Source organism: Kocuria sp. HSID16901 (genome assembly GCF_003989425.1).
In the GTDB taxonomy this organism is placed as follows: domain Bacteria; phylum Actinomycetota; class Actinomycetes; order Actinomycetales; family Micrococcaceae; genus Rothia; species Rothia massiliensis.
This window is the reverse complement of record NZ_RBLM01000002.1, coordinates 288358-346028: the sequence shown is the minus strand read 5'-3', so window position 1 is coordinate 346028 and position 57671 is coordinate 288358. Positions and strand designations below refer to the sequence as shown.

49 protein-coding genes and 1 tRNA gene (2 of these 50 only partly in view) are annotated in these 57671 nt (G+C 59.6%); 10 read left to right on the top strand and 40 right to left on the bottom strand.

Annotation, left to right across the window (positions count from 1 at the left end):
* On the top strand, positions 1-763 hold the 3' portion of the coding sequence (locus D8M21_RS03780) for a glucose-6-phosphate dehydrogenase assembly protein OpcA (RefSeq protein ID WP_048678241.1). 224 nt of this gene lie to the left of the window's left edge; 763 of the gene's 987 nt are visible here — the last part of the coding sequence; its start codon lies off the left edge, out of view; the stop codon is at positions 761-763.
* Positions 753-1520 carry a 6-phosphogluconolactonase gene (gene pgl, locus D8M21_RS03775; RefSeq protein ID WP_082156601.1) on the top strand — a complete coding sequence of 256 codons (768 nt, stop codon included), beginning with the start codon at positions 753-755 and terminating at the stop codon, positions 1518-1520. Before D8M21_RS03780 ends, pgl begins: the two co-directional genes overlap by 11 nt.
* Positions 1521-1663: 143 nt before the next feature.
* Here the strand turns inward: pgl and secG are convergent, their stop codons facing one another.
* From secG to uvrA, 11 genes are all read right to left on the bottom strand, one after another.
* Positions 1664-1912, bottom strand: coding sequence for a preprotein translocase subunit SecG (gene secG, locus D8M21_RS03770; RefSeq protein ID WP_048678238.1), 249 nt, complete (start codon positions 1910-1912; stop codon positions 1664-1666).
* Between the two features lie 160 nt (positions 1913-2072).
* The gene (gene tpiA, locus D8M21_RS03765; RefSeq protein WP_048678625.1) at positions 2073-2888 is read right to left on the bottom strand and encodes a triose-phosphate isomerase; all 816 of its coding nucleotides are present in this window, start codon (positions 2886-2888) and stop codon (positions 2073-2075) included.
* 144 nt (positions 2889-3032) lie between these two features.
* A complete protein-coding gene (locus D8M21_RS03760) occupies positions 3033-4256 on the bottom strand; it encodes a phosphoglycerate kinase (RefSeq protein WP_048678237.1) in 1224 nt (407 codons plus the stop codon).
* A 48-nt stretch (positions 4257-4304) separates the two neighbouring features.
* Positions 4305-5309, bottom strand: coding sequence for a type I glyceraldehyde-3-phosphate dehydrogenase (gene gap / locus D8M21_RS03755; protein WP_048678235.1), 1005 nt, complete (start codon positions 5307-5309; stop codon positions 4305-4307).
* 399 nt (positions 5310-5708) lie between these two features.
* A complete protein-coding gene (whiA, locus tag D8M21_RS03750) occupies positions 5709-6683 on the bottom strand; it encodes a DNA-binding protein WhiA (RefSeq protein ID WP_048678234.1) in 975 nt (324 codons plus the stop codon).
* A 72-nt stretch (positions 6684-6755) separates the two neighbouring features.
* Positions 6756-7781, bottom strand: coding sequence for a gluconeogenesis factor YvcK family protein (locus D8M21_RS03745; RefSeq protein ID WP_048678233.1), 1026 nt, complete (start codon positions 7779-7781; stop codon positions 6756-6758).
* Positions 7782-7797: 16 nt separating this feature from the next.
* The gene (gene rapZ / locus D8M21_RS03740; protein WP_048678231.1) at positions 7798-8694 is read right to left on the bottom strand and encodes an RNase adapter RapZ; all 897 of its coding nucleotides are present in this window, start codon (positions 8692-8694) and stop codon (positions 7798-7800) included.
* Positions 8695-8806: 112 nt separating this feature from the next.
* A complete protein-coding gene (uvrC, locus tag D8M21_RS03735; protein WP_048678229.1) occupies positions 8807-10789 on the bottom strand; it encodes an excinuclease ABC subunit UvrC in 1983 nt (660 codons plus the stop codon).
* Between the two features lie 26 nt (positions 10790-10815).
* Positions 10816-11505, bottom strand: a complete 690-nt coding sequence (locus tag D8M21_RS03730) for a lysophospholipid acyltransferase family protein (protein ID WP_048678623.1) — start codon at positions 11503-11505, stop codon at positions 10816-10818.
* Between the two features lie 141 nt (positions 11506-11646).
* Positions 11647-12369, bottom strand: coding sequence for an HAD hydrolase-like protein (locus tag D8M21_RS03725; protein ID WP_048678227.1), 723 nt, complete (start codon positions 12367-12369; stop codon positions 11647-11649).
* Positions 12366-15254, bottom strand: coding sequence for an excinuclease ABC subunit UvrA (gene uvrA / locus D8M21_RS03720; RefSeq protein ID WP_048678225.1), 2889 nt, complete (start codon positions 15252-15254; stop codon positions 12366-12368). The genes D8M21_RS03725 and uvrA overlap by 4 nt, the downstream gene beginning before the upstream one ends.
* A 175-nt stretch (positions 15255-15429) precedes the next feature.
* On the opposite strand from uvrA, the gene D8M21_RS03715 reads away from it, so the two are divergent.
* A complete protein-coding gene (locus tag D8M21_RS03715) occupies positions 15430-16098 on the top strand; it encodes an MBL fold metallo-hydrolase (RefSeq protein WP_082156600.1) in 669 nt (222 codons plus the stop codon).
* A gap of 22 nt (positions 16099-16120) precedes the next feature.
* Here D8M21_RS03715 and D8M21_RS03710 read toward each other — a convergent pair whose 3' ends face one another.
* A complete protein-coding gene (locus D8M21_RS03710; RefSeq protein ID WP_048678224.1) occupies positions 16121-17821 on the bottom strand; it encodes a formate--tetrahydrofolate ligase in 1701 nt (566 codons plus the stop codon).
* Positions 17822-17943: 122 nt separating this feature from the next.
* Here D8M21_RS03710 and D8M21_RS03705 point away from each other — a divergent pair, with 122 nt between their 5' ends.
* The 3 genes from D8M21_RS03705 (at position 17944) to D8M21_RS03695 (ending at position 22654) form a co-directional block, all read left to right on the top strand.
* Positions 17944-20553, top strand: coding sequence for a DEAD/DEAH box helicase (locus D8M21_RS03705; protein ID WP_048678222.1), 2610 nt, complete (start codon positions 17944-17946; stop codon positions 20551-20553).
* 14 nt (positions 20554-20567) lie between these two features.
* Positions 20568-21998 carry an alpha/beta fold hydrolase gene (locus tag D8M21_RS03700; RefSeq protein ID WP_048678220.1) on the top strand — a complete coding sequence of 477 codons (1431 nt, stop codon included), beginning with the start codon at positions 20568-20570 and terminating at the stop codon, positions 21996-21998.
* A 146-nt stretch (positions 21999-22144) separates the two neighbouring features.
* Entirely contained in the window at positions 22145-22654 is a 510-nt protein-coding gene (locus tag D8M21_RS03695; RefSeq protein WP_048678619.1) for a GNAT family N-acetyltransferase, read from the top strand.
* A gap of 80 nt (positions 22655-22734) precedes the next feature.
* Here D8M21_RS03695 and D8M21_RS03690 read toward each other — a convergent pair whose 3' ends face one another.
* Positions 22735-23505 (bottom strand): SOS response-associated peptidase, encoded by a 771-nt coding sequence (locus D8M21_RS03690; RefSeq protein ID WP_048678219.1) that lies wholly within the window; start codon positions 23503-23505, stop codon positions 22735-22737.
* 234 nt (positions 23506-23739) lie between these two features.
* On the bottom strand, positions 23740-24429 hold the full coding sequence (locus D8M21_RS03685) for a lipoyl protein ligase domain-containing protein (protein WP_238651012.1): 690 nt from the start codon (positions 24427-24429) through the stop codon (positions 23740-23742).
* A 129-nt stretch (positions 24430-24558) separates the two neighbouring features.
* On the opposite strand from D8M21_RS03685, the gene D8M21_RS03680 reads away from it, so the two are divergent.
* A complete protein-coding gene (locus D8M21_RS03680; RefSeq protein WP_321174081.1) occupies positions 24559-26076 on the top strand; it encodes a SulP family inorganic anion transporter in 1518 nt (505 codons plus the stop codon).
* A 111-nt stretch (positions 26077-26187) separates the two neighbouring features.
* Here D8M21_RS03680 and D8M21_RS03675 read toward each other — a convergent pair whose 3' ends face one another.
* The 6 genes from D8M21_RS03675 to D8M21_RS03650 all read right to left on the bottom strand — a co-directional run bounded on the left by D8M21_RS03675 (position 26188) and on the right by D8M21_RS03650 (position 32457).
* Positions 26188-26901 carry an SRPBCC domain-containing protein gene (locus D8M21_RS03675; protein ID WP_048678215.1) on the bottom strand — a complete coding sequence of 238 codons (714 nt, stop codon included), beginning with the start codon at positions 26899-26901 and terminating at the stop codon, positions 26188-26190.
* Between the two features lie 196 nt (positions 26902-27097).
* Positions 27098-28072 carry a class 1b ribonucleoside-diphosphate reductase subunit beta gene (gene nrdF / locus D8M21_RS03670; protein ID WP_048678613.1) on the bottom strand — a complete coding sequence of 325 codons (975 nt, stop codon included), beginning with the start codon at positions 28070-28072 and terminating at the stop codon, positions 27098-27100.
* A gap of 141 nt (positions 28073-28213) precedes the next feature.
* Positions 28214-30334 (bottom strand): class 1b ribonucleoside-diphosphate reductase subunit alpha, encoded by a 2121-nt coding sequence (gene nrdE, locus D8M21_RS03665; RefSeq protein WP_238651050.1) that lies wholly within the window; start codon positions 30332-30334, stop codon positions 28214-28216.
* Between the two features lie 29 nt (positions 30335-30363).
* Positions 30364-30828: a class Ib ribonucleoside-diphosphate reductase assembly flavoprotein NrdI gene (gene nrdI, locus D8M21_RS03660; protein ID WP_048678212.1), complete on the bottom strand. Its 465-nt coding sequence runs from the start codon at positions 30826-30828 to the stop codon at positions 30364-30366.
* Positions 30829-30864: 36 nt separating this feature from the next.
* Complete coding sequence (gene nrdH, locus D8M21_RS03655; RefSeq protein ID WP_048678210.1) at positions 30865-31101, bottom strand: glutaredoxin-like protein NrdH; 237 nt, start codon at positions 31099-31101, stop codon at positions 30865-30867.
* Positions 31102-31416: 315 nt separating this feature from the next.
* Positions 31417-32457: an App1 family protein gene (locus D8M21_RS03650; RefSeq protein WP_048678208.1), complete on the bottom strand. Its 1041-nt coding sequence runs from the start codon at positions 32455-32457 to the stop codon at positions 31417-31419.
* A 311-nt stretch (positions 32458-32768) separates the two neighbouring features.
* Between D8M21_RS03650 and D8M21_RS03645 the strand changes: the two genes are divergently transcribed.
* The gene (locus D8M21_RS03645; RefSeq protein WP_082156598.1) at positions 32769-34172 is read left to right on the top strand and encodes an anion permease; all 1404 of its coding nucleotides are present in this window, start codon (positions 32769-32771) and stop codon (positions 34170-34172) included.
* Positions 34173-34225: 53 nt separating this feature from the next.
* On the top strand, positions 34226-34897 hold the full coding sequence (locus D8M21_RS03640) for a metal-dependent transcriptional regulator (protein WP_048678202.1): 672 nt from the start codon (positions 34226-34228) through the stop codon (positions 34895-34897).
* Between the two features lie 73 nt (positions 34898-34970).
* Here D8M21_RS03640 and D8M21_RS03635 read toward each other — a convergent pair whose 3' ends face one another.
* The 13 genes from D8M21_RS03635 to D8M21_RS03575 all read right to left on the bottom strand — a co-directional run bounded on the left by D8M21_RS03635 (position 34971) and on the right by D8M21_RS03575 (position 47057).
* Complete coding sequence (locus D8M21_RS03635; protein WP_048678201.1) at positions 34971-35255, bottom strand: antibiotic biosynthesis monooxygenase family protein; 285 nt, start codon at positions 35253-35255, stop codon at positions 34971-34973.
* Positions 35256-35438: 183 nt separating this feature from the next.
* Positions 35439-35870 (bottom strand): cupin domain-containing protein, encoded by a 432-nt coding sequence (locus D8M21_RS03630; RefSeq protein WP_048678199.1) that lies wholly within the window; start codon positions 35868-35870, stop codon positions 35439-35441.
* 228 nt (positions 35871-36098) lie between these two features.
* Positions 36099-36174, bottom strand: a tRNA-Ala gene (locus D8M21_RS03625).
* Positions 36175-36288: 114 nt separating this feature from the next.
* Positions 36289-36714, bottom strand: coding sequence for a ribosome silencing factor (gene rsfS, locus D8M21_RS03620; RefSeq protein ID WP_048678197.1), 426 nt, complete (start codon positions 36712-36714; stop codon positions 36289-36291).
* A 32-nt stretch (positions 36715-36746) separates the two neighbouring features.
* Entirely contained in the window at positions 36747-37565 is an 819-nt protein-coding gene (locus tag D8M21_RS03615; RefSeq protein ID WP_126855661.1) for a hypothetical protein, read from the bottom strand.
* A gap of 53 nt (positions 37566-37618) precedes the next feature.
* Positions 37619-38398, bottom strand: a complete 780-nt coding sequence (nadD, locus tag D8M21_RS03610) for a nicotinate-nucleotide adenylyltransferase (protein WP_082156597.1) — start codon at positions 38396-38398, stop codon at positions 37619-37621.
* Between the two features lie 63 nt (positions 38399-38461).
* Entirely contained in the window at positions 38462-38698 is a 237-nt protein-coding gene (locus tag D8M21_RS03605; protein ID WP_048678193.1) for a hypothetical protein, read from the bottom strand.
* Positions 38699-38772: 74 nt separating this feature from the next.
* Positions 38773-40080: a glutamate-5-semialdehyde dehydrogenase gene (locus D8M21_RS03600; RefSeq protein ID WP_048678192.1), complete on the bottom strand. Its 1308-nt coding sequence runs from the start codon at positions 40078-40080 to the stop codon at positions 38773-38775.
* An 88-nt stretch (positions 40081-40168) separates the two neighbouring features.
* Positions 40169-41374 (bottom strand): glutamate 5-kinase, encoded by a 1206-nt coding sequence (gene proB / locus D8M21_RS03595; protein WP_082156596.1) that lies wholly within the window; start codon positions 41372-41374, stop codon positions 40169-40171.
* Entirely contained in the window at positions 41371-42969 is a 1599-nt protein-coding gene (gene obgE / locus D8M21_RS03590; protein WP_126855660.1) for a GTPase ObgE, read from the bottom strand. The genes proB and obgE overlap by 4 nt, the downstream gene beginning before the upstream one ends.
* A 134-nt stretch (positions 42970-43103) precedes the next feature.
* Positions 43104-43361, bottom strand: a complete 258-nt coding sequence (gene rpmA / locus D8M21_RS03585) for a 50S ribosomal protein L27 (protein WP_030014389.1) — start codon at positions 43359-43361, stop codon at positions 43104-43106.
* 51 nt (positions 43362-43412) lie between these two features.
* Positions 43413-43724: a 50S ribosomal protein L21 gene (gene rplU, locus D8M21_RS03580; RefSeq protein WP_048678608.1), complete on the bottom strand. Its 312-nt coding sequence runs from the start codon at positions 43722-43724 to the stop codon at positions 43413-43415.
* Positions 43725-44030: 306 nt separating this feature from the next.
* The gene (locus tag D8M21_RS03575; RefSeq protein WP_082156595.1) at positions 44031-47057 is read right to left on the bottom strand and encodes an Rne/Rng family ribonuclease; all 3027 of its coding nucleotides are present in this window, start codon (positions 47055-47057) and stop codon (positions 44031-44033) included.
* 464 nt (positions 47058-47521) lie between these two features.
* Here D8M21_RS03575 and D8M21_RS03570 point away from each other — a divergent pair, with 464 nt between their 5' ends.
* A complete protein-coding gene (locus D8M21_RS03570; protein ID WP_238651008.1) occupies positions 47522-48166 on the top strand; it encodes a vitamin K epoxide reductase family protein in 645 nt (214 codons plus the stop codon).
* A 70-nt stretch (positions 48167-48236) separates the two neighbouring features.
* Here D8M21_RS03570 and ndk read toward each other — a convergent pair whose 3' ends face one another.
* The 7 genes from ndk to D8M21_RS03535 form a co-directional block, all read right to left on the bottom strand.
* Positions 48237-48650 (bottom strand): nucleoside-diphosphate kinase, encoded by a 414-nt coding sequence (gene ndk / locus D8M21_RS03565; RefSeq protein WP_048678189.1) that lies wholly within the window; start codon positions 48648-48650, stop codon positions 48237-48239.
* Entirely contained in the window at positions 48647-49927 is a 1281-nt protein-coding gene (locus D8M21_RS03560) for a hypothetical protein (RefSeq protein WP_126855659.1), read from the bottom strand. The genes ndk and D8M21_RS03560 overlap by 4 nt, the downstream gene beginning before the upstream one ends.
* Positions 49928-49951: 24 nt before the next feature.
* Positions 49952-50395, bottom strand: a complete 444-nt coding sequence (locus D8M21_RS03555; RefSeq protein WP_048678186.1) for a DUF4233 domain-containing protein — start codon at positions 50393-50395, stop codon at positions 49952-49954.
* Positions 50396-50404: 9 nt separating this feature from the next.
* Entirely contained in the window at positions 50405-51766 is a 1362-nt protein-coding gene (locus D8M21_RS03550; protein WP_202975602.1) for a bifunctional folylpolyglutamate synthase/dihydrofolate synthase, read from the bottom strand.
* 182 nt (positions 51767-51948) lie between these two features.
* Positions 51949-55272 carry an isoleucine--tRNA ligase gene (gene ileS / locus D8M21_RS03545; RefSeq protein WP_082156593.1) on the bottom strand — a complete coding sequence of 1108 codons (3324 nt, stop codon included), beginning with the start codon at positions 55270-55272 and terminating at the stop codon, positions 51949-51951.
* A gap of 274 nt (positions 55273-55546) precedes the next feature.
* Positions 55547-56869 carry a uroporphyrinogen-III C-methyltransferase gene (cobA, locus tag D8M21_RS03540; RefSeq protein ID WP_053089912.1) on the bottom strand — a complete coding sequence of 441 codons (1323 nt, stop codon included), beginning with the start codon at positions 56867-56869 and terminating at the stop codon, positions 55547-55549.
* Positions 56862-57671: the 3' portion of a sulfate adenylyltransferase subunit 1 gene (locus D8M21_RS03535; protein ID WP_048678182.1), read on the bottom strand. Its footprint extends 564 nt past the window's final position; only the last 810 of its 1374 coding nucleotides appear in the window; its start codon lies beyond the right edge, outside the window; it ends in the stop codon at positions 56862-56864. Before D8M21_RS03535 ends, cobA begins: the two co-directional genes overlap by 8 nt.

The following is a 57671-nucleotide window of genomic DNA, read 5'->3' as shown; positions in this document are numbered from 1 at the left end:
GCTTGATGCCGAGGTCAGCATGGGCGGCGACGCCGGAGCCAGCGAGATCGTGATTCTTCGCGGCTGGGGAGAGTCCGCTCGTCCAACCGAATCCTTGATTGCGGCTCTCCTCTTGCCGGACGCCCCGATCGTTGCTTGGTGGCCGCATTCATTGCCGGAGTGCCCCGCTGATCACTCGATCGGTCGGATTGCACATCGGCGGATCACCGATTCCGCTCGTGCCGAGGTTCCCTGGGACGCGTTGGAAGCTTTGCGCCTCCGGTATTCCCCAGGCGACACCGATCTGGCATGGACTCGGCTGACGTTGTGGCGCATCCAATTGGCGGCAGTCATGGACGATCCCGAGACTCATCACGTATCCAAGGTGATCGTCGAAGGGTCAGAGAAGTCCCCGTCGGTTCTCCTGTTGGGTACTTGGCTTGGGTACCGCTTGGGTGCCACCGTCGAGATTCAAGAAAGCCCGCAGCAGCGCGGTCTGTATCGGGTCAGCTTGTGCCGCGATGACGGCCAGGTGACGATTTATCGCCCAGGCCAGAACATTGCGACCCTCTCCAGTCCCGGAAGCGCAGACCAGCAGATCGCTTTACCGGTGAGGACCCTTTCCGAATGTCTTGCCGAGGAACTTCGCCGGCTCGACCCAGACGAGGTATTCGGTGACGTCTTGCAGAACGGTCTGGCGTCGTCGGACGTGAAGTTCGTTCAAGGCCAGGCGCCGGTTCCTGCCGGAGATCCGAATCGGTACACGGAGGTCTATGATGCCTAAACTGCCGCAGGTCTTCAGATACCCGAATAAAGATCTCGTCGCCCAATCCGCAGCCGCAAGGCTGTTATTACTCCTGTCCGACGAGACCGCGACACGCGATGTAGTCCACATCAGTATTACTGGCGGCTCGTTGGGCGCCGGCATCTGGTCCAAGGTCGCGGCGAGCCCTTTGGTGAGCACCGTAGCCTGGGAGAAGGTCCACGTGTGGTGGTCGGACGAGCGTTTTCTTCCCGAAGGGCACGACGAACGCAACGCGCAGCAGGCTTTTGACGCCTTCTTTGCTGAGGGTCCGATGCCGAGGGCCAACGCTCACATCATGGGTTCAGCAACAGCTTTCCCCTCCGAAGACGCGGCGGCTCAAGCCTATGCAGAGGAACTGGCCGCTCACGCGGACGCGGGCGCGGCCTCGCCGGACTTCGCGCTGTCCTTATTGGGGATGGGCCCAGACGGCCACATCGCGTCGCTGTTTCCCGAACGTAGCGAGATCTTGTCGGAGATTGATGGTGTCCTGGCGATTCGTGAATCTCCCAAGCCGCCGCCGGAGAGAACAACCATGACGTTGTCCATGATCAACCGTTCCGAGAGAATCTGGTTTCTCGTCGCCGGTGGAGACAAGCAAGACGCCTTTCAGCGACTTCTCGCTCATCGCCACCAGGAAGAAGCATCCAGCGAGGTTTTGCAAGAGACGCCGGCAGTTGGCGCCCGTGGATGCACCGAGACGTTGTATCTGGCGGCGCAGGACGTCTTCAGTGACTGACCTGGTTTCTGCCCAGTGACCTCACAACTCGGGAACCTGATTTCACAAGGTCGATGCCCACAGTGAGCTGAACCCCATCAAAGTAAAGGGCCGTCCCACCGAAACGGTGAGACGGCCCTTGTACGTTCTTCTCGTTGAGAAAGTTAGACGGCGGTGAACCTCAGGAACAGCGCATAGCCGATAATGGCGAGGACCCAGATAATGGCCGTCGTCACGGTGAGACGGACCAAGTTTCGGGAGGCAACGCCGGAGGAGTTCAGCGAACTCGTCATTCCGCCACCAAACATGTCCGACAGTCCCCCGCCCTTGCCCTTATTCAGCAGGACGAAAAAGATGGTCAGCACACTGGTGAGCGCGATGATCCCCAAGAGGACCCAACGTAATATTTCCACTTCGACCTTTCGTTGCCTTGTGGCATCGCCTCAAGGAGGACAAGCGACGTGGCCACAACGAACATGACATTCAGCCCAACTCTACGTCATAGGATTGCTTGATCCATAGAGCGGAGGCGTGAATCACGCCTAGCCTTGTGTCGCCTGGTGGGGATAGCCCTTATTCAGAGACGACGTGCTTCTCGAATCGAGCGATGTTTGCGAATTCCTCGGCCTTCAAGGAAGCGCCACCGACGAGGACGCCGTCGACGTCCTTTTCGCTCAGAGTAGCCGCAGCGTTATCAGCCTTAACAGAGCCTCCGTAGAGGATGCGCACTGCGTTGGCCGTCTCGGCGTCGTAGAGCTTCGCGATCTCGGCACGGATTGCGGCAGACATTTCCTGAGCGTCGCCGGGACCGGCGACCTTCCCCGTGCCAATCGCCCAAACGGGCTCATAGGCGACAACGAGTGTCTTCGCTTGTGCGGGGGTAAGGCCGTCCAGCGATCCCCTGAGCTGCTCCAAGGTGTATTCGACGTGTCGGCCCGCTTCTCGTTCATCCAGGCCCTCGCCTACACACAGCACCGGGGTCAATCCGTGTCGGTACGCAGCCTGGACCTTGCGTGCGCACAATTCGTCGCTTTCTCCATGGATAGAACGGCGTTCTGAATGTCCCACGAGAGCGTAGGTGCATTCCAACTTCTTCAGGAAAGCTCCCGAGATATCACCTGTGAAGGCACCCGAATCTTCCGGCGAGAGATCCTGCGCGCCATACACCAGGTCCAGCTTGTCCCCGTTGATAAGGGTCTGTACCGAGCGAAGATCCGTTGCCGGCGGAAACACGGCCACCTCGACCCGGTCGTGATCAAATTTGGCGTCGTTGAGAGTCCACGCAAGCTTCTGAACCAGCGCCACGCCTTCGGCGTGATCCATGTTCATTTTCCAATTGCCGGCGATCAGCGGCTTGCGGTCAAAAGTTCCGTTGGTCTGCGTCGTCAATGCGTTGTCCTTTGTGTCGTGGCATCCACACGATGCCGAGTTCACGGGTGTGGTATCGGTCGGGAGCTCAATCGCGCCCGCCCAGAGTCGTCCGGTCATAGAGAAGAGCGGACCGACCACGAGGTGGTCGGCCCGCTAGTGCCTTTAGACGCCGAGCGCTTCCAGACCTGGCAAAGTTTTGCCTTCTATATACTCCAACGAGGCACCGCCACCGGTGGAGATGTGGCCAAACTCGTCGTCGGAGAATCCAAGGTTGCGAACTGCAGACGCCGAGTCGCCACCACCGATCACGCTGAAGGCGTCGGACTCGGCAACGGCCGTCGCGACTGCCCGTGTACCTCCCGAGAAGGCTTCCATTTCGAAGACGCCGACAGGTCCGTTCCAGAAAACGGTTTGAGCGTCCTTAATGTACTGGGCGAAGAGTTCCTGAGACTTCGGGCCGATATCGAGGCCCTGGCCTTCGGCACCAATTTCTCCGTCTTCCAACGAATCAATCGACCGAACCTCATGACGAGCATCCGCAGAAAACTCTGAAGCCCACACAGCATCCGTCGGTAGGACGATCTTGGTGCCCTCGGCCTCTGCCCGTTCCAAATACTGGGTAACGGTTGAGATTTGGTCCGACTCCAACAGTGAACGTCCAACCTTGTAGCCCTGCGCGGCGCTGAAGGTGAAGGACATGCCTCCTCCGATCAGGAGAGCGTCGGCCTTGCCGATCAGATTGTCAATGACGGCAAGTTTGTCCGAAACCTTTGACCCACCCATGACGACAACGAAGGGCCGCTTCGGGTTGTCGATAATCGTCGAAAGGACTTTGAGTTCCGTTGCAACGAGGTCACCCAAGTACGACGGAAGGACCTTCGCGATGTCAAAGACTGAGGCATGCCGCCGGTGAACGGCGCCGAAAGCGTCGTCAACGTAGGCGCCTCGTTCACCGGTGAGGTGAGCAAGTTCGTCCGCGAAGCTCGCACGCTCTTGGTCGTCCTTGCTGGTCTCCCGGGGGTCAAAGCGAACGTTCTCGAGAACGAGGACTTCGCCTTCTCCGAGATCACGAGCCTTTTTCTGCGCGTCGGGGCCAACCACGTCTTCGGCGACCTCGACCGTGAAATCCGCGAGATCTTGCAACCGGTCGGCGGCGGGCTTGATGGAATATTTCGGGTCAACTTGGCCCTTGGGCCGGCCCAGGTGGGCCATAACGATGACCTTAGCCCCGGCGTCGGCAAGTTTTTTCACAACCGGCAAGGACGCTTTGACACGTCCATCGTCGGTCACGGTGGTCCCGTCAAGGGGCACGTTCAGGTCCGAGCGGACCAGAACGTGCCTTCCCTTGACACCACCGGCAATGAGCTCTTCTAGAGCATGTGCCATGGTGTTCTACTCCAACCTCTTCGTGGGAATCCGAATCCGATTCCTATCTTAGAGCTTGGCCGCCAACATGTTGACGAACTTGACGGTGCGGGACGTGAATCCCCACTCGTTGTCGTACCACGCGAAGACCTTGACCTGGCCGTTGAGAACGGAGGTGAGATCCGCATCGAAGACCGTGGAAATTTCCTCGCCGACAATGTCGGTCGAAACAATGGGGTCCTCGGTGTACTTGATGATGCCCTTGTAGTCGCCTTCGGCAGCCTTCTTGACGACCGCGTTGATCTCTTCCTTGGTGACGTCCTTCTCCAGGTTCAAGGAGAGGTCCACGATGGAACCGGTGATCGTGGGAACGCGGAATGCCATGCCGTCGAGCTTGCCTTCAACGGGTGCATAAACCTTGCCAACGGTACGAGCTGCACCAGTCGACGTGGGAATCATGTTGACGGCGGCAGCCCGGGCACGACGCAGGTCCTTGTGCGGCGCGTCCTGAAGTCGCTGATCCGCAGTGTAGGAGTGAATCGTGGTCATGAGTCCCGACTTGATGCCGAAGTTCTCATCGATCACCTTGGCCAGCGGCGCGAGGCAGTTCGTGGTGCACGAAGCGTTGGAAACAACGTGCTGGGAGTCGTTGTCGTACGTGTCGTCGTTGACGCCCATGACGAAGGTTCCGTCAAGGTTGGTTCCGGGGGCGGAAACGACGACCTTCTTGGCGCCGGCGTCCAGGTGCGCCTTTGCCTTGGTGCCGTCCGTGAACAACCCGGTCGATTCGAGAACGATGTCTACCTCGAGGTCCTTCCACGGAAGGTCTGCGGGGTTCTTCTCCGAGAGAACGGTCAACTGCTTGCCGTCGACGACGATGTGGCCATCCTTGACCGAAACATCTGACTTGAGCGGTCCGAGAATCGAATCGTACTTGAGGAGGTGTGCGAGGGTTTCGGGGCTCGTCAGGTCGTTGACGGCTACGACCTCGATGTTTTCGCCCTGCTCGAGCGCGGCGCGGAAGAAGTTACGGCCGATGCGACCAAAACCGTTGATACCAATACGTACAGTCACTGTTGATCAAACTCCTCAGTTTGAGTGCTTTTTGTTGGTGACTCATCCATGCGGAGGTCACCCGCCGAACCCTGACCACGTGGCATTCACATCGACAGGAACCCCACTTGACGGGTCTCCGTTCGGTCCTGGTCTTAGTTTAGGTGATTTTGTGTGTGTTTGGGTGTGTTTTCTCGATTTTTTTGGCGCGCAGAATCGAATGTGGACTACGGGGTATCGCGTGCGGCAAGGCCGCATGTCCTCGATTCGCCGAGTTGGCGGGCGGTGGCGACCATCACGACGTCGGAATGTGGTTTCGTGTGGCAAATTTACGCCGTGAGCATACTTAGCCACGTCGGGGGAACCGGATGGGTGAATTACCCGTCCAAACGGCGTACGACGGGCTCTTCGCTCTATTCGCTATTCGTTGCTTGAACGGGGCGACGAGTCGGTTCCGGGAATTCCTTCCACCGCCGCTTGCTTATCGGCCATAGCGAGTAGACGACGAATACGTCCCGCAATCGCGTCTTTGGTGAGCGGTGGGTCAGCCAAGCGTCCGAGTTCATCCAAACTCGCATGACGATGCCCCAATCGCAGATGACCGGCATATTTCAGGTGCTCGGGCACGTCATCGCCCAAAATCTCTAAAGCGCGTTCAACGCGTGCCCCGGCGGCTACCGCTGCCTGTGCGGAACGACGAAGATTCGCGTCATCAAAATTTGCGAGCCTGTTGGCGGTGGCTCGCACCTCACGATGCGTGCGGCTGTCTTGCCACTGCGAGAGAACGTCCTTGGCTCCCATGCGTTTGAGCAATTGACCTATCGTTTCGCCGTCGCGAACGACGACTCTGTCGGCGCCGCGCACCTCCCGCGCCTTAGCAAAGACGTCGAGTCGTCGGGCACAACCGACCAGCGCAAGGGCAGCTTCCGATCCTGGGCACGTGAATTCCATGGCCGATGAGCGGCCTGGCTCGGTTAAGGAACCGTGAGCCAAGAATGCGCCTCGCATGACGGCCTCAGAATCTGCGAGTGAGCCGTTGACGACGGCCGGAGGGAGTCCACGGACAGGGCGCCCTCGGGTATCTAGCAAACCGGTCTGTCGAGCCAGAGCTTCACCGCCCTGGTCCACGCGCAAAAGATAGTGACCACCGCGCTTGAGAGCGCCTCCGGAAACCGTCATTAAGACGGTTCGATGGCCGTATAGCTCCTCGATGGCAGTTTGAATACGTTGGGCCGTGCCGAGATGATCCAGTTCGGCTTCGATCATGATGTGCCCGGACACCAGATGCAGCCCACCGGCGAAGCGCAGGACGGTCGCGACCTCGGCCTGACGTGTGGAGGATTTTGGTACCTCGAACTTGGCCAGTTCGTCTTTCACGAGTGCCGTCAAGGCCATTTACGTTCCTCCGGGCTGATCTTGGATACGTGGTTCACGGGGTCTCGTGCGTGCACGGGCCACAACGCGAGATTACACGGTGGGCGCGTCGGGTTCCATGCCGTACGCCTTGTCGCGAGTACGCATGACCTCCTGATAGGCGGCAGCAAGGCGCAATGGGTTATGGACGTCTTCTCCCCTGCGCGTCCTCATGCGGTTCCAGACCATTTTTGCGCCACGTGCCTCAACCGCTTCTTCAAACTCATGAGACCGCTCCATAGAAGTAGGGTCAGCGACGACCGCGTCAATTGACAGTTCTGGAGCATATTCCTCGAGGGATTCCAGGTGCCCGACCGCTCCTAGACCCGACGTTTCCTTTTGCTCCAATCCCAGATTCATCGAAACGCAGATTTTTGCGTCGGTTTGGCAGAGGGCATCTCTCGATTGTGGGAGCAAGAGATGGGGAATGACTGAGGTAAACCACGATCCCGGCCCGAGGATCACCCAATCGGCATCGAGTATCGCGCGGGTGGATTCCTCGCACTCACGTGCCTCTTCCGGCTCGAGGCTGAGATTCACAACGCGTGCAGCCTTTGCCAATTTCGCTTGTCCCACGACGCGTTCCCGAGAGCCGTCTTGCATGAAAGCATCACCAGAGATGATGAGCGGATCCAATGCCATCGGTAGAACGCGCCCTCGGGCCTCCAGAAGCCGGGACGCCCAATCCAATCCGGCGACGGGGTCGTCGAGGAGTTGCCACAGACTGACGAGAAGAAGATTTCCCATGGCGTGCCCATCGATTTCTTGCGGCGCCTCGGGAAGCGCCGAGAACCGATGCTGGATAGCGGCTCGCCACAAATAGCCCCACTCCGAGTCATCACACAAAGCGGAAAGTGCCATACGCAGGTCCCCAGGCGGCAGGACGTTGAACTGTTCTCGCAGGCGTCCGGAGGAGCCTCCGTCGTCGGCGACGGTCACGACGGCTGATATGTGGGGCGTGACGAGTCGCAGGGCACTGAGCGAAGCGTACAGTCCGTGCCCTCCGCCCAGTGCTGCGACCTTGGGGGCATCGTGTGATCCCGGAAGTCGCCGTCCTCGGCCCCGAGGTGTCTCATTCATCGAGCCGTCCTTCGCTCTATTCCCTACCGAGGTCCCTGTGTTGCACATTGACCGTCACATTTTCTAGTTCGCCCAATCGGCGGGCGATTTCCTCGGTCACCGCAACTGAACGGTGTTTCCCTCCGGTGCAACCTATGGCGATGGTTGCATAATGTTTATTCTCGACACGATACCCCTCGATGACCGGCGAGAGCGACGGCACGAAATGGTCGATGAATTGCTTGGCGCCATCGTTATTAAGGACGAAATTTTTGACTGGTTCGTCTCGCCCGGTGAAGGGACGTAGCTCAGGAATCCAGTGCGGATTTGCGATAAACCTCATGTCGGCTACGAAGTTTGCGTCCGGCGGAAGTCCGTATTTAAACCCGAAGCTCATGACGGTAACATTCACGATCGTGGGACCCGACATCGAATAGGTCTGCGAAATTCGTCGTGACAATTCGTGAACGTTAAATCCGGTGGTGTCGATGACGACGTCGGCTCGGCTCTTGAGATCCGCGAGCAATTCGCGCTCTGCTTGAATGCCGTCGAGAATCCTGCCATTTCCTTGAAGCGGATGCGGACGGCGTTGTGCCTCGTACCTCGCGATAATCGACTCGTCGGAAGCATCGAGGAACAAGATGGTGAATTCCACTGGAGCATTCTGGAGCACGCCGAACGCCTCTTTGAAGTCCGCAAACAGTGCCTTGCCACGGATGTCGATAATCACCGCAAGTTTCGGCATCGATTGAGGCGCCCTAGCGACAAGATCCACCAATGGAGCCAGAAGGTTAGGCGGAATGTTGTCGACGACGTACCAACCGGCGTCTTCCAGGGTGTGGGCGGCCGTAGACCGGCCGGCACCCGAGATTCCGGTAATAACGAGCATCTCGGTTTGTGCGGGCTTTTTGGGTGTGAGGTCCTCGGAATTCATCGGAGGGTTCACATGCGTCACAGGTAGCTCCCGGTGTCGTTTGAAGACGGAAAACAGGTTCGGACCGGTCCCGCGAAGGCGCGGGGCGAACGACGAGTCTCGTGCTTTAAGCCTACCCGGCCTCGGCCTCTGATTCTGCTGGTTTCTGGCCTTCTGTGGATAAGTGATCCAAGATTTTTGTCGCTAAAGTCGGGCCGATGCCCCGCACCCGGGTCAAGTCGTCAACGCCGGCCTCCCGTATCGCCTTCAACGAACCGAAGTCTTGGATCAGCGCCTCGCGTTTGGCCTTCCCGAGACCCTCGATGCCGTCCAAGGAGGAAACCAACATGGCTTTGCCGCGCTTACTTCGATGGAAAGTAATGGCGAAGCGGTGTGCTTCATCTCGAAGGCGTTGCAGCAAAAAGAGGCCGTTGGAAGATCGAGGAAGAATGACCGGGAAATCGTCTTCGGGCACCCAAATTTCTTCGAGACGTTTGGCGAGACCGATGACGTCTACGTCGGTAATCCCCAGGTCATCCAGTGCCTGGCGGGCGGCCGCCACCTGAGGTGGTCCACCATCGACGACCACGAGATTGGGCGGATACGCAAATTTCGCCGGCTCAGTCGCGGCGGATTCATCCACCTCGCCCGAGGTCGGCGGTTCCGACTCGCGTTGACGTTGATCCTCAAGATGGCGTTTGAAGCGCCGGCTGATGACGTCGTACATCGAGGCCGTATCGTCTCGAGCAGCTTCTCCACGGATCGAGAATTTTCGATAGTCCGCTTTTCGCGGAAGCCCATCCTCGAAGACCACCATTGAGGCGACGACATTCGTTCCCTGGACGTGTGAGATGTCGTAGCACTCAATCCGCATCAACGGGTTGGGAAGGTCTAAAGCCTCCTGGAGTTCTTGAAGCGAAGCGCTCCTGGTAGTGAGGTCTCCGGCCCGCCGGGATTTATGCAGGGTCAAGGCTTGCTTCGCATTTTCCGCGACGGTTCCCATTAATTGAACGCGTTCGCCGCGTTGAGGCACGGAAATACCGACCTTGCTTCCGCGGAGCTCGGTGAGCCACTGCTGAAGGTCATCCGCGTTTTCAGGCATCACCGGAACGAGCACGTTTCGTGGGATTTCATTGAGATTCAACGTGGCGTCGTCGGGAGAGCTGGCCAGGGTCACCGCAGATTCGCCATAAACCTGTTGCAATAACTGCTCGACCATTTCTGGAGCCGAGAGATCTTCCACGCGCTCGACGATCCAGCCACGTTGCCCACGGATGCGTCCTCCGCGGACGTGGAATACCTGGGCGGCAGCCTCGAGTTCATCTTCGTGGAATGCGAAGAGATCGGCATCCACCGAATCGGACAAGACGACTGCATTGCGTTCGAAGGCCTTTCGCAATGCTCCAATGTCGTCCCTCAGACGAGCCGCCCGCTCGAATTCCATATTCTCAGCGGCAGCTTCCATCTCGGCGGTCAGCCTCTTAATGTGCTTCTCTGAGTCTCCCGCCATGAATTTGCACAGCTGATCGGCCAGTTGTCGATGCTCCTCTTCATCGATGCGGCCGACGCACGGAGCTGAGCATTTATCGATGTAGCCGAGCAGGCACGGGCGATCCGCTCGTTCGGCTCTCTTGAAAACCGACCGGGTGCACGTTCGGACGGGGAAAACCCGCAACAGCGAGTCCAAAGTTTCCTTGATAGCCCACACCTGCGAGAACGGGCCAAAGTACCGTGACCCTTTTTTCTTCGCGCCCCGCGTCACCTGGGCTCGCGGAAATTTCTCGGACATCGATATCGCTAAGTACGGATACGATTTGTCGTCCCGATACATGATGTTGAACCGAGGCGTATATTGCTTGATCCAGGTGTATTCGAGTTGGAGCGATTCCATCTCGGAGCCGACGACGGTCCATTCCACACTCGATGCGGTATGAACCATCGCATAGGTTTTGGGTGGTAATTGACCCGGTTTTTGAAAGTAGGAATTCAGCCTATTGCGCAGGTTTTTCGCCTTGCCGACGTAGATGACACGACCGAACTCATCACGGAATCGATACACTCCCGGACTGGTGGGGATCTCCCCCGTCGCGGGCCGATAAGATGCCGGGTCTGCCATGCTTTTCTCCCTGCGTAGTCTTCCTCCTATTCGGCTATGCCCGAATCTTTGTCCAAGGACGGTGAGGTGTTGTATTCGTTCTTTCGCGGTTGCCCTGAAAGCTGTGCAATTTCATCCATGATGAGATCCGTCGTTTGACGCCGTTGCTTACCCGTCTGCCGATCACCCATACGATCGAAGTACATAGGCTTTCCGACCCTTACCGTGAATCTCACCGGTCGGATGAGCCGGGAACCAGGCGGCTGGAGCTTTTCCGTTCCGATGAGGCCGATGGGGACCACCGGGGCGCCCGTCTTATGGGCCAGCCACGCCACGCCGATCCGGCCTCGATACAGATATCCGTCCCGCGAACGAGTTCCTTCTGGATAGATCCCAAAGACCTCGCCTTGCTCGAGTCGTTCGAGTCCCTTTTCCAGGGCCTTTAACCGTTGGGACTGGTCCGATCGGTTCACCGGAATGATGTCAATCATGTCGAAGAGCGTCTTCATCAATTTGCCGCGCATACCCGGTGAGTTGACGTATTCGGCCTTGGCGAGGAATGCCACGCGTCGGGGCATCATGGCGGAAATGATGACGCTGTCGAGAAATGCCCGGTGATTTGAAGCGACGATCACGGGGCCATTCTCAGGGAAGTTCTCCAACCCGGTCACTCGAGCCCGAAACCCCGTCTTCAATAGACGGGTTACCGCGGATTGGGCCAATGAATACAGCGTCACGAGCAACTCCCCTCGATTATTTCGTCGACCCTACTGTACCCGCACCGCACGCGCGAGGCGGAACGCCACTATTGACGTACAAAGTACCTGCGCGGCTCCCCGACAGGCCTCACGACGTTCGGAAGAGGCATTCTTGACTTCTCATGGGGCAAGAGGAATGCCGGTCATATCTCGAAGGGCTGCCCGCAGAGATGCAGAGTCGTCGACGATCGGATCTGCGCCGGCCGCCTCTAATTCCTCAGGACCGCCAAAGCCCCAAGTCACGCCGATGCACGGTAGCCCATTGTGGGCAGCGCCCGTGACGTCGTACTCGCGGTCACCGACCATAACCCCGCTCAACTCGACGGCGTCTCCACGTGCTTCGGCGTCGTCCTTCACCTGCCGTAAAGCTCGCTCTATGACGCCGGCCTTGTCCCGCGGAAGATCGTGAGTTTCAGGCTTCAGGGCGTCCCACGCACCAGAGACGACGTCGAAGTAGTTGCTCATGCCGAAGTCGTCGAGAAGGATCCTGGTGGTCGGCAGGGGTTTTTGCGTCGCGATTCCGACCCAAACCGGCAAAGTCCTCAGTTCTTGAAGCAGCGAACGCATTCCCGGATACAGAACCGACACGGACCGTGCACGTTCGAGGTATCCCTTGCGATACGTCGTGAGAATGTCTCGGTGACGCTCGCGGGGAATCGACGTGTAACGAGCCAGCGACACATCGGTGGGTGGCCCGACGAATTTCCTCAACGTTTCAGGATCAGGCCTGTCAAAGCCGTGCATCGCGATGGCATCGGAAATGCCTTCCGTAATGGCTCCGGCAGGATCCAGCAACGTTCCGTCAAGGTCAAAGAGAATTACGGTCGTTGGGCTCACGGTCATGGTGACTCCAAAACTTCGGCAAGGAATTGCCCCGTGTAGCTGTTCTTGTTCCGAGCCACGTCTTCAGGGGTTCCCTCAGCGACAACCGTTCCGCCGCCGGAACCACCTTCAGGTCCCATATCAACGATCCAGTCGGCGCATTTAGCGACATCCAGATTATGTTCGATGGTGAGAACGGTATTTCCCTTGTCCACGAGGCCCTGCAGGACGTTGAGCAACTTGCTGATGTCTTCGAAATGAAGGCCCGTCGTCGGTTCGTCCAAGACGTAAATCGTTCGACCATTTGAACGCTTTTGTAGTTCCGAGGCCAGCTTGACGCGTTGGGCTTCACCGCCGGAGAGGGTCGGCGCGGGTTGACCCAGCCGAATGTAGCCGAGGCCGACATCGACCAGCGTATTGAGATGACGAGCAATCGGCGTGAATGCGGCAAAAAACTCCGCGGCTTCCTCGACCGGCATGTCGAGAACTTCCGAGATGGTCTTTCCCTTGTACCGAATCTCCAGGGTTTCGCGGTTATAGCGCGCACCGTGGCAGACCTCGCACGGCACAAAAACATCCGGCAAGAAGTTCATTTCGATCTTCAAGGTTCCATCACCGTGGCAGGCTTCGCACCGTCCGCCTTTCACGTTGAAGGAGAATCGGCCGGGAAGGTACCCACGAACCTTCGCTTCGTTCGTTTCGGCAAATAATTTGCGGATGTGATCGAAGACCCCCGTATATGTGGCCGGGTTGGAGCGCGGCATGCGGCCAATGGGGCTCTGATCCACATGGACGATCTTGTCGAGAAGGTCCACTCCCTCGACACGACGGTGACGACCTGGGACCTGTTTGGCCCCATTAAGCCTATTGGCGAGGCTCGTATACAGGATGTCGTTGACCAGCGTCGATTTACCCGAACCTGAAACACCCGTCACAGCCGTCAAAACTCCCAGCGGGAACGAGACGTCCAGGTTATTCAGGTTGTTCTCCTGCGCGCCGACCACCTTGATCATGCGCTTTTTGTCGATAGGTCGACGTTTGGTCGGAACAGAGATCTCGCGATCCCGGTTGAGGTACGCGCCCGTGAGCGACTCCGGGTTGTTGAGAATCTCCTGGTAGGGACCGGAGTGAACGATCCGGCCGCCGTGTTCGCCGGCACCAGGGCCAACGTCGACCACCCAATCGGATTCCTTGATCGTGTCTTCATCGTGTTCGACGACGATCAATGTATTTCCGAGGTCGCGCAGTTTGGTTAACGTCTCGATGAGACGGCGGTTATCACGCTGGTGAAGACCGATAGACGGTTCGTCCAGCACGTACAGAACCCCGACCAAACCGGATCCAATTTGCGTGGCCAATCGGATTCGCTGGGCTTCGCCTCCGGAAAGTGTGGCCGCGGCCCGTCCGAGGTTGAGGTAATCGAGCCCTACATCCAATAGGAATTGCAGGCGCGCATTGATCTCCTTGAGCACCTGCTCGGCGATTTTGACTTCACGCTCAGTCAGCTCAAGCCCTGCCATGAATGCTTGCGCGTCCGACATCGACATCGAGGTGACATCGGAAATCGACGCTCCCCCGACGGTCACCGAGAGCATGGTGGGGTTCAGCCTGGCGCCTCCACACGAAGGGCAAGGAACCTGACGCATGTACTGCTCGTATCGGTCTTTAGCGCGGTCCGACTCGGTTTCCAGGTGCTTACGTTTGATGTACGCGTAGACGCCTTCGAATCCGGAGGTGTATCGGCGTTCGCGACCAAACCTGTTCCGGTAGGAGACCTCGACCTTGAAGTCTTTACCATCGAGAATTGCGCTTCGCGCTTTGGCGGGTAATTCCTGCCATGGAGTGTTGAGATCGAAACCGACCTCTTTCCCGAGCCCGGCTAGTAGGCGAAGCCAATATTCGGAAGAAGCCTTGCCCAACGACCACGGCGCCACAGCGCCCTCGCCGAGGGTCTTCTCCGGGTCAGGGATAACGAGGCTTTCGTCCACCTCGAGACGCGACCCGATGCCGTCACACTCCGAGCAGGCGCCAAAGGGACTGTTGAAGGAGAACGCACGAGGCTCAATTTCCGACGTTTCGATGGGGTGCTCGTTGGGGCACGCCAGGTTCTCGCTGAAAGCACGCAGACCTTCGTCGGAGTCGTCATCCACAAAGTCGATTTCGACTCGGCCGTCCGCAAGTCCAAGAGCCGTCTCCACGGAATCCGTGAGCCGTTGTTGAACAGATTCCTTGATGACCAATCGGTCCACGACCACGGAAATCGAGTGCTTGTATTGCTTCTTGAGCTTGGGGGCCTCCGAAAGCTGGATCTGTTCCCCATCGACGATAGCGCGGGAGTAACCCTGTTGCGTCAGATTGGCAAAAAGATCGACAAATTCTCCCTTGCGTGACCGAACCATCGGCGCCAGGACCTGAAGTTTGGTGCGTTCGGGATAGGCCATCAATTGATCGACGATGGCTTGTGGCGTCTGTTGGGTAATGGGTTCACCACAGATGGGACAGTGGGGATGCCCGATGCGTGCCCATAAGAGGCGCATGTAGTCGTAGATTTCGGTAATCGTCCCGACCGTCGACCGAGGGTTCTTTGACGTCGACTTTTGGTCGATGGAAACGGCCGGAGAGAGGCCTTCGATGAAATCGACGTCGGGCTTGTCGACCTGGCCCAAGAACATGCGCGCATACGCTGAGAGGGATTCGACGTAGCGGCGTTGCCCCTCCGCGAAGATCGTGTCAAAGGCCAAAGACGACTTGCCCGAGCCAGACAGCCCCGTGAAAACGACCATCGCGTTTCGCGGAATGTCCAGGTCTACGTTCTGGAGATTATTCTCTCGGGCACCTTTGACGAGGATCCGAGTGAGATCTTGCGGTGCTCCTGGTGGCGTTGCCTGAACGTGCTGAGTGGTCATGAACTGCCTGTCTTCGTGGTGGCTACCGGACGTGAGTCCGCATCGATTTCGTCGTTCGTATTCGAAAATTTATTCTAACGAGTCATGGAGGGTTTGTGGGCGTCGTCTGCCGCTGGTGAACGAATCTTCGGCACGGGTTGTGCCGAAACCCCTAGAAAGTCCTAAACTCGGCACCATGATGGCAATCGCTACCGAGAAGATCGACCTGAGTGACGTCACCATCCGTTATATCAGCGTCTCGAGCATGGACAACAAGGTTTATCTCGTGACGTGCAAACGGACCGGCACACAACTGCTCATCGACGCCGCCGATGATCCCGACGCAATTTCAGGCCTCGTTGCCGCCGGTGCACACGACGTCGACGATCAATGTGCCTGCTGTGGCAACGTGCAACTCATCGTCACGACCCATTCGCACTGGGATCACGTTCGGGCCCTGCCCGAAATCGTCTCCCGGTCCGAGGCTCTGACCGCGTGCGGGGCAGCCGATGAAGCGGACATTAACGTTCCGATGGATATTACCTTTGAGGATGGCGACACCGCGGACCTGGAAGGATTCTCACTCGACGTCATCGGCTTAGTGGGCCATACCCCAGGTTCGATTGCCCTGGCCTATACGCCCGACGACGGACCGAGCTACATCTTCACCGGCGATTCGCTGTTCCCCGGCGGTCTAGGCAAGACAAGTTCACCGGAAGCCTTTAATTCGTTGTATCGCGATGTCACGACCAAGATTTTTGATGAATATGGTGATGACACGGTGATCCTGCCTGGCCACGGTGACTCCACCACGCTGGGCGCGGAACGCCCCCATCTCCAGGAATGGGCCGAACGAGGCTGGTAGCTCCCCCCCTCGGGGCAAGGCCTCAGAACAGCCCCCGCAACGTTCCGTTCTCGTCAAAGCCAATTCGCTCGGCGGCTGGATGCCGTGACAGGCCGGGCATGGTCCGCATGGTGCCGCAAATGGCATACACGTAGCCGGCGCCCGCCGCGAGTCGCACTTCCCGTACGGGAAGCCGCCACCCCGTCGGAGCACCCTTCGCGGAAGGGTTGGCCGAGATCGAAAGGTGCGTCTTGGCGATCACGACCGGTAGCTCCCCGAATCCGAGTTTTTCGTACCGGTCCAGTTGGGCTGCCGCCGACGAGGACAGGTCAATGCCATCCGCGCCGTAGACCGTGGTCGCCACTTTCTCTAGCTTCGTGACGAGGGAATCGGAGTCATCGTAGGTGAAGCGAAATTCACCGGGCTCCTGACAAGCCCGGACCACGGCCTCGGCCAGTTCGGTGGCTCCCGGCCCTCCTTCGGCTACACCGCGATGCGTGGCGACCTCGGCACCGAGATCTCGTGCGATATCTCTGATCGCCTGATGTTCGGACTCGAAGTCCGCGGGAAATACATTAATGGCGATGACGGGCGAGATTCCAAATGACCGGAGAATTTCGACGTGCTTTCTCAGGTTTTCGGCGCCTGCCACGACGTCGTCGGGACTCTCGGTGAGAAGTCCCTCAGGCAAGGGACTTCCCGGTGTGATGCGATACCGACCTGAATGTGACTTCAACGCACGCACGGTAACGACCAGTACCGCCGCATCCGGACGCAACCCGCTGACTCGACATTTAACGTTGACGAATCGTTCCGCGCCCATGTCTGACCCGAATCCGGCTTCGGTGATGACGTAGTCGCTATGCTCGAGACCCACATAGTCCGCGACCACGGACGAATTGCCCGTCGCGATATTTCCGAAGGGCCCCGTGTGAATTAGTGCGGGCACATGTTCCAAGGTCTGCATGAGGTTTGGGTGCATGGCGTCCGCCAGAATGACGCTCAGGGCGCCGTCGGCTTTGAGATCCCGCGCCGTGACTGGTTCACCTGAGGAGGTGAATGCAACGACAATACGTCCGAGACGTTCCTTGAGATCTTCAAAACTGGTGGCGAGTGAAAGAATCACCATGAGTTCGGACGCGGAGGTGATGTCGAAACCCGATTGACGCGTCACGCCGTCGGCGCGTTCGCCGAGTCCGAGGACGATATTTCTGAGCGCACGGTCGTTGACGTCAAGGACACGACGCCAGAAAATGGTGCGCTCATCGATGTCGAGCTCGTTGCCGAAATGCAGGTGATTGTCTAGTATCGCGGCCAGCATATTGTGAGCCGACGTCACGGCATGGAAATCACCCGTCAGATGAAGATTGAGCTTTTCCATGGGAACGATTTGCGAATATCCGCCGCCGGCCGCGCCGCCCTTGATACCGAAGGTGGGGCCCATCGATGGTTGCCGGAGGGTCAGTATCGCTTTCCTCCCGGTCGCAGCAAGACCCTGAGCCAGCGAAACACTGGTAGCCGTCTTTCCTTCACCGAGCGGCGTCGGCGTCACGGCGGTCACGACAACGTATTTTCCCTGATGCTGGCGCGCTCCTTGCGATTCCGCCAGAACCACCTTGGCGACGTGCTTCCCGTACGGCTCTAAACGGTCATCGTTGATGCCCACCGATTGGGCTATACGGGCGATGGGCCAGAGATCGGCGCTCTGAGCGATTTCGAGGTCGGACGGAAAAGCATTGGACATGGGTCATCTCCTCTGGGTGTCTCAGATAACTCCATTATGCCCTCGGATCGTTGGGATTCCGGGCCCAAGAGACTCGATGCAGGCCCGTCATGGGCCGCCGAGTCCCGGTAGCATGGGAGTCAATGAAACTCCTTGAAGCACTCGACCCTCGCCTAGCCGGACCCGACCATCAGTATTTCCGAGGGGACTACGCGTCGAATCCCCTCACTGGCGACGAAATCTACGAAGGTTTCACATCGTGGATCGCATCGCGGGATATGGAGCTTTACCCTGCTCAGGACGAAGCCGTCTTGGAAATTGCGGCCGGAGCCAACGTCGTCCTTGCTACCCCTACGGGATCCGGAAAGTCCACCGTGGCCGTGGCTGCTCATTTCGCTGGGCTCGCCCGTGGACAACGCTCGTATTACACGGCTCCCATCAAAGCTTTAGTCTCCGAAAAGTTTTTTGATCTCTGCGAGATCTTTGGCCCTGAAAACGTCGGAATGATCACCGGGGATTCTTCGGTCAACGCTCAGGCGCCCATTGTGTGCTGCACCGCCGAGATATTGGCGAATATCGTGTTGCGGGAAGGAGAAGGTGCCGACCTGACACAGGTCGTGATGGACGAATTCCATTTCTATTCCGACCCGCAACGCGGTTGGGCATGGCAGCTTCCGCTTCTTGAATTGCCGCAGGCACAATTCCTGCTGATGAGCGCCACTCTGGGGGATGTTTCCCGGTTCGAACGCGAACTCACCGAATTGACGGGCCGACCTACGGCTTATGTCACGAGTTCGGAGCGCCCCATTCCGCTGAACTACTACTATTCGGAAGAGCCCGTCCACGAGGCCATCGAAGAACTCGTGACGACCAACCAAGCGCCAATTTATGTGGTGCATTTTTCCCAGCTCCAGGCGATGGATCAGGCGCAGGCTCTCATGAGTATTTCCGTGCTCTCCAAGGAGGAACGCGAACGGGTTTCAGATGCCATTGCCGGGTTCCGATTCTCCTCTGGCTTCGGCAAGGTGCTCAATAAAATGGTCCGACACGGAATCGGGGTGCACCACGCGGGGATGCTTCCCAAATATCGGCGGCTCGTGGAGCAACTGGCCCAAACCGGGCTTCTCAAAGTCATTTGCGGCACCGACACCCTGGGCGTCGGCATCAATGTGCCCATTCGCACCGTGCTCATCACGGCTTTGTCCAAATTCGATGGGGAACGCACGCGCCGTCTCAAGGCACGAGAATTTCACCAGATTGCGGGGCGCGCCGGCCGGGCAGGCTTCGACACCGCCGGCACCGTGGTGGTTCAGGCTCCCGAACACGACATCGAGAACGCGAAAATTCTCGAGAAGGCCCGGGCCAAATTCGATGGCGATGAAAAGAAGATCGCACAATCGACTCGGGGAAAGAAGAAAAAGCCTCCTCAGGGGTTTGTGGCCTGGTCCCGGAAGACTTTCGAGCAACTCGTCTCGGCCGAACCTGAGCCACTGACTTCGAGTTTCACGGTGACTCACTCCATGATGTTGAACCTCCTGGCCCGTCCAGGTGACCCATTTGTGGCGGCGAAAAAGCTCCTCACCGAAAATGACGAGCCTCGGCCGCGACAGCGGGCTCTGATCCGCAAGGCGATCGGCATCTACCGCGAGCTCCTCGCCGCGGGAGTCATCGAACGCCTCAGCGAGCCGGACGAAGAAGGTCGTACGGTTCGCTTGACGGTGGAGTTGCAAGATAACTTCGCGCTGAATCAGCCATTGTCGCCCTTCGCTTTGGCCGCTTTGACGCTGCTAGACCGAGATGAGGCTACCTATGCCCTCGATGCCGTCTCGGTGATTGAAGCAACCCTCGAGAAGCCCCGCCAGGTCCTCAACGCACAAGAAAAGAAGATGCGTGGAGAGGCTATTGCCGCGATGAAGGCCGAGGGCTTGGACTACACCGAGCGTATGAATGCCGCCGAGGACATCACCTATCCGCAGCCCCTCGCCGACATGCTAGAGGAGGCCTTCGAGACGTACCGTTCCGGTGCCCCCTGGATTTCGGAATTTGAGCTGGCGCCAAAATCCATCGTTCGCGACATGTACGAGCGCGCTATGGGGTTTGGCGACTTCGTGCAGTATTACCAACTCACACGTTCCGAAGGTATTCTCTTGCGGTACCTTTCGGACGCGTATCGGGCATTGAAACAGACGGTGCCCATTTCCTCGCTTACGGATGATTTGGAAGACCTCATCCAGTGGCTCGGCGAGCTGATCCGCCAGACCGATAACTCCCTCATCGACGAGTGGGAGAAAATGACGTCGGGCGAAGCAGCAGAGCCGACACAAGATTCTTTGGAAGAACTCGTCGCGGAATCTGCACCTCGTCTCACCGATAATCGTCGCGCCTTTACGGTCATGGTGCGCAACGCCATGTTCCGTCGCGTCGAGCTCTTTGCCGATGAACAGGAACAAAAGCTCGGCGAACTCGATGCGGATTCAGGGTGGGATGCGGATCGCTGGGCCGATGCCTTGGACGAGTACTTTGACGAGTACGACGATATCTTCACCGACGCCTCAGCCCGTTCCCCGCGTCTGCTCACGATTGATGAACACGATGACACGACGTGGCGCCTACGGCAGACCTTCTCTGATCCGGACGACAACTTCGATTTCGGCATCACGGCGACGGTGGATCTCTTATCATCAGACGACGTCGGGGCCCCTGTGATCCGCATCGATCACGTTGGCTCTTTCCGCGATGCCGTCCGAAGCTGAAAGGACACGGAATCATGACGACGTCGACACCGGGCCTACGGCCTGTGCCCCACAGTATTGGACCTAGCCATCGCGTCGGTGACCTGCACATCACCGAGATGACTTTTCAGGTGCCGCTGGCCCACGCCTGGGAATGGTCGCACGACACGCCCTTCGGGGAATCTGACGTGTATGGTTTGCGCGACGAAACCGTCGACTTATTTGCTCGAGTAGTGACGCACACCGGTGATCAAGCACATGGGGCGCCGGAGAAGCGGCCATACCTGGTGTATCTCCAAGGTGGACCGGGGATGCCGTCACCGCGTCCCCTCGCGGATCATGGCTGGGTCAGCCGCATGGCGACCGTATATCGCGTCGTCCTTTTGGACCAGCGTGGGACCGGTCGGTCCACGCCCTTGACAGCCCAAGGCCTGGTTGCTCGCGGAAATGCAGCCCAACAAGCGGCCTATTTGGAGCACTTCCGGGCCGATTCGATCGTTGCCGATGCCGAGTCCGTACGCGCGACGTTGACCCGCAACGAGCCCGAGAAACGATGGGCAACCCTCGGGCAGAGCTTCGGCGGCTTCATCACCTTGAGCTATCTTTCCTTCGCACCGCAATCGCTGCTTCATTCCTGGATGACCGCCGGACTGGCTCCCCTTCATGCCTCCCCTCACGAAGTTTACGAATCGACGTTTGACCGCGTGGCCGAAAGAAATCACGAGTTTTATTCGTGGTACCCAGAAGATCGCGACCGCGCTGTACGGATCGCGGAGCTGCTGCGTCGCGAAAATATCCAACTTCCGAGCGGTGAAGCGCTGACTCCGCATCGATTTCAGATGGTGGGTCATCGACTGGGTGGAAATTCTCGAGTTCACGGTCTGCATTACCTTTTGGAATCGGCATTTGCGGAGGGCGATCAGCGACTCTCCGAAGCATTCCTGACCGATACACATCACGACATCACTTTTGCCGGAAAACCGCTCTACGCCCTCATGCATGAGGCGATTTACTGTAACGGCCCCGGCGTGAGAAGTGGCTGGGCCGCTGATCAGGTCCGCACATCCCGCGAAGATTACCGTTCCGGCGCCGATCCCCTGATGCTGACCGGGGAGATGATTCACCCCTGGTATTTCCGGGAAGACCCCGCATTACGGCCTCTAGCGGAAACCGCAGAGGTCCTGGCCGATAAGGACGATTGGGGTCGTCTCTATGACCTCGACGCCCTCAGCACTAATGAGGTTCCCGTTGCGGCCAGCGCGTATCGCCATGACATGTACGTGGATTACGATCACGCGTTACACACCGCGAACTCGGTTGCCAACCTTCAGACGTGGACGTCTGAAACCCTTCATCATGACGCGCTCGCCAACGACACGGACCAGGTTCTCGAAGGGCTGGGAACGATCCTTCGTGAGACCGGTGCGATAACCCAACTACCAGTAGATTCTGACCACACAGGATAAAATTTTCTATAACGCGATAACCTGGGTATAGATCCATTCGTCGATCGTCACCACTAGGCTCCGCGAACGCCCTCCGGAGGATAGGCTAGTGACTACAAACATACGGTTACGGAACGTGGCCGGTGGGAATCATTCGGGAGGTTTTCGTGAGCGGCACGATCACACTTATTGGAAAGACGTGGGCCAACACTCGCCCCCTCAAGGTTTCGACTCGCCCCGTCACGCAAGAGGATGCCGACGGTCTGGCAAAGCTCTTCTTTGCCTCGTACGACGACGTCGACGTCGTCGGTAGCCAGGCCGAGGCGCTCGAAATCCTTCACAAGGTTTTCGCCGGTGACTACGGAAACCTGATTGAGTCGGCATCCCCGGTGGTGGTTGATGACAACGGTCGTATCGTTGCGGCCGCGATCGTTCTCGACTCCCGTGTGGGTTCCGGAGTTCCCAATACGCCGTACGTTTTCGAGCTGTTCACGGCCGCTACCCGCCGTCGTGAAGGATTCGCCGAGCAACTGCTTCGTATTGCGATTGATCAGCTTCATGAGCTGGGTCATGAAGAGGTTGCGCTGCGCATCGCCGAGGACAACTCCGCGGCTTTGGCCTTGTATCTGACCTTGGATTTCAAGCGTTGGATCCCGGAGGATGACTCCGAACTCTGAAGGTAGCTTCGAGCAAGGCCCCCGGTACCGCTGGTCCGGGGCCTTGTCGTATCTCGTGGGTCTGGTCAGGTGATGGATTCTTAGATCAAGCGCTCCACCGGTTGAATAAGCTCTGGTCCATTATGTGCCACCGACCCGACTTCACGCCCCACCTCGGTGAGGACCCATTCCCGCGCGACGTCGTAGGCTTGGCCCCGAATGCGTTCCACGGCGACGTCGGCCTCTTCCTGTGCCCGCATCCAAACAGACAGCTCGTCGTTGTCGTCACCCGAATACCGGAGCGGGATAGGTAGCCTGTCATGGAGTTCCCCGAGTTCGTTCAACGTCTCGGAGGAAAACTTTTCCGCGTCGCTTTCTCCGGGCGAAGGCATCGTCAAAATCGTGGTGGATAGCAGCCACTCCCCTGCGTTCTCTCCCTCCGGGATCTTCCACCACTCGTAAAGCCCTGCAAAATAGATGTTGTCGTCGGAATTCTCGGGATGCACATAGAACGGGGTCTTCTGCGTTCTACCCCCAGTCGATGGAGTCGATTTTTTCCATTCGTAGTATCCAGTGGCCGGTATGGCGCAACGCTGGGATTTAACGGCATGTCGGAAGGTGGGTTTCTCGGTCACGGTTTCAGACCGCGCGTTAAAAGCTCGCGATGAAAAAGACTCGTCCTTGGCCCACACGGGAAGCAGGCCCCAACGAGCCCCGTGAATTTCTCGGGTGAAACCGCCGTCATTGGGGTGATCGACCAGAATAGGCACGGTGTGAGTCGGCGCCACGTTGTAATTGGTGAGGGATTCTTCAAGCTCGACTCCGCCCAGGAGGTCCCCCGAGGCTCGGGCGATAACGTACCGTCCACACATTCTACGAACCCTCTACTTCCTTGATGTACCGGAGTTCATGGTCGGCTATCACTGGGTCCACGGACACTCATCGCATCTTGGAAGCACCTTGTTAGACGGCTTCTCCGGATGTCTCAGCCGTCACGGATTGACCGTTGTCATCCTCATTATTGCCGGTGTTGTGTCAATCGTGGACTAAAAGGATGAACACGACACCTCTGATGACAACGATAACCCTTGCTATGTGCTGCTTCCCTAGCCCGCAGAGTTATTCACCAGCCACCGTTCGTAGTGCTCCTGCACCGCGTCCTCCACGTCTTCGCACTGGAGTTCCGGCACCGCCTGATTGGCCGACCCGATGGTTCCTGGGTCAAGGGGTAGATTGAGGTGCTGATACGCCTCGGTCAGCACTGCCTTGAGCGGTTCAGGACGCGCCACCACGATGCCCGCAGAAAACCACCATGCTCCCGCGATGACTCGTTGAGCGGTGCCCACAAGCTTGATCTTGCGGCCGGTGGCGTCGAGCCCATGAACGCTGAATTCACCGGGACAGTATTCCCCGGGGATCTCTCCCACATCTGCCTCGATGCCAAGGTCACGGAGCGCACCCGCGTAGAGTTTTCCGAACTCTCGGTATCGGCGCATGTTGCCGCTTGTGGCGTCGTCGTCGGCGAAGAGATGATCCACGATGAGGCAGTCGCGGTGGTATGCGGCGGCCCGACCCCCGACTTTCCTGACGGAGGCCGAGAAGCCGCGTCGAATGCAGGCCTCCCGAGCCGCGGCAAAGCCAGGGTTGAGCTCGTCCCGTCGGCCAAAACCGACCACCGGTTCCGGACGGGAGAATCGCAGTACCGAGCTTTCCTCACCCGCTGCTATCCGTCGGAGACGGTCAATGGTGGACCCGAAGGATGTGGGTGTCTGGTCGTCGGCACGTTCGATGAGCATGGTCGTCCTCATGTGTAGGTTTCAACGAGAGATTACCTTGACCCCCGATAAGAAATCTCCGCGAGAATCTCGGCACCTCCTTCCGATACTCTTGGATTCGGCATCCCCCCTCATCAGGAGCGAATCTTCGTGGCCTTTTTGGCATCCCCCGTGGCGGCTCAACCGCTAAGTATCGCTCAAGCGATCAGGAACCCTCGTACCGCTCTGACAGAAGTCCTCGCCGGTATTGTCACGTCTTTAGCCTTGATACCTGAGGCCATGGCTTTTGCCATCGCCACCGGCTTGGATCCTCGCACGGGTCTGTTCGGAGCGGTCATTATCGCTTTCGTCACCTCCGTGTTTGGTGGTCGTCCAGCGATGGTCTCCGCGGCTGCGGGTTCCGTGGCGTTGGTCGCCGCGCCTCTCATCGCCAGTCACGGTGTTCAATACTATTTTGCAGCCGTGATCCTCTCCGGTCTCTTTCAAATCCTTTTGGCCATGCTCGGCGCCGCGAAGCTGATGCGATTCATTCCGAGGTCGGTCATGAAGGGGTTCATCAATGCGCTAGCCATCCTGATATTTAGTTCGCAGATGCCAGAGCTCATGGGGGTTCCATGGATGGTCTATCCCCTGGTTGCCCTGGGGCTACTCATCGTCTTCCTCCTGCCCCGCTGGTTCACGCTGATCCCCGCACCGCTGGTCGCGATAGCGGCGGTGACGGCGGTTTCGCTACTCGTGGGTGGACATGTGCCCACCGTCGGTCAGAAGGGCTCGCTACCGGAAGGGTTGCCAGCATTCGGGCTTCCTCATGTGCCGTGGTCTTGGGACCTGTTCGTGGCCATAGCACCGGTGGCTTTTGCGATGGCCGTGGTCGGCCTGATCGAGTCCCTCCTGACGGCAGCGTTGGTCGACGACCTCACCGATACCCCGTCACGGAAGACACGGGAATCATGGGCGCTCGGGCTGGCCAACGTCGTCTCGGGACTCTTCGGGAGTTCGGCAGGTTGCGCCATGATTGGCCAAACAATGATCAACGTGAAGACCGGAGGCCGCACGCGTTTGTCCTCGTTGGTGGCCGCGGCCTCGGTACTCGCGCTCATTCTGAGCTTGCACGGGGTATTAGCGGTCATTCCGATGGCTGCGCTCGTCGCGGTGATGGTCTACGTAGCGTTCACAACCTTTGACTGGCACTCCGTGCGGCCACGGCTCCTGCGGCGCATGCCCTGGTCCGAAACTCTGGTCATGGTGCTGACCGTGGTGGTGACCGTAGCGACCCACAATCTGGCATTAGGAGTAGCCGTTGGGGTGATGGCTGCGATGATTGCTTTTGCGCGGCGCGTGGCACATTTGGTGGAAGTCACTAGAATTCCGGAGTACGACGGCGATGAGCTCGCCTCCGTGCGCTATGACATCGACGGGACGCTGTTCTTTGCCTCCTCGAACGACCTGTACGAGTCCTTCCACTATGTCGAAGACCCCGAACGAGTGACCCTTGATTTTTCCCAGGCCAGGATCAGGGATGCATCCACTGTGGCAGCACTCGACTCGATCATGGACCGGTACCGACGGGGCGGGCACCAAGTGAAAGTCGTTGGGCTGGACCCGTCCTCCGCTCGAATCCATGAGCGCCTCACCGGACACCTCAATCGAGGCGAGGGCGCAGTTTAGGCCACCGGGGACGACTCAGGGCGTGTGGAACCAGCCTTGCTGCTGACACCACACGCCCTGAGTCGAAATCTTGCGACGAAATTGGCCCCGGGAAAGCCGGTGATTGTGAAGCTACGCCTGGTTCGGAGCTTCCTCACCGCGGTAGAAGGCCTGAGTACGTTCGGCCTGTGAGCGCGCGGTCGCCTCGTCGTCGCCGGCCTTCACCTGCGCGGCTTCCCACGCTTTGCTGGAATCCTCGATGAAACGATTGCCCTCCTCCGAGCCCTCCAGCGCGGCCATGCGTTCGCGCACCGTCGCCGCCCGTCCCGAGAGATATGCGTGGAGTGCCAAGAATGCGCCATCCCAGCCGACGCCGGTCGCTCCTGCGCCGTAGGTGTCCCAGTGCTCGTCGGCCGGAACACGATGCCGAAGCGTCAACGAAGAGCCGGCTTCGGTCTGCGTGATGGAGATCTGCAGTTCGCCGATTTGTGAGCCGTTTTCCCAGGACACCTGGAGCAACCGGGGCGCGTCGAAGATCTCGACGGTGCCTTCGGTTCCGGTCTTGCCCGTCCTGAACCGGCGCTTTTCCTGAGAAATGATGTCGACCGGTTCGAGCCACACGCCCAAGGACTCCGGCGTCGTCAGGGCCTGCCAGATGTCGTCGGCGGAGTTTGTAAAGGTCTGCTCCAGCACGACGACGTGGTGCGACTGCTTATTCCCGACCTGACGGTACACCCGGTCTATCTGAAGCTCTGTGGGTGACTTGGTGGACCTCGGCTGTGACAGGGCCGATCCCCCACGGTGGTGGGTCTGGGATTCCTGCTCCGACGTTGCAGCATGTGCCACGGTGTGACTCCTAACCTAGGTGATCTTCACCTCGAGAATACGGCGAGCTGCTACCGTGGCGCGACTGGCTCCCCTGTGAGTGAACGAACCTGCTCCGTGACTGCGCGGCTGGAACGACAAAGCCCGGGCCGTGGTGTTCCAACGGCCCGGGCAATGCTCAAGTCACAGCATTCTCATCGTGTCACGACGACGGGTTCTAGAAGTCCCAGTCCTCATCCTCTGTATTGACGGCCTTGCCGATGACGTAGGACGAACCCGACCCCGAGAAGAAGTCGTGGTTCTCGTCCGCGTTCGGGGAAAGCGCCGAGAGGATTGCCGGGGAAACGTCGGTCACGGACGACGGGAACATCGCCTCATAGCCGAGGTTCATCAGCGCCTTATTGGCGTTGTAGTGCAAGAACTTCTTGACGTCCTCGGACAAGCCGACGCCGTCGTACAACGAGTGCGTGTAGGCCACCTCGTTTTCGTACAACTCGAACAGCAGCTCGAAGGTGTAGTCCTTGAGCTCTTGCTTGCGCTCCGGGCTGGCTTGTTCCAAACCACGCTGATATTTGTAGCCGATGTAGTAACCGTGAACGGCCTCGTCGCGAATGATCAACCGGATGAGGTCCGCGGTATTCGTGAGCTTGGCGTGGGATGACCAGTACATGGGCAGGTAGAAGCCCGAATAGAAGAGGAAAGACTCGAGCAGCGTCGAAGCAACCTTCTTCTTCAACGGATCATCGCCCTGGTAGTAATCCATGACGATGTTCGCCTTCTTCTGCAGGTGCTCGTTCTCACGGGACCAGCGGAAGACCTCGTCGATCTCCTTGGTCGAGCACAGCGTCGAGAAAATCGACGAATAGGACTTGGCGTGCACCGACTCCATGAACGCGATATTCGTGTAAACGGCCTCCTCATGAGGCGTAAGCGCGTCGGGCAAGAGAGCGACGGCGCCGACGGTCCCCTGGATGGTATCGAGCAAGGTCAAGCCCGTGAACACCCGCATGGTCAGCTGCTTCTCTTCGTCGTTCAGCGTCGCCCACGACTGAACGTCGTTGGACAGCGGAACCTTCTCAGGAAGCCAGAAGTTGCCGGTCAACCGATCCCAGACCTCAAGGTCTTTCTCGTCCGGAATGCGATTCCAGTTGATGGCCTCGACGTTGTGGACCAGTTCGACCTTTTCGCTCATCATGGCAGGCGGGACTCCTTTGGGCGCGCTGGGCGCGTCATCGCGGGTGATGGTGGTGAAGTTTTCGATGGTGATGCGCTCTCTGAACGCATCGGGTGTCGGGGAGGGCCGGACGTCCATCCGACCCTCCCCATCACGGTATTACAGCATGCAGGAGACGCAGCCTTCGACCTCGGTGCCCTCCAAAGCGAGCTGACGCAGTCGCACGTAGTAGATCGTCTTGATCCCCTTGCGCCACGCGTAGATCTGAGCTTTGTTGATGTCACGCGTCGTGGCCGTGTCCGGGAAGAACAGCGTCAAAGACAGACCCTGATCCACGTGCTGCGTGGCGGCCGCGTAGGTGTCGATGATCTTCTCGTGGCCGATTTCGTAGGCATCCTGGAAGTACTCAAGGTTGTCGTTATCCAGGTATGGAGCCGGGTAGTAAACGCGCCCGAGCTTACCTTCCTTACGGATCTCGATCTTCGAAGCGATCGGGTGGATCGAGGAGGTCGAGCCATTGATGTAAGAAATCGAACCGGTCGGCGGGACGGCCTGCAAATTCTGGTTGTAGATGCCGTGCTCCATGACGCTCGCCTTGAGCTCTTCCCAATCGGCCTGAGTGGGAATGTGCGTTTCGGAGAACAGCTCACGGACACGCTCGGTGGCCGGCTCCCACGACTGCTTGACGTACTTGTCGAAGAACTCACCCGAGGCGTAGCTCGACTTTTCGAAGCCTACGAAGGTTTCCCCGCGTTCGATGGCGATCTTGTTGGAAGCCCGCAACGCGTGGAACAACACGGTGTAGAAGTAGATATTCGTGAAGTCGATACCCTCTTCCGAACCGTAGAACACGCGTTCACGCGCCAGGTACCCGTGCAGGTTCATCTGCCCCAGGCCAATCGCGTGCGACATCGAATTGCCTCGGGCAATAGACGGCACCGATTCGATCTCGGACATGTCCGAAACGGCCGTCAACCCACGGATGGCAGTTTCGATGGTTCGGCCGAAGTCCGGGGAATCCATCGTCCCGGCCACGTTCAAGGAACCGAGGTTGCAGGAAATGTCCTTGCCGATGTGGTCGTAATCCAGTCCCGGGTTGTACTCCGAGGGCTGCGAGACCTGAAGGATCTCCGAGCAGAGGTTGGACATGATGATCTTGCCGTCGATCGGGTTAGCCCGGTTCACGGTGTCCTCGAACATCACATACGGGTAACCGGATTCAAACTGGATCTCGGCGAGCGTCTGGAAGAACTCACGGGCGTTGATCTTTTTCTTTGCGATGCGCGAGTCGTCGACCATCTCGTAGTACTTCTCGGTGACGTTCACGTCCGAGAACGGCACGCCGTAAACGCGCTCCACGTCGTACGGCGAGAACAGGTACATGTCCTCGTTCCGCTTCGCGAGCTCAAACGTGATGTCCGGAATGACGACGCCGAGTGAGAGGGTCTTGATGCGGATCTTTTCGTCCGCGTTCTCCCGCTTGGTGTCCAGGAATCGGTAGATGTCCGGGTGATGTGCGTGCAGGTATACGGCGCCGGCACCCTGACGAGCACCCAGCTGGTTCGCGTAGGAGAACGAGTCTTCCAAGAGCTTCATCACCGGAATCACGCCAGAAGACTGATTCTCGATCTTCTTGATGGGCGCGCCCGACTCACGCAGGTTGGTGAGGGCAAAGGCCACGCCTCCCCCACGCTTGGACAGCTGCAGGGCGGAGTTAATGGAGCGACCAATCGACTCCATGTTGTCTTCGATGCGCAGGAGGAAACAGGAGACGAGTTCGCCGCGCTGCTTCTTGCCCGCGTTCAGGAAGGTAGGAGTTGCCGGCTGGAAACGTCCGGAGATGATTTCTTCGACGAGCTGCGTCGCGAGGGTTTCATCACCCCGTGCCAGGGCGAGCGACACCATGACCACGCGGTCCTCGAAACGCTCCAGGTAACGCTGTCCGTCGAAAGTCTTCAGCGTGTAGGAGGTGTAGAACTTGAACGCGCCGAGGAAGGTCGGGAAACGAAACTTCTTGGCGTAAGCGAGCTTCGAGAGGGACCGGATGAAGTCCATCGAGTACTGCTCCAGGACCTCGGGCTCGTAGTACTGATGCTCAACCAGGTACTTGAGCTTCTCTTCGAGGTCGTGGAAGAACACGGTGTTGTTATTGACGTGCTGCAAGAAGTACTGGCGCGCGGCCTGACGGTCGGCGTCGAACTGGATCTTGCCGTTCGCGTCGTACAAATTGAGCATCGCGTTGAGCTCGTGATACCCCAGGCCCTTGTACTTCTCCGGGATGGTGGGGTCGTCGTGACCGCGTTCAGAGCTTACGTCGCGAGTGGGGAGTTGTGTTTCCAAAAAGCTTTCAATCCTTCGTTAACGCGGGCAACATCGTCGCTGGTGCCCATGAGCTCGAATTTATAGAGGACGGGGACACGGCATTTGACGGCAATTTTGTCCGCCGCGATGCAAAAGTGTTCCCCGAAGTTGGTGTTTCCCGCGCCCATGACTCCGAGCATCAGTTCCCGGTTCTGGGGAACCTGCAGGAATTTCATGACCTGAGGCGGGATGGCTCCGCCGGAACGGGGCCGTCCGTAGGTGGGAACGCACAGGACGTACGGACGATCCATATGGATCGTCTCCTCGCCGGTGCGCAATGGAAGCCGAAGTGACGCGGCGTCCACCTTGTCAACGAATTTCTGGGTGTTTCCGGAGACGGAGGAGAAGTAGACGATCAGTGGTTCGTCGTCCGTCAACGGTGCGCCACGAGAAGTTTCGAGCGCAGTATCCATGAGGTGCTCCCGAAATCTACGAGTGAGCGGTTGAGGTTAGGAAGCGAGGGCGACGTCCAAGGTCGAGATCTTGTCCGGGCGGAAACCCGACCAGTGATCATCCTCGGTGACGACGACGGGGGCCTGCATGTAGCCCAATCCCTTGATGTGCTCGAGAGCCTGGCTGTCCTCGGTGACATCCACGACGTCGTAGGAGATGCCTCGCTTGTCGAGGGCACGGTAAGTCGCGTTGCACTGGACGCAGGCGGGCTTGGTGTAAACGGTGATTGACATGGTTTCTCCTCGTGCCATGGGATGGGCGACAGGTGCTCTGAGCAGTTTTACCTGCTTCCTCGAGCGACGTCGCTGGGTTCGAATCAATACTACATCTTGTGTTGGCTTCCAGAAGAGCCCCCAACATATGTGTTTTTGACCGCCAAAGTTATCCCCAGGGTGTGCACACAACAAGGATGTAATTCGTGGAGCGTTCCGCCGCGAAATCGCACGGTCGATGCTTTCCAGACGGACGCTCGACCACAGGTCTGTCCACAGAATCCGTCACCTAAAATTCATGAGAAACACGACGACACTCGCGTGTCGCGAATGACCTCACAAGAGGTCGGTGCGCTTGAGCTTGTCGCAGAGAGTCGCGCCGTCGTTGGCCTCCATCCACAGTGAACCTGCGGCAATTTCCCGGGCACGGTCGTCTCCCCAGACCCGGCCCGACGCCAAGACGGACTCGCCGACGGTGAGATTACGAATAATGATGGCAGCAACGTGCTCGGGGTACCTCAAAGCGAAGCCGTTATAGATATCGGGATCGCTCTGACCGTCGTCGCCAATGAGAATCCACTTCATGTCCGGGAACTCACGGGCCAGTCGTCGCAACGAATTGACCTTGTGGGCCGCGCCCGAACGGAACCACCTCGTCCTTGTAGGACCCCAGTCGGTCAGCAGAAGTGTGCCTTCCGGATAGGCATTTCGAGACAAGAACCGGCGAAGGGTTGGCGCGACATTCCACGCTCCGGTCGATAGGTACATCACCGGCGACGTCGGGTGGGCCCGATGTATGCGTTCGAGTAAGACGGGCATTCCGGGGGTCGGCATACGTGCGTGCTCGCTCAGCACAAAGGAGTTCCAGGCCGCCAAGAGCGGGCGAGGCAAAGCGGTAACCATGACGGTGTCGTCGACGTCGCAGATGATGCCGATGTTTTCGTCCTCGGGAACCACATACACGCTGGACGAAACCGTCTCGGATCCCTCCATGCTCATGGTCACTTCATGCACGCCAGGCTCGAGGTCGATGTCGAGGCTCACGTCGAGGACCCCTCCACGGTCGGAGGACACCTGAAATTGCTGTCCGCCGATCGTCACCGTGATTTCCGCGTAGGAAATCGGGACCGAGGTGAAGGAGCGCCAGCCGCGTGCCGGGCTGCTGGCTCGTTGATCTCCCGAGAACGTCTCGCTCAGTTCCGAAAACAACATCGTTTTATACAGGGCACGCCCCAAAACCCTGACCCACTGGGTGGATCCGTAACCCACGAAGGGCACGATTGCGGGCTCGTTGCCAGCTTTGATGGCCGCCTTTTCACGACGTTCGTGAATTCCATCGGCGATGCGGTACCCCAGGTTCACCGCCTCACGACTCATGGACGGTGTGCGGCGCGTCTTCGCGTAGTTCCTGCGGATGCGGGGCCGAGATAGAGGCATGTGTCCAGTTTGTCACAGAGGTTCGGCAAATCAGGCTCACGCCGTGCTGTCAATGTGGCGAGGGGAACTCGGTTTTTGGCCGTTCCAGGCCCCACATCCGGACGTCGCGGACCTAAAGTCGAAAGGGGTTGATCCAGGGCATAACGGGCCCGGGTACCCATCAGTCACGTCAAACTTTTAAAGGACACATCGTGAGCAGTAAGACCGTTGCACCCCAGAAACCCAAGGGTTCAGCTGGCAACACGAAATCCATGACGCTGAAGATCGCCCTGATCCTCATCGTCACGGTCGCTATCTATCTCCTCCCTGTTCCGGAGGGTGTGGATCCCCGAGGAATGCATATGGCCGGCATTTTCGTCGGCACGATCCTGGGACTCATTCTCCAGCCGCTTCCCACCGCTTCGGTGGCCATCGTTGGTCTAGCCGCTGCGATGATCACCGGGACGATGAACGCCAAAAAGGAAGCGCTCATGGGCTTCGGCGATTCCACGATCTGGCTGATCGTCGCCGCCTTTTTCATCGCCGACGGATTCCTCATCACCGGTTTGGGCCGACGGATCGCGCTCTTATTTGTCTCGGCGCTCGGGAAATCTTCCCTCGGCCTCTCCTACGGCATGGCCCTGACCGACCTGGTGCTCTCCCCCGCGACGCCGTCGAATACGGCCCGCGCCGGCGGCGTCGTGTATCCCATCGTTGCCTCGCTCGCGACCGTCAACGGCTCCACCTCGGAGAGCGACGAATCCCGCAAGCGGCTCGGCGCCTACCTCTCGATGACTTCGGTCCAGGTCAATACGATCACCTCGGCTATGTTCGTGACCGCCATGGCCGGAAACCCGTTGGCCGTCAGCTTCGCTTCCCAACACCATGTCAATATCACGTGGGGCGGGTGGGCACTGGCCGCCGCACTTCCGGGTCTGGTTTCACTCATCACGATGCCGTGGCTGATGTCCAAGGTTTACGCGCCGACGCTGAAGAAGACCCCCGACGCCCCCGCCCATGCCCGGGAACAGCTGAAGGAACTCGGCAGCATGTCCCGCGGAGAGTGGATCATGTTGCTGACCTTCGTGGTCCTACTCATCCTGTGGGTCTTGGGTAGCTCACTCGGTATTAACGCGACGACGGCGGCCTTCCTGGGCATCGCGATTCTGCTCGTGACTCGCGTCCTGACGTGGAAGGATATGGCCGCTAATTCGGGCGCATGGTCCACGCTGATCTTCTTCTCGGTCTTGGTCGGCATGGCCACACAACTCAACGCACTGGGTGTGATGAGTTGGATCGGAAATTCGGTGGGCAATATGGTGGGCGGATTCCCGTGGCCCTTGGCGTTCGCGATCCTCGCGCTGAGCTACCTCTACGTCCATTACTTCTTCGCCTCGAATACCGCCCAGGTGGTGGCGATGTACGCCGTCTTCCTGGGGGCAGCGATCTCGACCGGCACGCCACCCATGTTTGCGGCGTTGATCCTCGGCTTCCTCGGCAACCTGATGGGCGGTCTCACCCACTACGCGTCGGGTCCCTCCGGCGTGATCTACGGATCGGGCTACGTGTCCACACGCGAATGGTTCCGCGTCGGCTTCATCGCTTCGGTGGCCAACGTGGTTATTTGGGGCACGATCGGTACCGCGTGGATGGCCCTTCTGGGCATGTGGGACTGACCCGCTCCTGGTCACCGTGAAACCCCTGGGCGTTTGTTCGTAAGATGGGGAGCATGTCCGTCTCGCAGCTCACCGACAGCACACAAAACTACCTCAAGACCATCTGGTCGCTTAACGAGTGGTCAGATAGCCCTGTAACCGCCTCGGCGATTGCGCAAACTACGGGCTTGCGGTTGTCGTCGGTTTCCGACGCCGTCCGCAAACTCACGTCCCAGGGGTTACTCACCCACGCTCCCTACGGCGCCGTGACGCTGACGGACGAGGGTCGCTCGCACGCCGTCGCGATGGTTCGACGGCACCGACTCCTCGAGACCTTTTTGGTGGAAACTCTCGGTTACACCTGGGATCAGGTACACGACGAGGCGGAGGAATTGGAGCACGCCGTCTCCGATTTCATGATCGACCGGATCGACGAGGTCCTGGGCCACCCGGAAAGGGACCCCCACGGGGACCCGATCCCTGGGCGCGACGGAACAATATCTACTCCTGAAGCGCATCGTCTCACGGACACGGAACCGGGACGGCCGGTGACGATTGAACGAATTTCCGATGCCGACCCGCAGCTGCTTCAGTACTTTTCTGCGAAGGGGCTGACAGTCGGCGTGCGGGTCGAAATCTCCCCCGGCGCACCGTATTCGGGTGGACTCGAGGTGCACATCGCCGGGAGCGAGGACAGCCTCTCATTGGGACGCGAGGCGACCGACTCCGTCTTTGTCTCCGCCTAGAGATTCACAGTCGAAACGACAATGGCCAGCACGGGTATAAAACTGACCCGGCTGGCCATTGCCATGTCATGAATTAGTCGAGATCGACGACCTCAAACTCCAGCATTCCCTCCGAGGTCGACACCGTGGTCTTCGGATCCCGTGTCTGCCGTTGGGATGCCCAATTCTGGAAGCTAGACTCATCGGCCCAATGAGTAATGACGTAGTACTCCTTCTGCTCGCCAACGGGACGTAGCAGTTCGAATCCTTGAAAACCGGGTGCAGAGTCCACGGAGTGCTTTCGCTCCGCAAATCGATGCTCGAGTTCCGGGCCCACGCCTTCGGGGACGGAGAGTCTATTGATCTTGACGACGGTCATGTCGGCCTCCTTGCAGCTTTCGATAACCCGAGCTTAAGTCGGCTACTTCGGCCCCACCATGCAGTAGATCACTTTCCTGGCGCCCCCGGCGATGGCTCGTAGAAAGGGCCTGGTCAACGCGATGGAGTCTGCGTCAAATTTTGTGGATGGTCCCGACATCTAGCCGTCACCGGGTAAGGGACTCTATTCGTCGTCCTGCGTGGTGGGCAGAGCGCGGTACTCTTCGTCGGAGACCGGCTCCAGCCACTCGTTACTGACGTCCTGACCGGGCGTAATGAACGCGACGTGTGAGAACCATACGTCAGCCTTCGCACCGTGCCAATGCTTTGTCCCGGCCGGTACTCGGATCGTAGTGCCTGGAACCATGCTGATGGGCTCTTCGCCTTCCGCTTGGTACCAACCCGAACCGGCGGTGCACAACAGGATCTGGTCACCCCCGCCGTCGGTGCCGTGGTGGATGTGCCAGTTATTGCGGCATCCCGGCTCGAAGGACACGTTTGATACCGGGACGGGCCCGTCGGTCAGCGGCGCGAGATAGCTTTGGCCGATGAAGTATTGAGCGAAAGCCTCGTTCGGTTCGCCTGTGGGAAAAATTTGAGTGAATTCGTTGCTCACGGTGATCTCCTCGTTGGTCCTGATCCGGTAAGGATCTGTGAGGCCACGCTATGTCAATGATGTGGCTGGCGGGAGACCACATCTCGAGCGCAGCAGCCAGAACTCCGCGGTGGAAGCCGGTGCCAGTAACGGTCTAAAAACAAAAGAACGCCCACCGCATTCGGTAGGCGTTCTTCATTTCTACTTCTTAGCCCGCCTAGCTAGACGGAAGCCCCAGTAGATATATTGTGGTGGAGCTGAGGGGACTCGAACCCCTGACCCTCTGCATGCCATGCAGATGCGCTACCAGCTGCGCCACAGCCCCATGTGATCATCACGAAGATGATCTCTGGTGTTTGCCTCGCGGCAACTCCTCTACTATATGAGAGCCTTCGCGAGTTGTGCAAATCCGTGAACGGTGATCTGCACCACCTAATTTTTAGGACTTAGGTTCTGGTGCCAGTTCCGTCGCCTCGGGAAGGTCACCGACCTCCTGCACTTCGTTCTCCACGCCCAGCGAGATGCGCGGAGCATCTGCCCAGAGGCGGTCCAACGCGTAAAATTCGCGCTCTTCCTCGTGCTGAACGTGGACGACGATGTCACCGAAGTCCAACAGGACCCACCGTCCGCCGGACTTGCCTTCGCGGCGAATCGGCTTCAGGTTTTTCTGCTCGCGGAGCTGGTCCTCAACCTCGTCAACAATGGCATCCACAAGGCGTTCGTTGGACGCGGAGGCGATCAGGAAGCCGTCGATGAGGCCCATGATCTCTGAGACGTCGTACGCGTTGAGCTGCGTGGCCTGCTTCGATTCAGCGGCCTGCGCGGCCACGGTGATGGCGTCGATGGATTCTTGAGTAGCTGTCATGGTGTCCTTTCGGGACTCGAGAAGCGGTCGGATCAGAGAAGGAAAATGATTCCCAGCACGACGGCCGCAATCAGAAGTAAAGCAATGATGATGAAGAGGGCGATCTTGGAACCGGACTTTGGCGCCTTACGGTCCATGCCGGACAAGTCCAGGCCGTGAGCGTCCATCGCTCGAACCGGTCGTGCCGAAGATGCCGCAGCTGCGTTTCCCGACGTCTGTTCGGTAGATTTCTGGGGTTCTTCTTCCTTCGCACCGGTCGTTGGTGCGGTCAGAGGAATGGACGTGACGTCAGGTTCGTCAGACGACTTGGACTCCACCGGCGTCGCGTCCGGCAAGGTCGCGCCCCCAGCAACATTGTGAACCTGAGGCTCGTCCGGGCCGAAGACGACGGGCACCCCCGTGGTGACCGGGCCCAACACGTGTTCGTCGTAGTCCCGCTTGATATCAGTACTACTGAACCCGGAGAGGTGCGCCGGGTTGATGGACATGCTGGGACTATCGGCAACGCTCCCCGACTCGCCCAAGATGTGACGCTGAACCGCGTTCAGCACGTCCTCTTCTTGGAACTTGACGGCCGAGGCGTCCTCGGCGATAAACGCATCAAACTCGGCGTTCTCGCCCAGCTGGACAAACTCCCCGTGCTCTTCCAGAGAACGTGAAAGCGCTTCAAACCGGCGGTGAATCTCCAAAACGTCCGGGCTGGGCTCGATCGTCGGAACAATCGGAACGCCCTGGCTATGCAGCGGCGGCTCTCCCCGGACCTCGGCCAAATACCCGCGACGATAGCGGGCCAGGCGGCGGGGACCGTACTCCTCCGGGGCCGGAGGAACCTGTGTTCCGTCCTCCGCCACATACACCTTGTCCGGGTCCGACGTGATGTCGGTCGTGGTGGGAAGATTGCTACTCAGCTGAAGCTCCTTGAAATATCCGCTCGACGCGGCGTTACCGCGTCGTTGTTGAGTCTACCGGTCTGGGTTTCTCCCCCATGTTCCCTCGGGAGGCGATCGGGGTTCTGGCGGTCCGGTTCGTCTCCCGTCTCACCGTGCGGATCATACAGGTCGTACTTGTTGATGTACTGGACGACGCCGTCGGGAACCAAGTACCAGACCGGCTTGCCTGCCGCGGAACGTCTCCTGACATCGGTCGACGAGATGGCCATCGCCGGCACTTCCAGCAATCCCACACCCTCGCCGTGATAGGGCGCCGCCAACTCGTGTCCGGGACGAGTGACCCCGACAAAATACGCGAGATCCCACATGTCTGAGGCGTCTTTCCACGAAAGAATCTGCGCCATAGCATCTGCGCCCGTGATGAAAAACAAGTCCGCATTGGGACGAAGGGAACGGAGGTCTCGAAGAGTATCGACCGTGTACGTCGGCCCAGGGCGGTCGATATCGACCCGAGATACCGTAAATCGCGGATTCGATGCCGTCGCGACGACCGTCATCAGGTACCGGTGCTCCGCGGATGACACCTTCTTGTCGGCTTTCTGCCACGGCTCGCCTGTGGGCACGAAAACCACTTCATCGAGGTCAAAAACCGAGGCGACTTCGCTGGCCGCAACCAGGTGGCCATGGTGAATCGGATCGAATGTTCCGCCCATGACGCCGAGGCGGGTCCGCCCCTCCTTGCGGGGCGGAACGGATAATCCATGGCCAGGGGCAGTAGTGAGATGAGGATTCATGAAATGTGCGAATGGGACCCCGTATGGCGGTGCAAAGCGGGGTCCCAGCTTCCGTCGAAGGCCTTAGCGGCGGTGCTTCTGCTGGTATTCGGTCATGGCCTCGACTTCTTCAGGCGAAAGCGACGACGGGCTCACCGAATCACGGCGGATGCCACGACCGGAGAACGACATGGTCACGATGGCCATCAGCAAGAATGCCGCGAAGAAAATCACAGCCACCAGCCAATGGGGGATGCCGAGGTCGAACCCTTCGGATTCTTCCGCCAACGTTGCGGTGGCGAGGATAGCGGTGTTGAGCATAGTCCTATTTTTCCCTTCCGACGGGCCGATTCCAGCGTCCGCCGTGATGCCGGTGCGATGAGGTCACGTCCAGTTTAGCCCCTGACGTGGCCTTGCCCCCGGACCACCCACTGCGACGAGGTGAGTTGAGCCAAGCCCATCGGTCCGCGAGCATGCAACTTCTGCGTGGAAATTCCGACTTCAGCTCCGAGGCCCAATTCCCCGCCATCGGTGAATCGCGTGGACGCATTTACCATGACGGTCGCCGAATCAACGCGATTCACAAATTCATCGGCCTTACGGAGATCGTTAGTGATGATGAGTTCGGTGTGGCCGGTCGAGTACTTCTGAATATGCTCGAGAGCGTCTTCCATGGAATCGACGACCTTCACCGACATTTCGAGTGCCAGCGTTTCGGAATCCCAATCGTCGTCCGTGGCCGCAACCACTCGATCTGAGAACCCGCCCGCAAGCTCGGCAGACGCATCGTCCACGTGGAGGCGGACATCAGCGTCCAGCAATCCCTTGAGCACCTCGCCGGCCGCCTGCGATCCCTTTTGGATCAACAAAGTTTCGGCGGAGTTGCAGGCCGAGGGGCGGTGAATCTTCGAGTTCACGACGAGCGGGACCGCATTTTCGGCATCGGCGGTGTCGTCCAAGTAGATGTGAACGTTGCCCTCCCCCGTTTCAATGACCGGAACGCGGGCGTTCTGGACCACCGACTGGATCAGGTTGCCGCCTCCGCGAGGAATGAGGACGTCGACCTTGCCTTGAGCCAGCATCAGAGCGTTGGCACCGTCGCGGCCGTACTCGTCAACCGACTGCACGGCGTCCATGGGCAGCCCCGCGGCGTCGAGTGCGTCTCGGATCACGCCGACGAGCGTCTTATTCGTTTCGAGGGCAGCCGAGCCACCTCGCAACATCGCGGCGTTACCAGACTTCAAGGCGAGTCCCGCAATATCCACGGTCACGTTGGGGCGGGCTTCATAGATGGCACCGACGACGCCGAGGGGAACCCTGACCCGTGAAACCCTCAACCCATTGGGGAGGGTCTGGCCATCCAAGATCTCCCCAATGGGGTCAACCTGGGACGCAAGATTGTGGAGGGCCTCGATGAGTCCATCAATGCGCTCATCGTTCAGCGTGAGCCGGTCCAACAGGTTCTCAGCGAGGCCCTTCTCTCGACCCCGAGACACATCGTCGCTATTCGACCGCAGAATGACCTCTCGGGAGGCGTCAATGGCCTCGGCGATGCGGATCAGAGCTCGATCTTTACGACTCCGATCAGCGGTGGCCAGAGCGCGGGAAGCCCTCCGCGCGTCATCGGCCATCGCATTGACCGCGGTCTGAACGTCTTCAGGGACCGAAAAGGTGGACTGGTGTTCCTGTGCGTTTTCGCTCATAACGTCAACCCTAGCGGGAGGCGGTCAGCGAATCATCCGCTTTCACTGAACGTAAAAAACGTTTGACCGCCCCACCGCCGGCTCGAGCCTATGGTTTCCGGCGCAACAACGCGAGATTATCCACGTGCACCAGCACGCCGTCGAAATTCTCGCCGAGTTCGTCCACGACGTCGTCGGTGTGCTTTCCTGCGGTCAGATTACATTCGTCGCTCGAATAAGCGGCGATCCCGTGAGCAATAGTCTTTCCCTCAGGCGTCTTGAGCGCAATAGCCTCTCCTGGACGGAAGACACCCTCGACCTTGGTGACTCCCGCAGCCAAGAGAGAGGTCCGGCGGCGGATCGCTTTCACGGCGCCGTCATCGAGGGTCAACGCGCCCTTGGTTTTGGCGAGCTGAGTCAGCCACACCAGACGCACCGAACGACGGCCTCCCGTGGGCTTGAACCACGTACCGACGTCCTCACCCGCCAGCGCCGCCGCCGCATTCGCCGTGGAGGTCACGAGCGCGGGAATGCCCGATGCCGACGCAATCTTGGCCGCCTCGACCTTGGTGACCATGCCGCCGGATCCCACACCGGCACGACCGATGGTTCCGATTTCGACACCTTCCAGATCCTTTTCGGGATCCGAAACCTCGGCGATGCGTTCGCCGCCCTCGGCTGGGTGCTTGGTGTACAAAGCATCCACATCGGAGAGCAACAGGAGGGCATCGGCCTTGATCGTGTGGGCGACCAGCGCCGCGATGCGGTCGTTGTCCCCGAATTTCAGTTCGTGAGTCGCGACGGCGTCGTTTTCGTTAACAATCGGGAGTACGTTGAGGTCGAGGAGGCGCTCCAGCTGACGATGCACGTTGTGGTAGCGGTTCCGGTGCATGAGGTCCTCGGCCGTCACGAGCACCTGCGAGATGGTGACGTTATAGCGGGTGAAGAGCTCCGTGTACCGGGTCATGATGAGCGACTGCCCCACGGAGGCCGCGGCCTGCTGCGTGGAGAGATCTTTGGGGCGACGGCTCAAGCCGAGGGGCGCCAGACCGGCCGCAATCGCGCCAGACGACACGAAAACCACCTCAACATTGCGAGCGTGGGCCTTGGCCAACACATCGGTCACCGTGGCGACCGCGAGTTCGTCCAAGGAATTCGCAATGGAGGTCAACGAGGACGAACCAACCTTGACCACCACACGCTTGGCTTTGGGAATATCCGAACGCTTGGCGATGGGGCTGACCCGGTTCTTCCCCCGGTTTTCCGCGGAGCGCTGGATCTCGGTCTGTTTCAGCTTCGAGTTGGCCTTGCTCATTCTGTCCCGTTTCCTCCAGAAATTTCTTCGGTGCCGGTTCCACGAGCCTTACGCTCACGCGCTTGGTCCACTGATTCCGTCCACTTACCGGCAAGGCGTTCGGCCTCAAGGTCCGCACGTGCGGCGGCCCTCGCGTCCTTGCGCTGCTGGTAGTCTTCACGCTTCTCCGCACGCGTCGGACGAAGCAGCTCCTCGAGCCGGGCGTCTGTTCCTCGGGGACTCGTGAGGTTTTCCGCACCGGTCATCATCGTCGGTTCCCAATCGAAGAGCACGGCATCCGTGTCAGGTCCGATGGCGACGGCGTCGCCAGGCTTGGCACCTTGCTTAAACAATTCATCTTCGACCCCGAGCTTAGCGAGACGATCCGCCAAGAACCCGACAGCTTCGTCATTTGCGAAGTCGGTTTGCTTGATCCAACGCTCCGGCTTCTCACCCAATACGCGGAAGAGCGGCTCCAGGTTCCGTTCTTCATGACGAATTGAGAACTCTTGAACCTTTTTCTTGGAGAATCCGCGTGGACGAATAACCGCCGGAGCAGGTGCTTCCTCTTCGACCTCAACGGCCTCAGCACGAGCGGCCTCCACGAGCTCCGCCATCGCGAAGGAAAGCTCCTTCAGACCCTCGTGCGACGCCGTGGAGATTTCGATGACGCGCATACCGCGGGCCTCGAGGTCACCACGGACAAATTCAGCGAGTTCCCTAGCTTCGGGAACATCAATCTTATTGAGTACGGCGATGTGTGGACGCTCCACAAGCGGAGTGGACGTACCGGCGGTGGGATCGACGTCGTACCGAGACAATTCGGCGTTAATCGTCTCGAAGTCACTGATCGGGTCGCGATACGGCTCCAGCGTCGCGCAGTCAATCACGTGAACGATCGCGGCGCACCGCTCGACATGGCGCAAGAATCGGTGACCAAGGCCTTTGCCTTCAGATGCTCCTTCAATCAATCCGGGAACGTCTGCCACCGTGAAGCGTACGTTGCCCGCTTCCACGACGCCGAGGTTCGGCACCAGGGTGGTGAAAGGATAATCCGCGATCTTGGGACGTGCGGCACTCATGGCCGCAATCAATGAGGACTTACCCGCCGAGGGATAGCCCACCAGGGCGACGTCGGCAATCGATTTGAGTTCCAGCACGACGTCGCGCGCCTCGCCGTCGATGCCGAGCAAGGCGAATCCCGGCGCTTTCCGTTTGGGCGAGGCCAGGGCAGCATTTCCCATGCCACCAATTCCGCCCCGGGCCGCGACGAATTCGTCGCCTTCCCGAACGAGGTCGGCTAGGACTTCACCGTCTTTGCTTTTGACGACGGTGCCTTGTGGCACCGAGAGAATCAGGTTCTCCCCGTGCCGTCCGTGGCTCAGCCCGCCTCGACCCACATCGCCCTTGGGCGCGGTTTGATGCGGCAGATGATGATATTCGAGGAGCGTGGTGGACTGACCGTCTACCCTGAGGATCACGTCACCGCCGTTGCCTCCGTTACCACCGTCCGGCCCGGCAAGGGACTTGAACTTTTCACGGCGCACGGAAACACAACCGTCTCCCCCGGATCCGCCGCTGGCGTGCAAGACGACCCGGTCCACAAAGTTGGCCACACAAACTCCTCAAAATCTTGCGGTGCGTATTCCGCGATTCTATCGGTTAAGCAGAAAAGAGGGCATACGCGACGTACGCGCATGCCCTCTTTTCCTCTGCCGGTCACACCGACCGGCACGTCACGACGAACGAATTACTCCGCTGCGGACAAGATATTGACGACCTTGCGGCCGCGGCGACGGCCAAATTCGACCTGACCAGCGGCCAGAGCGAACAGGGTGTCGTCTCCACCGCGGCCGACGTTCTCGCCCGGGTGGAAATGGGTACCACGCTGGCGAACGATGATTTCGCCGGCGTTGACGGCCTGGCCGCCAAAGCGCTTCACACCCAGGTACTGGGGGTTCGAATCGCGGCCGTTACGGGTTGAGCTTGCACCTTTTTTATGTGCCATACCTGCCTACCTTCGGATGAAATTTCTGACGGAAAACCGTGCTGGGGGTTACTAGGCGTTGATGCCGGTGATCTTGACCTTGGTCAGATCAGCGCGGAAGCCCTGGCGCTTCTTGTAACCGGTCTTGTTCTTGAACTTCTGAATGACAATCTTCGGACCGCGGAGGTCCTCAACCTTCTCTGCCGTGACCGTAGCGGAAGCCAAGGACTTCGCATCGGCGTTGACCTTCTCGCCGTCAACCAGCATCAGCACGGGCAGCTCAATGGTGCTGCCGGCCTCGCCGGCGACGCGGTCAAGGGTCACGAGGTCTCCGACGGAAACCTTTTCTTGGCGGCCGCCAGCGCGGACAATCGCGTACACCACTTGGGAACTCACTTCTCTCGACGTTATCTGTACAAAGTTTTTTGGGAGAGCACCTAATTCAACAGGTCCTCGCCGAATGGGATGGGACCAGTCGCATCGCTACCTGCGGAGTGAACCACCGGGCGTCCGGACTCTCTTGCTCATTGACTCGTCTCAGCCCGTTTGACCGGCTCGGACCTTAACGTCCGTTCATGAGATGTTAATGAGCACCGACATACAAGACTACGACACCGCAAGTCGGGCGGCAAGTGACGGTGATGCGTGTCGCGCCCAATTTGGCGCGACACGCATCACACTAGCACCGGCTTATTCCGGGCGCTGAATTTCGTCAGCCGTGACGCCCACACCCAACATCGTGACGTTCTGGGACTCGGACTTCTCAGATTCCGGAGCGCGGTAGGTGGTTGAAGAAACCGAACCGCCCGAGGCCGCACCGGAAATGCCCGTCTGAATTTCACCGTCGGAACCACTCGAAGCGGCTCGACGAACGCGACGCTTCTTCGGCTTTTCCGGTGCACCGGTCGCCGAAGTGGGGATGGATGCTGTCGGTTCATTGGACGCACCCTTCTCCTCGACTGAGGCCTGACCGCTACCCGGCACCGCGACTCCGGTCACCGTTGCCTTCGCGGGATCCGGCGTCTCCTGACGGTTGGGGCGACGTCGGTTGGTATCGCCCCGACGGTTGGAACGCGACTCTGACTTCGTCGTATCCTCCGACGGCTTCTGGCGCCGGTTACGTCCAGGGCGCATATCTTCCAGAGCTTCCAGGGCAGCCTTGCGTGCCGCTTCGGCACCTTGACGACCTGAACGGGCCCTCGAAGCCTCTCGGCGCTCTTCCGCACGACGTCGGGCACGATCGGTGGTGGACACCGTGTCCGGTGTGCTCTGGTCGGCGTCTGCATCCGACGATTTTCGCTCGTCAGACGATTTACCGTCGAAGGCCGCATTGAGCGAATCGAGGCTGAGCTGAGAGTCATCACGACGCGTTGACTTCCGCTGGCCGCCCTTCTCGGACTGCGGCAGGTTGACGACCTCGCCCTGAATGGTGACGACCATATCCGGGTTGCCGTCGGTCAAGGCGCCGCCCTGATCCTCCGAGGAGTCCGCGTTTCGTTGGGAACTCTGCGAAGCCGAATCCTGACTCCGCGTTGCCTCGGCCTGGCGATCCTTATTCCGTTTGCGGCGCTTCCGCTTCTTGGCCGACTTCGATTCACCGCTCTCCGGACGGACCGTCTGAGCATCGTCATGCTGGCCGGACCCGGATGTGTCGTCGTCGTGGTGCGCGGATGCCGCCGCGATATTGGCCACGGCGTTGCGCGTTGCCTCGGCTTGAGCGTCATTGCGCTTGGGCGTCTCATGTGACGGACGTGACGAACGGTTGCGGTCCTTGTGCCGCTTGCGGTCGTTGCGGTTGCTGTGATCCACGGCGTCGGAACCTGAACGGCCCTTCAACGGCTGGTCATGCACAATCACACCCCGACCGCCGCAATGCTCGCAGGGCTCGGAAAAGACATCGAGGAGGCCGGTACCCATGCGCTTACGCGTCATCTGCACGAGTCCGAGTGATGTCACCTCAGCGACCTGATGTTTGGTGCGATCCCGACCGAGGCATTCGATGAGTCGGCGCAACACGAGGTCCCGGTTCTGCTCCAGGACCATGTCGATGAAGTCGATGACGATGATTCCACCGATGTCGCGCAGACGCAGTTGCCGCACGATCTCTTCGGCAGCCTCCAAGTTGTTCTTGGTGACGGTCTCCTCGAGGTTTCCACCGGATCCGGTGAATTTTCCGGTATTGACGTCAACCACGGTCATGGCCTCGGTGCGATCAATGACCAACGAGCCACCCGACGGCAGGAATACCTTGCGGTCCAGGGCCTTCGCTAAGCCTTCCTCAACACGGTAGTGATCGAAGAGGTCGCCCTCGCCGTCCCACTTTTTGAGGCGGTCCAGCAAATCGGGAGCCACATAGGTCACGTAAGCTTCGATGTTGTCCCAGGCCTGCTCCCCCTGAACGACCATCGCGGAGAAGTCTTCGTTGAAAACGTCGCGAACCGTCTTAATGGTGAGGTCCGGTTCCTGATAAAGCATCTCCGGGGACAGCGTCTTCTTCGACGTGGACTTCGACTCGATGTCTTCCCACTGCGCCCGCAGGCGATTGATGTCGTGTGCGAGCTCTTCCTCTGCAGCGCCTTCAGCCGCGGTGCGAACGATGACGCCAGCGCCTTCCGGCAATTTATCCTTGAGGATTTTCTTCAAGCGTGCACGCTCGGTGTCCGGAAGCTTGCGCGAGATGCCAGTCATCGACCCACCGGGTACATAGACCAGGTATCGGCCGGGAAGCGAGATCTGAGATGTCAGACGAGCACCCTTGTGCCCGATGGGATCCTTGGTCACCTGGACCAGTACAGAATCGCCGGACTTCAAGGCGTTTTCGATCTTCCTCGGGGCCCCGTCGAGACCGCTCGAGTCCCAATTCACTTCCCCCGCGTACAGCACAGCGTTCCGGCCGCGGCCGATGTCGACGAAGGCGGCCTCCATAGACGGCAACACGTTCTGGACCTTGCCCAGATACACGTTGCCGATCAGGGAGTCCTGCTGCGTCTTCGACACGAAGTGTTCCGAAAGGACGCCGTCTTCCAGTACACCGATCTGAATCCGGTCGTCCTTTTGCCGCACGATCATCTGGCGATCTACAGATTCACGCCGCGCAAGGAACTCCGCTTCCGTGATCACGTGGCGACGGCGCCCCGATGCTCGAGAGTCACGACGACGCTGGCGCTTGGCCTCGAGACGAGTGGATCCCTTAACCGACGTCACCTTGTTGGAGGTGGCGCCTTCGGTCACACGCGGCGTGCGGACCTTGGTGACCGTGTTGGGCGGGTCATCCTCCGAACCACCGGTTAATTCGAGGTCCTCACCACCGCGACGTCGGCGGCGACGACGTCGGGCGACCACCTCGCCGTCATCAACCGCATCGTCCTCAGGCTCATCCTCTTCAGATTCCTCGGCCGCCTTTTTGGCCTTCGCCGCCGCCTTTATTTCGTCAAGGTCGGGGGCGTGAAAAAGCAACGAGGTCGCCGAGATGGCGGGAAAAGTCCCGTCCTGGGTGTCGTCGTTGTCGCGATCGTCCTGTGATTCGTCGGTCGTCTGTTCAGCGGAGGCTCCCGACGCTTCTACGGGTGCATTTTGAGTGGTCTCTGGCTGTTGAGCTTCCGACTGTTCGGAAGGTTTCGTGGTGTCCTGTCCGAAATTCGCGGACGACACGGCGTTCTCAGATTCCGATGATTCGGCCCCACCGAGTTCGGCGGCGCCTTCGTGATGTGTGCTCATGTTTAGTTGGTACTCCTAGGAGAGCATCCCGAGCCGCACTCGCGATCTCTCTCGATTATTCGGTCTCACCGCATTCATCGCGGCGACCGGAAGTCATGGCGTACCCCGTGGCGCACGTCGAGCCGACGTAACAGAGATGCCGGCAATGGGCACCACTCGGGCCAATGGTTGCGCCGAGCTTCGCGTCTCGCAGAAGTCTTGTGCAAGGTGGTCTTCGCATCCCTGGTCGGGACGCGGTACACGGCACCTGTCGGCTGCACATTGGGCTTCGAACCGCGTGCGGCGCGGATCTCACCTCTGCCAGTATCGCACAGCAACACGTCCACATGCCGGATTACGAATTATCAGGGAGCTCCCAGTGGACTTGCGAAGCTTTCCGTAAAATTTCGAAGGAGCCCTTGGTTAGGATGATGGGGTACGAGCGCGGTCTTCTACCGCACGCCCCAACCCACAAGGACTATCGCGTGAGCACTTCGAGAATCGGTCGTGAGGTCGGAAACGACTCGGATCGACCCCTTTCTGGGGCTGGAGAGTCCACCGAAAGACGTTTCAGCTGGCTGCTCGTCATTACCGGTGCCATCGGATTTTTCGCATCTGCGGCGCTCGTTTTTGAACGGCTTCAGGTCTTTTTGGATGCTGGTCACAAAGCCAGTTGTGACATCAACGCCCTGCTCAACTGCGGCACGGTCATGCGAACCCCACAAGCCGAACTCTTTGGTTTCCCCAACCCGTTCATTGGCATCGTCGCCTATGCAGTCATTCTGACCCTCGGTACGGCCATGCTGGCCGGTGCACGGTTCGCCAAATGGTATTGGATCTGCGTCAATATCGGTGTGGTGCTGGGTTCGATTTTCACTTTCTGGCTGTGGTATCAGACGACGTTCCAGATCGACGCTCTGTGCCTGTACTGCATGATCGTGTGGATCGTTCAAACCATACTTTCGGTGAGCGTGACCATGCACAATATCCGCGTGGGGATTATTCCCGTATCCCCGCGAATCGCCGAGACTCTCCCCCGGTGGAATTGGTTCCTGACCGTGATGATCTTGTTGGTCATCTTCGGAATTATTTTTATCCGGTTCTTCGCCAACATTCTCGCGATGTTCTAAACGAGGAGCCTCACAGAAAAACGCTCCGTTGCCATATGGCAACGGAGCGTTTTTCTGTGGGGCGGGCCGATCAGCCGAACCAAATTCCGATTTCGCGTTCCGCCGATTCCGGCGAATCCGAGCCGTGCACCAGGTTTTTCTGCACTTTTTCGCCCCAGTCCCGGCCAAGATCTCCGCGAATCGTGCCTGCGGGCGCCGTCGTGGGATCCGAGGGCCCCATCATGGTCCGCAGCCCTTCAATCGCGCGGTCGCCTTCGATGACGGCGGCAACGATCGGGCCAGACATCATGAACTCCAGGAGAGGCTCGTAGAACGGCTTGCCCTGGTGTTCTTCGTAGTGCTGTTCCAAAATGTTCCGCGTCGCGCTGAGGCGCTGTAGCTCGGCAATTCGATAACCCTTGGTTTCGATGCGGGCCAAGATGGCACCCACCAGGTTGCGTTCGACGCCGTCGGGCTTAATGAGGACTAATGAACGTTCCGTCATCCGTAAACTCCTTGGTCGGTTGAGTCTCTCGTACCGATCCTAACCGGGCCGTAGAGCCGTTCCAGGGTGACGCCCGTCTCTCTCAAAATGGAGGAGCCGAATGAAATGGTCCCGGTGATCACTGTGCGATCGGTGACGGCGTCCATGACTCGATCACGGGGAATGATGCGGAGCCGCTCCTGGAGCTTCTGAGGGAGCCGATAGTCGAGGTGTCCGCCAGGCAATGGGACGAAATAGTGCGGTATGGCCTGAGCGTCCAGCCAGTCGGCCATTCCCACCACGTTCTTGGTGGCCGGAACGGACCACAAAATCTGGTCTACCGCGCCCCACGCTTCTAGGGCGCTCAGAAAGGTTCGGCGCAGCCCCTCAGAGTCAATGCTCGCGTCCACGATGTATCTCGCGCCGGATGCGTCGACGCGCATTTCGCCTCGTCCAGGTCGGCTGACGACCACGGGCTCCGTGCTCGGACTCACGCCCACAGCCCGACAAGCGGTATCGGCGAGAGCCTCCCCCAAGGCTCGATTTTGAGTCCGGAAGTCCCCCGCCGCCACGATCTGAACCTGGGCGTTCCTCCGCTCGGCCAGGTCATGCAGCACCCGCCGCGGCCCCTGGCTTTGCGGTACAGACCAGACGACGTCGTTCGGCCGGATGAGGCCGAATTTTTCCTGAGCGACGTGCGCCAGGGTGGGCCCAAAGACATCCAGGTGCTCCGCAAAAATGCTGGTAAACCCGACGCACCAACGATCGAGCAACGAAATCTCGTCGTGGGCACCGCCCATACCGGCCTCATGAACAACGACGTCGACCCCTGCCGCGGTCATCATGGCGTGCCCCATGACGGTGAACAGCCCGGTCGGCGCCAAATAGCCCCGGAGGCGCTCCCGCTGGGACTCTACGGCGCCCGCCAGACGACGAAGCCACCGGTTGTAAGTTCCCGCACCAACGACGGCTCCGTCGATACTGAAACGATCCAGGTTGGAAATGATGCCGGGCGACGAGACCAATCCCACGCGCAACCCCGCGTTCGAAAGGTGCGCGGCCGCCGTCGTCGCGGCTTCCCCTTTGCCCTTAGAACCCGTGATCAGAACGCTCGGCGTGCGGCGTGTTCCGGAGAGCATCTCGAGAATTTCGCCGGCGCCCTGTACATCGCGCTTCTCGCCCGGTTTCCGACGACTCCACGAGCCGAATACCGCCCGAGACTCCAACTCGCGATCAATACATGATGGGTCGGGGGCCTCTGAAGCTTCACCGACCCAACCATGGCATGACGTGGTCATGACGCCACGGCCTCGCACCAGAGACTAAGCACCACCGTGGGTACGTTCCCACTCGAGTTCGGCGTCCCACCGCTCTTTCTTTTCGCGGTCGATCTTTGTTCCCGTCAGCATGGAGTACCACCACGCTGCGAGGAAGCACAGGCCGATCACGAACATCGCCGGCAGCAAGAATCCCGTGGCTACGAGAAGCAACTGCAGAATCCAGCCCGCGGCGTAACCCCATGGTTTACGAAGGAACGCACAGTTGGCAATGAAGGCGGCCGCCAGAATCACGCCGCCCACCATGACTCCGGTTTTCGCCCCTACTCCCGAATGCAGATGTTGCAACCCGAAGTAAGCCAAGGTCCCGAAAAAGACCACAAAGGCTTCCAAGAGGAGCACGGTGGAGGCGAACATGACCTTGACGGATCCGGGCTTTTTCACCTGGCCGGGCCGCCATTCACGTTGCGCTTTGGTAAGTCGAGCCATCATGTTCTCCTAGCCGCCCAGTAACACTCGGGCTTCACCGACGACGGTGATCGACCCCGTAATCAACACCGCGGCGTCGAGCTCTTCCCTGGCCGCTGCGTCGGATATCGCCGCAACCGTTGCATTGTCGAGACGCTCGTGGACCTCGAGGGCGTCCTCGTCAAACCCGGCCTCCACGGCAAGTTCGGCCAGCTCCTCCACGGGTATGGCCCGCGGAGAGGTGGACTGGGTGAGATATAGCCGCGTCTCGAATGCCTCGGACTCGGCATAGTGATGCCGCAAGATATCCAGCATGGACCGGGCGTCCTTATCCGAGAGGATGCCGAGAACGATGTTGAGCTGCTTGATGTTAAAGGCCTCGCCCACCGCTTGGGCCGAAGCCTCGATACCGTGGGGATTGTGCGCAGCATCCAGCACGACGACGGGTACGTTGCGCACGACCTCCAACCGCCCGGGTGACGTGGCTTCCTCAAACGCGACACGCACCACGTCCAGGGCGAGTTCTTTGTCCCCACCCCCGAGGAAGGCCTCGACCGCTGCCACGGCCAGTGAAGCATTTTCCGCCTGGTGAGCCCCGAGGAGCGGCAGCGCCACATCCTCGTATCGCCCGGCCAAACCCTGAATGGTCACGACCTGTCCGCCCACGCCCGGTGTCCGCTCCGTGACGCCAAACTCGACGCCCTCGAAGCGGAACTCGGCGTCGTTTTCCCGGGCTGACGCCAACAGGATCTCTGCGACGCTGGGCTTCTGCACCGCCGAGACGAGGAAACCTTCGGGTTTGATGATCCCGGACTTCTCTTGAGCAATCTCTTCGACCGTTTCACCAAGCATGTGCACATGGTCCAGGTCGATGGGGGTGACCACGGACACCTGGGCATCCGCAACGTTGGTCGCGTCCCAGGCACCTCCCAAGCCTACTTCGAGCACCATGACGTCGACGGGGGCGTCCGCGAAGATCGCGAAGGCCAACGCCGTCATGGCTTCGAATTCTGTGAGCGGGACTTCGCCCTGTTCCGCCAGATGTGCATCGACCATCTGAAGGTACGGACGAATTTCATCCCACACACGGACGAACGTTCGATCATCGACCGGCTCACCGTCCAAACAGATGCGCTCGTTGACCTTTTCCAGGTGCGGGGAGGTGTAGCGGCCCGGCCGTAGGTCATGGGCCAGGAGCAAGCGCTCGATCAGACGGGCCGTCGAGGTCTTGCCATTGGTTCCGGTGACGTGAATGACTGGTGCGCTATGTGCCGGGTCCCCCAGGAAGTCCATGGCTAGACGCATCGCATCCAACCGTGGTGCCATCTGAGTTTCGGGAGCCCTGCCACGCAGTTCGGCGTAAATGGATTCGACCGAAAAGACGTCATCCATCACGTCGCCCGAATCATCGCGGGATGGGACGGGAAGGCCTACGGCATCGTCTAACTCGAGGTCGTCGAGGTCCCGTTCTTCGGCGAGTTCGTCGGTATCGTCGGCCCCGAATGGGCTGAGCTCTTCGGGCAATTCCTCGTGTTCGCGCCCACCGTCGGCGTCGTCACGAAATGGTTGGTTGCTCATGCATCCTTCTCTTGGTCGTTGCTCGCAACGGTCTCGACGGTCACCGACGGGTCCGCGGCCTCCTCAAGGACGAGGCGAGTAGTTAACGTCTCCCCCGCGACGAGTTCCTCGTTGGCACGGATGGCCTCAAGGTTTTCGGCCCGGTCCCGAACGACGGTGACGATGCGGTCGCTCACCTGAAGTCCGGCGTCCTTGCGTGCCTGCTGGATCACCCGAACCATGTCGCGCGCCGCGCCCTCCTTCAGGAGGTCGTCGGTCAACTCGGTATCGAGCACCAAGAATCCGCCATCAATGACCGAGACTGCTCGGTCCTGATGCGCACCCTCGGCAACCACCGTCTCGAGTTCGAATTCCCCGGCGTGCAAGGCAAATCCTTGACCGTCTGCCTGGACACCCACGACGACGGTTCCGTCGTCGTTGACCTGCCAGTCGCCGGTCTTGGACGCCTTAATGGCCGCTTGGACCTGCTTGCCGAGGCGCGGGCCCGCGGCGCGAGCGTTCACCTTCAGGCTTCGGGAAATCCCGTACTTCTCCGGCGAGACATCCTCGGAGTCGAGAATCTCCACGTGTTTGATGTTGAGCTCGGACGCGATGATTTCGGAGAAAGTCTCGCCGAGTTCTTTGCCGCGCGGTACGGCAACCGTCAACTTCGCCAAGGGTTGGCGCACCCGGAGGTTCTCGGCCTTGCGCAGTGCCGAACCCGCCGAACAGATGGCCCGCGTCGTCTCCATGTGCTCCACGAGGTCCGATTCTTCGGCGAACAGACCGGCGTCGGGCCAATCCGTGAGATGGACAGATCGCCCGCCCGTCAGGCCACGCCAGATCACCTCAGTCTCCATGGGAAGCAACGGAGCGGCGACGCGGCACATCGTCTCCAAGCAGGTGTACAGCACATCAAATGCTGCGATGTCCTCGTCGAAGAAGCGTTCACGGGAGCGTCGGACGTACCAGTTCGTGAGGGCATCCGTGTAGATGCGCAGGTGGTCGCAGGCGCTCCAGACGTCGTAAGCGTCGAAATCCTCCGTGACCTGCTCCACGAGCTGGCGGGTCTTCGCGAGGATGAATCGATCCATCACGTGGTCGCATGAATACCGCGGGCGTGCGTCGTAACCCTGACCACCGAAAGCGGCGTTCGAGTAAAGCGTCAGGAAGTGATAGGCGTTCCACATCGGAAGCATGACCTGGCGTACGCCTTCACGGATTCCGCGTTCGGTCACGATCAGGTTGCCGCCGCGAAGGATCGGCGACGACATCAGGAACCACCGCATCGCGTCGGAGCCGTCCCGGTCAAGCACTTCGGAGACATCCGGGTAGTTGCGCAACGACTTGGACATCTTCTGACCGTCGGAGCCCAACACGATGCCGTGTGAGATCACATTGGTGAAGGCCGGCCGGTCGAACAACGCCGTCGACAAGATGTGCAAGGTGTAGAACCATCCGCGCGTCTGGCCGATGTACTCCACGATGAAGTCCGCCGGGTAGTGGTTTTCGAACCACTCCTTGTTCTCGAACGGGTAGTGAACTTGCCCGTAAGGCATCGACCCGGAGTCAAACCATACGTCCAAGACATCCGGGACGCGGCGCATCGTGGACTGCCCCGTCGGATCGTCCGGGTTGGGGCGAGTCAGCTCGTCGATAAACGGTCGATGCAGGTCCGGCTTGCCTTCGTGATTCAGCGGCATGCGGCCAAAATCGGCTTCAAGCTCGGCCAAGGAACCGTAAACATCCGTCCGAGGATAGTTCGGGTCGTCCGATACCCACACCGGGATCGGAGAGCCCCAATAGCGATTACGCGAGATCGACCAGTCCCTGGCATTTTCCAACCACTTGCCGAATTGGCCGTGCTTGACGTTCTCAGGGATCCAGTTGATGTGCTCATTCAACTCGACCATGCGGTCCTTGAACTGGCTCACCGCGACGTACCAGGAGGTGATCGCGCGGTAGATCAAGGGGTTACGGCACCGCCAGCAGTGCGGGTAGGAGTGCACGTAGGATTTCTCGCGCAACAGCACGTTCTTGGCACGCAGGTGACGGATGATCGGGGTGTTCGTTTCGAAGACTTGGAGCCCCACGATGTCTTCCAGCTCCGTGCCACGGAATAGAGGCAGGACTTTGGCTCCCTCATCGACCGTCAAGATGACCGGGATGCCGTACTGGTCGCACGTCGCCTGGTCGTCTTCACCGTAGGCGGGAGCCTGGTGGACCACGCCGGTACCGTCCGTCGTCGTCACGTAGTCTGCCAGGAGAACCTGCCAGGCCCGTGAGGTGTCGTAGGCTTCGCTGTCGACGAAGGTGTCGAAGAGAGGCTCATAGCGCAAGCCCTCCAAATCCCGGCCGAGGTGGTGGGCCTCTACGGCCGCCTGAGCGGATTCGGCGTCCTCATATCCAAGATCTTCGGCGTAGTCACCCAGGCGCTCGGCGGCCAACAGGAAACGCTGTGCCTCGACGGACGTACCCTTCGGGCCTGCCGGCAACACCACATAGTCGATCTCCGGGCCGACGGCGAGCGCAAGGTTCGCCGGCAGGGTCCAGGGCGTGGTGGTCCAGCCGATGGCCGCGACTCCGGCGAGTTGGTGGCTCAGGTCGGTTGAGCCGTCTTTGAGGGTGAATGCCACGGTGACGGTGGGGTCTTGGCGGTCTTTGTAGACGTCGTCGTCCATCCGCAGCTCATGGTTCGAGAGCGGGGTTTCGTCCTTCCAGCAGTATGGAAGCACGCGGAATCCCTGGTAGGTCAGGCCTTTGTCGTGGAGCTGCTTGTAGACCCAGATGACCGACTCCATGTATTCGACGTTGAGGGTCTTGTAGTCGTTCTCGAAGTCGACCCAGCGGGCCTGTCGGGTGACGTATTTTTCCCACTCGTCGGTATACCGCAGGACCGAGGACCGGCAGGCGTCGTTGAATTGATCGATGCCCATTTCTTCGATCTGTTTTTTGTCGGTCATGCCGAGCTGTTTCATGGCTTCGAGCTCGGCAGGCAGTCCGTGGGTGTCCCATCCGAAGCGGCGGTCGACCTTATTTCCGCGTTGGGTTTGGTAGCGCGCGACGAGGTCCTTGACGTAGCCGGTCAGGAGGTGGCCGTAGTGCGGGAGACCGTTGGCGAATGGGGGGCCGTCGTAGAAGACGAATTCGTCCGTCGCGCCTTCACCGTGATCGCGTTCGGCGATGCTGGCCTGGAACGTTCCATCGTGTTCCCAGTAGTTGAGGACGTTTTCCTCGAGTTCTGGGAAGGAAGGCGAGGCGGGAAGGGGCTGAGAAGTTGAGTGGGTCGCCTTGGGGTAGTGAGTGCTCACGCTGACATCCTGGTTCTCGATAAGGAACATTCGTTTGTGTCAGGACGCCGTGTTGGCGCGGTACCACCTCACTTGCCGTGGACGCCGGGACGCCTCGCGGTGGCCATGGAGGCCACCGCGAGAATGTCTCAGCGGCAACGGCCGCTTCATGACGGCTGTCTCGGGCCTACCCGTCCGGGTCTAATGAGGCTGTATCTATTCCGTGGTCTCCCGCGCCGCAACGCATCGATGGGAGAACACAGGTACTGCCCGTTCTTCCGGATTGCTCGCCGGTGATCGCCGGGTCTTCGCACCGTCTCTCAGTCTAGGCAGATGGGTCTTTCCTGTCTAACCCTGACGAGGCAAAAATGTTGCTTGTGAGGGTGCGAGCTGAAGCGTCCACCTCGGGGTTTGCGCCGGTGTGGCCCGGATATGCGGGCGAGAGCTTCACGACGTCGCCAATGACCGTGACGGCGGGTGACTCGACGCCGACTTTCGCGGCAATATGGTGGATATTTCCGAGTTGTCCGATCGTGGTGCGCTGGCGGTCGGTCCAGCCTCTTTCCACGATGGCGACCGGGGTGTCTGCGCGGCGTCCCGTGGAGAGGAGGCTTTGGACGAGTGTGGCGAGGGTGCCGACTCCCATGAGGATGACGAGGGTGTGGTCGCTTCCTGAGGGTAGGTGATGGATGTTCTGATGGCCCGTGAGCACGCTGAAGCCTGACGCGATGCCACGGTGGGTCAGGGGTATTCCAGCGGCGGCGGGTACGGAAACGGCTGAAGTAACTCCGGGCACGACCTCCGTGGCAATGCCGTGTTCGGCACAGTATTCAACTTCTTCTCCCCCGCGACCGAAGACGAACGGGTCGCCGCCTTTGAGCCGGACGACCCGCTGCCCTTTCTGTGCTTCTCGGACGAGAATCCGGTTGATCTCATCCTGCGTGACCGGGTGATGTCCTGGTTGTTTGCCCACCTCGATGATGTGCGTCGTCTCCGGGAGCTGGGCGAGCACCTGTCGAGGGCCGAGCCGGTCTGCGACGACGACGTCGGCGCCAGACAAGAGGAAACGTCCGCGAACTGTGAGGAGCCCGGTATCTCCCGGACCGCCGCCCACGAGTGCCACGGTCCCGGGGGCCTGAGCTTCCGGCTGTGGGGCGCTCGTGCGAACGGCTCGGGTAGGAATCTTCCCGGTTTCGAGGGCTCCTTGGATGTGAGCCGCAGCCGTTGCCGCTCGTCGTGGGTCCCGACTGGCGTTGACCCCTACTGTCACGCCATTCCACCGTGCGACGGCGCCGACGTGGGCGCTACCCGCGGTGTCTCCACCTTTGACGCAGAATCTCTTCCGCCGTTCCGCTTCCTCAGCCACGAAATTCTGCGTGTCTGGGGAGGACGTATGTGCGAAGACGAGCCAGGCCGAATCGATATCCGTAGCCCGAACACCTCGCGCGGACCAGGTGAGATCACCGCGCTCGGCCGCACGACGGATCGATTCATCGGCCTCGGGGGCGACCACGTGAACCGTGGCCCGTTCTGCTAGGAGACCCTTGACGCGCCGGGAGGCTACTGGCCCTCCCCCAACAACCAACACTTCGCGGCCTGTGAGAGACAGACCGACGGGATAGGTCGTGGTGTCGCGTGGGCTATTCATGGGTTCCCGCCGGCACATCGGGTGAGCTGTCAGGGGACTGTAGCCGGGAAATTCCGGCTCCCCAGGTGTCTCCACTGTGCGGATCGATGACTAGGAATGAGCCGGTATGTCGGTGATCTTGGTAGTCCTCGATTGGAAGCGGCGCGGCCGTTCGCAGGGTCACGGTCCCGATGTCGTTGAGTCCGAGAGATTCGGCTGGGCGGTCGTCCAGGCCTTCCAGGTCCAATCGTCCGTCGATCGTGGCCACAAGAGCTTTGACGGTCAAGGTTCCGTGCTTGATCAGTACATGGGTCCCTGCCGTCACCTTCCGGTCTGAAAGCCAGGCCAGTTTCGCAGTGAAGCTGTTGCGTGTGACGGGCACGGAGTCCGAAGCACACAAGAGTGTGCCGCGAGCGATATCCAGGTCTGCGTCGATTTCGAGGGTCACGGATTGGGGCGGAACCGCGACTTCAAGCCGGGTGTCCCCGTTCCAGATGGCGGTGACGCGGGCCGTGCTACCGGAGGCGGCGACCCGAATCTCGTCCCCCACTCGGACGGATCCCGAGGTGACCTGCCCGGTATAGCCTCGAAAATCGCGGAATTCACTGGCGTCGATTCCTGGCGCCACGCCACCCTGCGGTCGAATCACGGACTGCACGGCCATACGGAAGGGTTCTGCCGCGCGCATGAGTCGAGATTGTCCCGGAAGGGTTTCCAGGAGGCTCAGAAGAGTCTGCCCCGTGTACCACGGTGTGCGATCGGAAGTCGTCACGATGTTGTCACCGCGAAGAGCCGAGACGGGGACGGCCCGGAGTCGTTCCTC

Excerpts from the sequence above, each read along its gene's own strand:
- pgl (WP_082156601.1), top strand. The coding sequence starts at position 753 with ATGATGCCTAAACTGCCGCAGGTCTTCAGATACCCGAATAAAGATCTC.
- D8M21_RS03760 (WP_048678237.1), bottom strand. The coding sequence starts at position 4,256 with ATGGCACATGCTCTAGAAGAGCTCATTGCCGGTGGTGTCAAGGGAAGG.
- whiA (WP_048678234.1), bottom strand. The coding sequence starts at position 6,683 with ATGGCCTTGACGGCACTCGTGAAAGACGAACTGGCCAAGTTCGAGGTA.
- D8M21_RS03745 (WP_048678233.1), bottom strand. The coding sequence starts at position 7,781 with ATGAATGAGACACCTCGGGGCCGAGGACGGCGACTTCCGGGATCACAC.
- rapZ (WP_048678231.1), bottom strand. The coding sequence starts at position 8,694 with ATGAATTCCGAGGACCTCACACCCAAAAAGCCCGCACAAACCGAGATG.
- uvrC (WP_048678229.1), bottom strand. The coding sequence starts at position 10,789 with ATGGCAGACCCGGCATCTTATCGGCCCGCGACGGGGGAGATCCCCACC.
- D8M21_RS03725 (WP_048678227.1), bottom strand. The coding sequence starts at position 12,369 with ATGACCGTGAGCCCAACGACCGTAATTCTCTTTGACCTTGACGGAACG.
- uvrA (WP_048678225.1), bottom strand. The coding sequence starts at position 15,254 with ATGACCACTCAGCACGTTCAGGCAACGCCACCAGGAGCACCGCAAGAT.
- D8M21_RS03715 (WP_082156600.1), top strand. The coding sequence starts at position 15,430 with ATGATGGCAATCGCTACCGAGAAGATCGACCTGAGTGACGTCACCATC.
- D8M21_RS03710 (WP_048678224.1), bottom strand. The coding sequence starts at position 17,821 with ATGTCCAATGCTTTTCCGTCCGACCTCGAAATCGCTCAGAGCGCCGAT.
- D8M21_RS03705 (WP_048678222.1), top strand. The coding sequence starts at position 17,944 with ATGAAACTCCTTGAAGCACTCGACCCTCGCCTAGCCGGACCCGACCAT.
- D8M21_RS03700 (WP_048678220.1), top strand. The coding sequence starts at position 20,568 with ATGACGACGTCGACACCGGGCCTACGGCCTGTGCCCCACAGTATTGGA.
- D8M21_RS03690 (WP_048678219.1), bottom strand. The coding sequence starts at position 23,505 with ATGTGTGGACGGTACGTTATCGCCCGAGCCTCGGGGGACCTCCTGGGC.
- D8M21_RS03685 (WP_238651012.1), bottom strand. The coding sequence starts at position 24,429 with ATGCTCATCGAACGTGCCGACGACCAGACACCCACATCCTTCGGGTCC.
- nrdF (WP_048678613.1), bottom strand. The coding sequence starts at position 28,072 with ATGAGCGAAAAGGTCGAACTGGTCCACAACGTCGAGGCCATCAACTGG.
- nrdI (WP_048678212.1), bottom strand. The coding sequence starts at position 30,828 with ATGGATACTGCGCTCGAAACTTCTCGTGGCGCACCGTTGACGGACGAC.
- nrdH (WP_048678210.1), bottom strand. The coding sequence starts at position 31,101 with ATGTCAATCACCGTTTACACCAAGCCCGCCTGCGTCCAGTGCAACGCG.
- D8M21_RS03650 (WP_048678208.1), bottom strand. The coding sequence starts at position 32,457 with ATGAGTCGTGAGGCGGTGAACCTGGGGTACCGCATCGCCGATGGAATT.
- D8M21_RS03645 (WP_082156598.1), top strand. The coding sequence starts at position 32,769 with ATGACGCTGAAGATCGCCCTGATCCTCATCGTCACGGTCGCTATCTAT.
- D8M21_RS03640 (WP_048678202.1), top strand. The coding sequence starts at position 34,226 with ATGTCCGTCTCGCAGCTCACCGACAGCACACAAAACTACCTCAAGACC.
- D8M21_RS03635 (WP_048678201.1), bottom strand. The coding sequence starts at position 35,255 with ATGACCGTCGTCAAGATCAATAGACTCTCCGTCCCCGAAGGCGTGGGC.
- rsfS (WP_048678197.1), bottom strand. The coding sequence starts at position 36,714 with ATGACAGCTACTCAAGAATCCATCGACGCCATCACCGTGGCCGCGCAG.
- nadD (WP_082156597.1), bottom strand. The coding sequence starts at position 38,398 with ATGAATCCTCATCTCACTACTGCCCCTGGCCATGGATTATCCGTTCCG.
- D8M21_RS03605 (WP_048678193.1), bottom strand. The coding sequence starts at position 38,698 with ATGCTCAACACCGCTATCCTCGCCACCGCAACGTTGGCGGAAGAATCC.
- D8M21_RS03600 (WP_048678192.1), bottom strand. The coding sequence starts at position 40,080 with ATGAGCGAAAACGCACAGGAACACCAGTCCACCTTTTCGGTCCCTGAA.
- proB (WP_082156596.1), bottom strand. The coding sequence starts at position 41,374 with ATGAGCAAGGCCAACTCGAAGCTGAAACAGACCGAGATCCAGCGCTCC.
- rpmA (WP_030014389.1), bottom strand. The coding sequence starts at position 43,361 with ATGGCACATAAAAAAGGTGCAAGCTCAACCCGTAACGGCCGCGATTCG.
- D8M21_RS03575 (WP_082156595.1), bottom strand. The coding sequence starts at position 47,057 with ATGAGCACACATCACGAAGGCGCCGCCGAACTCGGTGGGGCCGAATCA.
- ndk (WP_048678189.1), bottom strand. The coding sequence starts at position 48,650 with ATGACGGAACGTTCATTAGTCCTCATTAAGCCCGACGGCGTCGAACGC.
- D8M21_RS03560 (WP_126855659.1), bottom strand. The coding sequence starts at position 49,927 with ATGACCACGTCATGCCATGGTTGGGTCGGTGAAGCTTCAGAGGCCCCC.
- D8M21_RS03555 (WP_048678186.1), bottom strand. The coding sequence starts at position 50,395 with ATGGCTCGACTTACCAAAGCGCAACGTGAATGGCGGCCCGGCCAGGTG.
- D8M21_RS03550 (WP_202975602.1), bottom strand. The coding sequence starts at position 51,766 with ATGGATGACGTCTTTTCGGTCGAATCCATTTACGCCGAACTGCGTGGC.
- ileS (WP_082156593.1), bottom strand. The coding sequence starts at position 55,272 with ATGTTCCTTATCGAGAACCAGGATGTCAGCGTGAGCACTCACTACCCC.
- cobA (WP_053089912.1), bottom strand. The coding sequence starts at position 56,869 with ATGAATAGCCCACGCGACACCACGACCTATCCCGTCGGTCTGTCTCTC.